Raw genomic sequence first — 46336 nt, 5'->3', positions numbered from 1 at the left:
GTAATGCCCGCGCCTACGCGCAGCACATCCAGCGAAGTGCTGGCATCGGCGCGCTGCACCTTGAGCTGGCGTGCCGCCGCGTAAAGGCGCGTGCGCTTCGAAAGGTCATAGGTGGCGAGCGCGCTATACCCTCTCGCATCGACCACCACACGGTCTTCGCCGTTGCGCGTCTTCGCGCCCGCGAGGCCCAGGGCCAGGGTGGCTGCGCCCCACGGGATGTCCACGCCGAACTGGTACTCATCGGATGTCTGGCCCAGCACGACGCGCTCGTCCTTTTGCCGCTGGATGGAGCCCACCACGCGCAGGCTGCTGAAGCGATAGCTGCCCGAAATCAGATGAAAGATGTTCGCGCCCGTCGTGTAGTTCTCCTTCTGGAACGAATAGCCAACGCGCATCGTCTTGTCGTCGTACCGCAGGTTGGTGGTCAGGCTGCGTGGAGCGCTCGTGGCCGTGACCGCGCCCTCGCCCGGGCTGTAGCTCAGCGTCGCGCTGACATCATGAAACGCAGGCGTTCCATAGAGGATGGTGTTGTTGGTGCGCGCCAGGTAGTCGCTGCCCGCGACGGCCGGCAGCCCGTTGCCCGCCGTGGCGCCCGCGCTCCAGGTCTGCAAGGTCGAAGCGAAGCCTGACGAGTCGTACAGCTGGTTCATCGAGCCGCGCATCTGATCGTAGGCCGTGAGCATGCGCCCCAGGCGAAGTTCACCGAAACCGCCCGACAACCGGAGATAGCTGTTGCGATTGAAACCGTTGTTGGAGTTCGAGGTATTGCTCACGGAACCCGTATCGAGCATCAGCCCCTGCTCCAGCGCGAACTGGATCTTCAGGCCGCCGCCCAGATCTTCGGTGCCGCGCACCCCCCAGCGGCTTGCCTGGCCGCCGCCGCTCTCGACCACCCCCACGGTGCTCGGCGTCGCGCCGGAACGCGTTTTCTGGATGCCGGCCCAGCTGTCGACGATGCCCCAGAGTTCGACCTTGCTCTGGGCATTTGCTGCGCTTCCCCCCATGCAGGCGGCCAGCGAGAGGCCAGCAAACGTGAGAAGGCGCACCGGCCTGTTCTGATTTCGCACTTTTTGTCTCCTTTTTAAACATCAGTCGTCTGATGACTAGGAGTGTGAATTTCTCCTCAAAAGTGCGAATTCGGATTTACCCGAGGTTTGTGCGAAAAAAAGTACTTACGTCTCGCGGCAGACGGTGCGCAGGCGTTCGCGACTGTGCACCAGGTGCATCAGCATGGCCGCGCGCGCCGCCACCGCATCCTGGCGCTCGATGGCAAGATAGATATCCTCATGTTCGCGCTGGGTCACGAGCTTGTTGTGCTCCAGCGGCGTGAGCGGCGCACCGAAGGTCGGCGCGCGAGCCATCGTGTCGCCGGCATTCGCGGCTTCGACCGGCTTTTGCGCCGGCCGGGGAATGGTGGCACCGCCCAGGTTGCGCAGCACTTCCTCGAAATATTCATTGCCCGTCGCCACGGCAATCTGCACATGGAACGCGAAGTCGTCTTCGGTCGTGCTCGCGCCCGCCCGGCGATGCGCGTCGAAGGCGTCGAGCGCCGCGCGCATCGCGGCCAGATGCACGGGCGTGCGCCGCTGCGCGGCAAGATGCGCGGCTTCCGACTCGAGACTGATGCGCAGCTCGAGCATGGCCAGCACCTGCTGCACCTGCACGTCGCGCGCCGCCAGCCCCAGCAGCGGACGCTGCAGCTGCGCCACGGCATCGAGCACGAACGTTCCCACGCCCTGGCGCGTGGCGACCAGGCCCGCGGCCTGCAGCCGTGACATGGCCTCGCGCACCACGGTCCGGCTCACGCCGAACTCACGCATCAACTCCGGCTCGGTCGGCACGCGATCGCCGGGCTTCAACGCGCCAGCCTGGATTCGCTCGACAACGCCGTCGACCACACGCTGTGGCTGGCTGATATTTCTGGAGTTTGGACGTGGTATGGCGCTCATAGGATCAGGCAGTTGGCTTGCAGCAACTATACAGAAACCGGGCGCCGTCATCCGACGACCTCCCGGGTTTCTACCAGTTTCAAGCCCCGATTTTTCTTTCACAATTAAGACGTCAGACGACTGATGAAAGAACACCATGAAAATCGAGCGCGTTACCGGAACCGAATTCACTTTTCCCACCTATCGTTCGGTCGATAGCGCGGGCCACTCCCATCCAGGCCCCGAGACCCTCGGACGCATGGCACTGTTGACGATCACCACCGATGACGGCACGCAGGGCCATGCTTTCGCGCCGCCAGAAGTGATACGTCCCTACGTCATTTCCTCCTATGCCCGCAAGGTGCTTATCGGCGCCGACCCGTTCATGCGCGAGCAGATCTGGCATTCGCTGGAGCACTGGCAGCGCGGCAGCGCCGGCCAGTTCACCGACAGGGCACTGGCCGCGATCGAGCAGGCGCTATGGGATCTCGCGGGCCGCGCGCTGGGCCAACCCGTCTACCGGTTGCTGGGCGGCTACCGCGACAAGGTTCCGGCCTATGGCAGCACCATGTGCGGCGACGAACTCAAGGGCGGGTTGTCGACGCCCGATGAGTACGCGGCGTTCGCCGAGAAGCTCGTGGCACGCGGCTACCAGGGCATCAAACTGCACACCTGGATGCCGCCGGTGTCGTTCGCCCCCCATCCCGACATGGACATCCGTGCCTGCGCCGCCGTGCGCGAAGCCGTCGGCCCCAACGTCGCACTGATGCTCGACGGTTATCACAACTACAGCCGCATGGACGCTCTGCGCATAGGGCGCGCGCTCGAGAAACTCGAATTCACCTGGTTCGAGGAAATGATGAACGAGCAGAGCATGGACTCCTATGCCTGGCTCTCGGCACAGCTCGACATTCCCGTCCTCGGTCCCGAAAGCCTGGGCGGCAAGCACCACAGCCGCGCCGACTGGGTCAAGGCCGGCGCCTGCGACATCCTGCGCGCCGGCGTCCCAGGCGTGGGCGGCATCACGCCGACCCTGAAGGTCGCCCATCTGGCGGAGTCGTTCGGCATGGATTGCGAAGTCCACGGCAACGGCGCCGCCAACCTCGCGGTCTGCGCGGCCATCCGCAACTGCCGCTGGTACGAGCGCGGGCTGCTGCACCCCTTCCTCGAATACGACGACAAGCCCGCTTACCTGCGCAGCCTGCCAGACCCCATGGACGAGAACGGGTTTGTCCATCTGTCGCAGCAACCCGGCCTCGGCGAGGATATCGACTTCGATTACATCGAAGCGCACACCGTGGCACGCTACTGAAAGCAGCGGACCGCACCCACCGAAAGCCGAGCGCATGACCTCCTCGTTTCCAATGTTGCATCGCCGCCAAGTCCTCATGGGAGTCGCGGCGAGTGCTTGTGCCGCCGCACTGCCCAGCCTTGCGGCCCAGGCCGCACCCGATGATCAGCTGATCATGGGGATGAGCATGAACAATCTGCTGACCCTCGACCCGGCCAGTGCCACGGGCAATGAAGTGGTCCAGATCGCCGCCAATCTATACGACTTCCTCATAGAACTGCATCCGGAGGAGACCACGCGCATCCTGCCCGGCCTGGCGCAGCAGTGGGAGATTGCACCGGACGGCCGCAGCCTGAGCTTCGTGCTGCGCCGCGGAGTGCGCTTTCATTCGGGCGCGCCGGTCACGGCCGAGGACGTGGTCTGGTCCTTGCGCCGCGTGCTGTTGCTGAACCTGGCGCTGGCCTCGCCGTGGAAAAGCTACGGCTTCTCGGCGAAGAACGTGAGCCAGCTGATACGTACCGTCGACGAGTACAGCTTGCGCATCGACCTGCCGACGCCGACCGACCCCAAGATGCTGCTTTATACGCTGGCAACTTCGGTCAGCGCGGTGGTGCTGGACCGGCGCGAAGTCATGGCACACGAGAAGAACGGCGACATGGGAGCCGCGTGGCTCACGACGCACGCCGCGGGTTCGGGTCCCTTCAGGCTCGACCAGTGGCGCGCCAAGGAAATCCTCATGATGAGCCGCAACGACGATTACTGGCGCGGCCCCGCGAAGCTGCGCCGCGTGGTCATGCGGCACATGACCGAGTCGCAGTCGATGCGCCTGATGCTCGCCCGCGGCGATCTGGACATGGCCACGGGTCTTTCGGTGCCGGACATCAATGCGCTCAAGGCCATGCCCGGGCTGACGGCCCATACGGTGCAGCGCGGCACGCTCTACTACGTCGCGATGAGCATGCAGGACGCGAAATTCGCCGATGTGCGCGTTCGGCGCGCCATGCGCAAGCTCATCGACTACCAGGGCATAGACCGTGCCGTCATGCCCTATTACGGCCTGCTGCACCAACGCCCGATCCCGCTGGGCCTGGCAGCCACGCTGCCCGAGCCCGGCTATGCCCTGGACGTCGCTGGCGCGCGGGCATTGCTCGCCAGCGCCGGCCTGGGCGACGGCTTCAACACCACGATACGCGTCGTGGCCGAAGCGCCGTTCGTGAACATCGCCACCAGCCTGCAGGCCACGCTCGCACAGGCCGGCATCCAGGCCGCGGTACTGCCGGGCACCGGCAACCAGGTCTATGGCGCGATGCGCGAGCGCAAGTTCGAGATCATCGTCGGCCGCGGCGGCGGCGGCGCCGAGCCGCACCCGCATTCGAGCCTGCGTGCACTGGTCTACAACCCGGACAACCGCGACGCGGCGCGGCTGACGAATTTCCAGGGCTGGCGCACCGGCTTCCACAGCCCGAGGCTCAATCGCTTGATCGAGACGGCACTGCTCGAGCCCGATGCCGAGCGCCAGCTGCGCCTCTACCAGGAAATACAGCAGGTCTACGACGAGGAAGGCGGAGCGATACAGCCGCTGTCACAGATGGTGGAAACCGTCGTCTACCGCGACGCCGTGCGCGGCTATGTGGGCCATCCCAGCGCAACCACCAGACTGCATGCCGTGCACAAGCACGCGCGCGGCTGAAAGCACTTCAACGACGCAACCCAATCCGGCGCTTTCCATGTCCTCTACCACCTCCCTCCTCCTGCGGCGCGATCCGCCCGCGTGGCTGCGCACCACCCAGCAACTGGGCAGCCGCGTCTTCACGGTGCTGATGACCCTTCTGGGTCTGCTGCTGCTCACTTTCCTGATCGGCCGGGTGATGCCGCTGGACCCGGTGCTGTCCATCGTCGGCCCCGACGCCGACCGCTCGACCTACGAGCAGGTCTACCGGCAACTCGGCCTGGACAAGCCGCTCGCGATGCAGTTTTTCTACTACCTGCGAGACCTTCTCCACGGCGACCTCGGCAACGCCATGCTCACCGGGCAATCAGTGCGCTCCGACCTGGCGCGGGTGCTGCCGGCCACGCTGGAGCTGGCCACGCTGGCCATCGTCCTGGGTGCGGGCCTCGGTGTGCCGCTGGGCGTTTTCGCGGCAACCCAGCGCGGCCGCATCGGCGACCATCTGGTGCGCCTCTTCAGCCTCATGGGTTATTCGACCCCGATTTTCTGGTTCGGAATGATGGGTCTGCTGATCTTCTACGCCTGGCTGGGCTGGGCCGGCGGCATAGGCCGCGTGGGCATCGCCTTCGAAGGCACGGTACCTACCGTCACGGGTCTGCTGCTGGTCGACAGCCTGCTTGCCGGCGACACTGCGGCCTTTCGCAGCGCCCTGCGTCACATCACCTTGCCGGCCTGCATCCTGGGCCTGCATGCCATGGCCTACATCAGCCGGATGACGCGCAGTTTCATGCTCGCGCAACTCTCTCAGGAATACATCCTCGCGGCCCGCGTCAAAGGCCTGTCGGAACGCCAGGTGATATGGGGCCACGCGTTCCGCAACATCCTGGTGCAGTTGCTGACGATCGTGGCGCTGGCCTATGGCGGACTGCTCGAAGGTGCCGTGCTCATCGAGACGGTGTTCGGCTGGCCGGGCTTCGGCCAGTACCTGACCAGCAGCCTGCTGCTCGGCGACATGAATGCCGTCATGGGCTCGGTGCTGGTGGTCGGGGTGATCTTCGTGACCATCAACCTCGTGACCGACTCGCTCTATCGGGTCTTCGATCCCCGCACCCGCGCCCAGCGCTGAACTCCCTGCGATACACCGATGACCACTTCCGCCACTACCATCGCCGCCGCCTCCGCCGCCGCGACGCCGTCCATGCCGTCTTCCTCCACTCCCGTGTCCCAGGCCGGCACCGCGGGGCAGGCCTTGCGCAACGAGGCCGCGCGCCTGCTGCGTCGGCTGCTGCGCAATCCGCTAACGGCCGCAGGCGTCTGCGTGATTCTTCTGCTCGTGGCCGTGGCGCTGTTTGCGCCCTGGCTCGCGACCCACGGGCCTTATGCCCAGGACCTGGCCAACGCCTTGCAGCCTCCCAGTGCAAAGCACTGGTTCGGCACCGACGAGTACGGGCGCGACGTCTATTCGCGCCTGGTGCACGGAGCGCGCATCACGCTCTACATCGTCGCGCTGGTCACCGTGATCGTGGGCCCGATAGGCCTGGTCGTGGGCGTCGTGTCCGGCTACTTCGGCGGCTGGGTCGATACGCTGATGATGCGCATCACCGACATCTTCCTGTCGTTCCCCAGCCTGGTGCTGGCACTGGCCTTCGTTGCCGCGCTGGGCCCCGGCCTGGATCATGCGGTGATCGCGATCGCACTCACGGGCTGGCCGCCGATCGCGCGTCTCGCGCGTGCCGAAACCCTGTCGCTGCGCAACGCCGACTTCATCACCGCGGCCCAGCTGCAGGGCGCATCGTCCCTGCGCATCCTGACGCGCTACATCGCGCCGCTGTGCCTGTCGTCCGTCGTGGTGCGGCTGACCATGAACATGGCCAGCATCATCCTCACGGCCGCAGGCCTGGGCTTTCTGGGCCTGGGCGCCCAGGCACCGCTGCCCGAGTGGGGCGCAATGATCTCCGAAGGCCGGCGCTACATGCTCGACTCCTGGTGGCTGGTGGCCGCCCCCGGCGCTGCCATCCTGATGGTGAGCCTGGCGTTCAACCTGCTGGGCGACGGGCTGTACGACGTCCTCGACCCGCGCAGCGAATGACGCCTGCAATGACACGACAAGAACAAAGCGAGACAAGCATGGCCAACTCTTCCCATACCCCTCCTCTGCTCCAGGTCGAGGACCTGCGGGTTCGATTCACCTCCGCCGACGGCAGCGTTGCAGACGCGGTGCGCAACGTGTCTTTCACGCTGGGCCGCGAGAAGCTGGGCATCGTCGGTGAATCGGGCTCGGGAAAATCCACGGTGGGGCGCGCCCTGCTGGGCCTGCACCCGCGCTCCGCGACCATCGATGCCAAGACGCTGGCGTTCAGCGGCATCGACCTGCTGAATGCCGATGCGAAGACCATGCGCTCGATCCGCGGCCGCCGCATGTCGATGATCCTGCAGGATCCGAAGTACTCGCTCAACCCCGTCCTGCGCGTGGGCGATCAGATCGCCGAAGCCTATCTCGCGCACCATCCGGGCAGCAAGGCGCAGGCGCGCGCGCAGGTACTGGCGATGCTGTCGGCGGTGCGCATACGCGACCCCGAGCGCGTGTATGAGCTGTACCCGCACCAGGTGTCGGGCGGCATGGGCCAGCGCATCATGATCGCGATGATGCTCGTGCCCCAGCCTGAAGTGATGATCGCCGACGAGCCTACATCCGCGCTCGACGTGTCGGTGCGCATGCAGGTGCTGGACGTGCTCGACGAGTTGGTGACACAGCGCGGCCTGGGGCTGATTTTCATCAGCCACGATCTCAATCTGGTGCGCCACTTCTGCGATCGCGTGCTGGTGATGTACGCCGGCCGTGTGGTCGAGAGCATCGCCGCCGCCGACCTCGCGAACGCCCGCCACCCCTACACCCAGGGGCTGCTCGCCGCGCTGCCCAGCATGCAGCACCGCCGCCCCATTCTGCCCACCCTGCAACGCGACCCGGCCTGGGCCCAAGGAGCCACCGCATGAGCATGATCGATGTCACACAACTGGGCCTGAGTTTCGGCCATGGCGCGAGCGCCGCGAAGATCCTGCAGGACGTGAGCCTGCGCGTGGCCGCGGGCGAATCGTTTGGCCTGGTCGGCGAATCCGGCTCGGGCAAGACCACTCTGCTGCGCTGCCTGGCGGGACAGCTCACGCATTGGACCGGAGCCGTGCAGCTCGATGGAAAAACGCTGGACCACAAGATGAGCGTCGCGCGCGCGCGCTGCACCCAGATGGTCTTTCAGGATCCGTACGGCTCATTGCATCCGCGCCACACCGTGCAGACCACGCTGGCCGAACCGCTGATCATCCACCGCATCGGCGACCACGATGCACGCATAGGCGCGATGCTGCGCAAGGTCGGGCTCGACGACAGCTTCCGCCACCGCTATCCGCACCAGTTGTCGGGCGGACAGCGCCAGCGCGTGGCCATCGCGCGCGCGCTCATCCTCGAGCCCAAGGTGCTGCTGCTCGACGAGCCCACGTCGGCGCTCGACGTCTCGGTCCAGGCGGAAATCCTCAACCTGCTGAGCGCGTTGCGCAAAAAGGAAGGGCTGACCTATCTGCTCGTCACCCACGACCTCGGCGTGGTGGCCCACCTGTGCGATCGCCTCGCAGTCATGCAGCAAGGACGCATCGTCGAGACCCTCACCACCGACGCGCTGTGCGCGGACGCAGCGCAGCACGAGTACACGCGCAAGCTCGTGCAGACCACGCTCACGCATGGCTTGCACGTCGAAGCGATCCACTGACCGAGGCCGCGATGCGAGCGCAGCCTGGACCGCGGGCTGCGTCGCCGCCGACCGTCAGTCCCAGTCGGCCGAATGCGCGCCGCGCGACTTCTGGCCCTCTTGCAGAATCCATTCGCGAAACACCGCGAAGGCCGGCAGATCGAGCCGGTCGGCGCGGTAGCAGAGGTAGTGACCCTGGTCGACGCGCACCGGCGTTCCGCAGGGGCTCATGAGCGCGCCTTCGGCGATCTCGCCCTGCACCAGCAGCGCCGGCACCAGGCCTATGCCCAGGCCGTTGAGCGCGGCTTGAATCAGCGCTGAATATTGCGCGAAGCGCGGGCCCGCCAGCGTCTGCACTTCGGGCACGCCGTGCTGCGCCGCCCATTGACGCCAGGCCGTGGGCGCGCCCGCGTGGTGCAGCAGGGTGTGGCCCAGGATGTCGGCCGGCTGGCTGATGCGGTGGCGCGCCTCGACCAGGCTGCGCGCCACGATCAGCACGAACTCGCGCCCGGCAATGTACTCCGACACCACGCCCGGCCAGCCGTCGGGGCCGTAGCGTATGGCCGCGTCCACGCCCGCGGGAATGCCGTCGCTGGGCTCGAGATGGCGGCTGAAGCTGAGCATCACATGGCGGCTCTTCTGGCTGAAGTCGGGCAGCCGCGGAATGAGCCATTTGGTGAGGAAGGTGGGCACGCTGGCCAGCGTCAGCAGGCCCGAGCCCGCGTCGCCCGAGCGCGCCTCGAAAGTCGCGGCTTCGATGGCGCGCAGCCCGCCGGAAATCTTCTGCCAGTACACGCGGCCTTGCGGCGTGAGCGCCACGCCGCGGCCGTTCTTCTGCAGCAGTTGCAGGCCCAGAAAGGCTTCCAGCCCCGTGACCTGCTTGCTGACCGCGCTGGCCGTGATGCACAGCGCGCCGGCGGCGAGGGTGATGCTTTCGTGGCGCGCCACGGCGTCGAAGGCCAGCAGTTCCTGGATGGTGGGACAGTCGCGTTTCATATCCGGGTTTGATGACAGCTGTGTGAAAAACGATTTCCATCCACTCAAGTGTCCGCATCCAGGTTTCAGCCATCTTTTGGCGCGCCCACTCTAGAATTTGGTCTGCACTGCGGTCGTCATGTGACAGACAGTAGCGCATCCGGAAAGTATACCGGGTCAACCCTCCATGGAGACACAGCTTTGGTTCGCGGCATTTCCCTCATCTACGGCCTGTACCTGCTGCTGCCCATCGCGCTGCTGATGATAGGCAGCGTGGGCGGCAACTGGACCAATACGCTGCTGCCCACGGGCATCACGGGCCAGTGGTATCTGGACCTCTGGCAGGACAGCTCGTTTCGCAAGGCCTTCACCAGCAGCCTCATCGTGGCCATGGCCGCCTGCGCGATCAACACCGTGCTCGCGCTGCCGCTGGCCTATGCGCTGTACCACGGCGCGCGCCGCGGCGGCTCGCTGGCGGCGCGCATCGTGAGCGCCATGCCGGTGTCCGTTCCGGCGATCACGCTGGCCTTCGGCTACATGGTGGTGTTCAACACCGACTTCGCGCCCTGGCTGGGCTCCATGCCGCTGTTGATCGCCGCCCACGCCATCCTCACCCTGCCCTATCTCACCAACACGCTGCTGACCGACCTGCGCCACCTGGACCTGGGCCGGCTCGAACAGGCGGCCGCGACGCTGGGCGCCTCGGGCTGGCAGCAGTTCACCGGCATCGTGCTGCCCAGCCTGCGCCAGAGCCTGATCAGCGGCCTGGTCATGGTGGCCGCGATCTCGGTCGGCGAGTTCGGCGTCTCCAACCTGCTCACCAGCTTCCAGAACCGCACCTACCCGGTCGTGCTGCTGCAGGCCTTCTACGGCGCAACGGGCTTTGCCTGCGCCGCCACGGTCATCCTGCTGGTGCTCGCCGGCGCGTCGGCCCTCCTGTCCTCTTCCCTCGTGAAACGCAAGCCATGAGCCTCGTACTCGACAACGTCAGCTACCACTACCCGGGCAGTGCGCACGGCCTGCACGAGGTGTCGCTGCAGGTGCGCACCGGCGAACTGGTGGCGGTCATAGGCCCCAGCGGCTCGGGCAAGTCCACGCTGCTCAAGCTGGTCTCGGGCCTCGAAACCGGCCACACCGGCCACATCGCTTTCGACGGCAAGGACATGTCCGCCACGCCCGTGCACCAGCGCCGCATGGGCATGGTGTTCCAGAGCTATGCGCTGTTCCCCCACCTGTCGGTGCTCGACAACGTGGCCTACGGCCTCAAGCTGCGCAAGGTCGCGACGGCCGAGCGCCACCGGCGCGCGCAGGAGCTGCTCGACATCGTGGGCCTGGGCAGCTACGCCCAGCGCGGCATAGGCCAGCTTTCGGGCGGCCAGCAGCAGCGCGTGGCGCTGGCGCGCGCCCTGGCCATCGATCCGCTGGCGCTGCTGCTCGACGAGCCGCTGTCGGCACTCGACGCCAGCGTGCGCGGCCATCTGCGCGACGAGATCCGCGCCATTCAGCAGCGCTTCAACGCGACCACGCTGCTGGTCACGCACGACCAGGAGGAAGCCCTGGTCATGGCCGACCGCGTCGCCATGCTCAAGGACGGCCGGCTGCTGCAGATCGCCACGCCGCGCGAAATCTATGAACAACCCGCGAGCCGCGCGGTCGCCGAGTTCGTCGGCCTGTCGACTATTTTCTCCGCCAGGGTCGCGTCGCCCGGGCGGCTGGACCTGGGCTTTGCCGAACTCCATGCCGACACCGGCACGCGCGCTGCGGGCACTGAAGTGCATGTGCTGGTGCGGCCCGAGCATATACAGGCCGACCCGCCGCCGGGCTGCGTGAATCGCCTGACCGGCCAGACCGGCGCCCAGCGCTATCTGGGCGCACTCACGCGCTACGACTTCGAAGTGGCCGGCGCCAGCAAACCTTTTCTCGCCGAATCGCCCGTGCCCGCGGCGCAGGCGATCGCCATCGCACCCGGGCATATCCGCCTGCTCGACCACTGATTCCCATCCTTTCCGACCCCATAGGAGCTTCCATGCAACGCAGACAACTGATCCAGGCCGCAGGCGCAATGTCGCTGCTGTCGCTGACCGCCCGCACCGCTTTCGCTTTCGACGGCCCCGAGCTGTATGCCGGCGAAAAAGCGCTGTATGCCGAAGCGCAGAAGGAAGGCCTGTGCGTCTCCTTCGACACCGGCCCCGAATGGGCCAACTGGAAGTCGCTGTTCCGCGACTTCAAGAAGCGCTATCCCGAGATCGAGCTGACCTACAACGACATAGGCTCGGCCGCCACCGTCGTGGCGCTGGAAAAGACCCGTCGCCGCCCCCAGGCCGACACCGCCTACTACTTCGCCGCCTCGGCCGTCGACGCCGCGAAGAAGGACGTGGTCGCACCGTTCAAGCCCGTCAACTTCGACAAGCTGCCGCCCGTGTTCCGCGAGGCCGACGGCCGCTGGTTCACCATCCACACGCTCAACATCGCTTTCCTGGTCAACAAGAAGCTGGTGAAGAACGTGCCCACGGGCTGGGCCGATCTGCTCAAGCCCGAGTTCAAGAACACCGTGGTCTACCTCGACCCGCGCTCCACCGGCATAGGCCAGGTGCTGACCTTTGCCGCGGCCTACGCCAACGGCGGCAGCGTCGACAACGTGCAGCCCGGCACCGACTACCTGGGCAAGCTGCATGCCGCGGGCAATGTGCTGCGCGTCGAAGGCACGACGCCCTACGCCAAGTTCCTCAAGGGCGAAATCCCGGTCTGGATCAGCTACGAGAACGACGGCCTCAAGGCCAAGCATGTAGACGGCATGGGCGATGCGGTCGAGGTGGTGATTCCCAAGGAAGCCAGCGTGGCCGCGCCCTATGCGATCAGCCTGGTGAAGAACGGCCCCAATCCGAACGCCGGCAAGCTGTGGCTCAACTTCATCATGAGCGCAGCCGGCCAGTCGCTGTTCGCCCAGGGCTTCGTGCGCCCGGCCGTGCCCGGCACGCCGCTGTCGGCCGAAGTCGCCGCGCGCATGCCGGCCGCGCCGCAGGTTCGCCCGCTCGACGTGGTCAAGGCTTCGGAGCGCAAGGCCGAGGTCGACCGCCTGTGGGCCCAGGCCGCGCTGGGCAACAAGTAGGCCTGCCGACATGCGACGCTTTGGCGCCTGGCCCGCGTGGGCCTTCATGGCGCTCTTTTTCGCCGTGCCGCTGGCCGCGCTGCTGCCCGAAGCCTTGGGCGACGGCGGCAGCGCGTTCGGCCGGCTGTTCGGCAACCCGCTGTTCCTGGGCGCGCTGCGCAACACGCTGGCCTTGGGCCTGGCCGCGGGCGCGGTGTCGGCCCTGGTCGGCACCTGCATCGCCATCGAACTCGCGCGCCAGGGCCCGGCTCGGCGCCAATGGATGATGACGCTGCTGGGCCTGCCGCTGGCCTTCTCCGGGCTGGTGATCGCCTATGGCTTCATCCTGGCGTTCGGCCGCGCGGGCTTTGTCACGCAGCTGCTCGCGGCCCTGGGCGGCGACCCGGCCGTGATAGGCAGCTGGATCTACAGCGTCGCGGGCCTGGGCATGGCCTACGCCTACTACCTGATTCCGCGCGTGGCGCTGTCGCTGTACCCGGTGTTCGCCAACCTCGACCTGCGCCCCGTGCAGGCCGCGCGCACGCTGGGCGCCTCGCGCGCCCGTGCGTTCTGGGACACGGTGGTGCCCGAAGTGCTGCCCTCGGTGCTGTCGAACGCCTGCATGGTGGCGGCGATCGCCATGGGCACTTACGGCACGGCGCTGGCTTTGGTGGGCACGCAGCTCAACATCCTGCCGCTGATGCTGCTGGCCCAGGTCAGCGATGGTGGTTCCGATTTCGCGGTGGCAGCGGCCTTGTCGCTGGTGCTGATGGTGGTGTGTGTGCTGGTCATGGGAGTGGGTGATGTCTTTACACGTAGGCGCGAGCGCGCAGCAGCCGGTGCTGGCCACTGAGAACTATCCGGATGCGATCCTGGAGGCGCTGCAGCAACTGGCCCAGCGCCAGCGCGGCCCCGAACGCCACCGCCAGCCGGTCTCGGTGATAGGCCCCGGCGATGCGGGCGAAGCCGAATGCGCGGCCGCCTATGCCGTGGCGCATGCGCTCGCGGCGGCCGGCATGGTGATCATCTGCGGCGGGCGCGGCGGCGTGATGGCCGCGGCGGCGCGCGGCGCCACCGATGCCGGCGGCATGGCCGTGGGCATACTGCCCGAGGAAGACGACAGCAACGCCAACGAATGGCTCAGCGTGGCCGTGCCCACGGGCATGGGCGAGATGCGCAATGCCATCATCGCGCGCAGCGGCGTATGCCTGGTCGCCATAGGCTCCAACATGGGCACGCTGTCGGAGATGGCCATGGGCCTCAAGTGGGGCAAGCCGGTCTTCGCCATGCTCGGCGGCATCGAACTGCCGGGCGCGGTGCGGGCTGGCGATGTGGGCGACATGCTGGGCAAGGTGCTGGAGTGCCTGCTGACTCAGCGTCAAAAGTAGACGCTGCACGCAACATCACCCGGATGGGCGTTGGCCCGTTGAGGCGCCGATCGCAGATCGGCGCCTCTCTTCCATGCCCAGATCATCTGGACCGCTGACTTAAACCAAACGGCCTCCACGAAACCCGGTGCGGCCGCGTTCAACCAGCGCCATTTCCCACGGTGTCGCAAGACCGTGTCCTACAACAAAGGACAACAGGTTTTTTAACAATTGCCCCACTAAAACTAAGTAATGGTTATCCCTTTGAACTAGCGGGCGTTACCTGACCGCGCCAATTTTCGCGCGATTGGCCATTCAATTGACATGACATGGTGATAGGTTGTCAGTCTTGATAAAGGCTCCTTTGGGGTCAATAGCAGTTATAGCAACTCAAGGAGTTACATGGTAAGGACTCAGACTATTGAGTGGAGCAAGTGTGCGCGCGCCCCAGGCCTTCGATGGGGGGCTCCGGTCTCTGCCATCTTGGCCATGGCGCTGACCGGGTGCAGTGCCCCCGCGCCCAAAGACTACGGTGGCTCCTGGACGCCGGTGAACAGATTTCAGAGCGCACCGACAGAAATCCCGCTATCCCCTGCCTATACCTTCTACGCTTCGCCGATGGATGCGACGCTTAGGACCATGCTCACGCGCTGGGCCGCCGACAATGGACTGCAGCTGATCTATCAAATAGGTTCCGACTTCACGCTCCATCAGCCCGTGGCGCGGGTTCGTACCAACGATATCCAGGCCGCTGTGAGTCAGCTGAGTGCCATCTATGCGCCACAGGGCATCGTCATTGTGGCTGACAGCAAGCAAATCGTGGTTCAGCCTGCAGCCACTCCTGCACCCGACGCAGTAGGGTTGCCCTGATGTTCAGCAAGAACCCGTCGACCTCGAAGATCGATGAAGCAGTCACCCATTCAGTCAACTTTGAGCTCACCGTGGCGGACCTGGTACGCCGCAGCGAGAAACGCGCCTGGCGGGTAGCTGGCAGTTCCGTGGTCATGTCGCTTGTGCTGCTGAGCGGCTACTTCTACATGCTGCCGCTCAAGGAAAAGGTTCCCTATCTGGTCATCGCCGATGCGTATACCGGTACCAGCACAGCGGCACGCCTGACCGACGACGCGAGCTTGCAGCGCATCACCACAAGCGAAGCGATCAATCGGAGCAACGTGGCGCATTTCGTGATGGCTCGCGAGGCGTACGACCTGGCACTCACCAACCTGCGCGACTGGACCACGGTGCTGACCATGTCGGCCCCTCAGGTCGCCGGGGGCTACACCAACCTGTATTCCGCGCAGAACCCGGCCAATCCGTACAAGCTCTATGGCAAAGATCGGGCCGTCCGGGTCCGCATCCTGAGCATCACCTTGATGGGCGCAGGGGCCGGCGAGACCCCAAAAGGCGCAACGGTGCGCTTCCAACGCAGCCTCTACGACAAGCAAAGCGGCGTCACCCAGCCGCTGGACAGCAAGATCGTGACCCTGGCCTTCACCTACAAGGCCAATCTGAAAATGAACGAGCAGCAGCGGATCGAGAATCCGCTCGGCTTTCAGGTCACCGACTACCGGGTCGATAACGACTACGCATCGGCTCCTCCAGCGGAAATCGCCACCAACGCCAGGCCCGCGGAAAGCGTGCCGGCGATATCGGGCATGGAAGTGCCGCAGAACGCCAACGCAACCCCTAACCCTGCAGGCATGGCCACTGCCGGCCAGCCTGTGCAGACTGAGATGCCACCCACTCCACCACCACCCAACCTCGGGGTGCCTGGCGCCAATACGCCCACCGCACCGGTCGCGCCTACGGGCGTCAATCAGGGAACGCGCAACCGATGAAATCACAGTTCACCCACCGTCGATGGGCGCTGGCAATTGCTTGCACAGTTGTCGTCTGCGCCGCATCGGACGCCTTTGCGCAAACCGTCCAGATCTATGAATATCAGCCCGAACGCATCTACACCGTGCGAGCGGGCTTGGGCATCGCCACTCAGATTGAATTGAGTCCCGATGAAAAAATCCTGGACTACAGCACCGGCTTCAGCAGCGGGTGGGACCTGAATCGGCGCGACAACATCTTCTACCTGAAGCCCAAGAACGTCGATGTGGACACCAACCTGATGATCCGCACCGCGACCAACTCCTACATCTTCGAACTGAAAGTGGCTGCGACTGACTGGCGAACTCTGGAGCAGGCGCGAAACGCGGGTGTGCAGTACAGGATCAAGTTCAGCTATCCGGCCGACACCAGTTTCTCCAAGGAAGCCAGGAAAGCCGCGGAGGCGCCGGCGCTCAACACCGCACTGCTCAAGGACCGAAGCTACAACTTCGAGTACGACTATGCGACCAGCAGCGCCAAGGCACCCTGGTTGATCCCGGTCAATGTCTATGACGACGGCCGTTTCACCTATCTCAAGTTGAGCGACCTCACTCAGTTCCCGACGGGTAACTTCCCGACCGTCTACATGCGGCAGAACGAACGCGACGAAGATTCCGTGGTCAATACCACGGTCGAGGGCAGCACCCTCGTCGTTCACGGGACCTATCCCTACCTGGTCATCCGCCACGGCGAAAACGTCGTGGGCCTTCGAAGGAACACCGTCAAGTGAACCCACAGCCCCCTTCCCAATCAGGCGACTCCACGCATGACCGTGACTGGCAGGAGCCTGCAGATGGCGGCAGGCCCGCTGCGCAGTCCAATCCCTATTCAACGATGTTCGAGCGGCCCGGCAGCCCTCCTGCGCCCGACCTCGATGCGGCCACCCCCGAGCTGAGGTCAAGCGACATGCAGCGCATGAACCGTCGTGCCCTCGTTTTCATGGCGGCGCTGGTACTCCTGCTTGGCCTTGCCGCTATCTGGATGCTCAGTAACGTCATGCGGCCAGAAAAGGTGCTAAAGCCCAAGGAAGAAGTGGTCATGATTCCTGCGGCCCCGCAGTTGCCGCCGCCACTGCCCCAAGCACCCATGCCGCAACCGGTCGCGCCTATCCCCCTTGCCCAGCCCACGCTGCCGCCGCTGCCGCCGCTGCCGCCCTCTGGGCCGCAGGAGCCCCCCGCCCCGCGAGGACCCACGCTCATCGAGCGTCGCATGGCCTCGAGCGCAGGCACCGTCGCGGTCGGTACGGCAGAAAGCACCCAGCCCACACCACAGAGCCCATACCCTGGCATGACTCCTGGAATGGGCATGCCCGGCATGGCTGGAATGGGCATGCCGGGCGGCAACGGGCAGGAATTCGCGCCCAACAACGCATACAGCGCCAAACCGCTGCCATCTGTTTCCAACGCACAGCAGCTGACCCATGCCAACGTGCTGATGCTCCGTGGCACCTATATTCGCTGCGTGCTGGAGACACGCATCATCAGCGACATCCCGGGCTTCACGTCCTGCGTCGTGACTGAGCCGGTCTATTCCGTCACTGGCAGGCGCCTGCTGCTGCCCAAGGGCTCCAAGGTGCTTGGCAAGTACGACACCGAACCCAACGGCCCACGCGTTGCAGTCATCTGGGACCGGATCGTCACCCCGACCGGCATAGATGTGAGCATGGCAAGCCCCGGCGTCGACAATCTGGGCGGTTCCGGTCACCCCGGCCACCTCGACCAACATTGGGGGCAGCGCATCACATCGGCCCTGCTGATCAGCATGTTCTCTGACGCCTTCAAGTACGCGGCAGCAAAGAACGGCCCCGATACGACAACGGTTACGAATGGCGGGTTTGCGGTCCAGTCGCCGTATGAGAGCTATACGGCTCAGACGTTGCAGAGCCTTGCCAACCAGGCTGTTCGCCGCAACGCAAATCGCCCGGACACAGTCACGATCAACCAAGGCACCGTCGTCAACGTCTACGTTGCCAAGGATGTCGATTTCAGCGCCGTGGTTGCGGGCTTCTGAGAAAGCGTTCCCCGCATGACAGAAGAACTCGTTGCAGCCGTCTCGAATGAATTCCTGGACTACCAATACCAGGTACTGGGCATCCGTGAGTTCATGCAATCGCCCGATGTCACGGAGATCTGCATCAATCGACCAGGCGAGGTCTATCTCGAGAACCGCTTCGGCTGGGAGCGCGTCGAGGTGCCGTCGCTCACATCGGCGCGCGCCTTGCAGTTCTGCACCACCGTGGTCAACGAGAGCAATACCGGGCAGCGCATCACCGACGCCAACCCGGTCGTCTCGCTGACCTTCCCGACAGGACAGCGTGCTCAGTTCGTCATTCCACCGGCGGTCGAGGCGGGTCAAGTGTCCATCACCATCCGCCTTCCTGCCAAGCAGACGCGCACCCTGGACCAATACCAGCAGGAAGGCTTCTTCAACGAATTGCTCGACGAAACGGCAGGCATTGACCCGCAGGACAAGGAGCTGATGGCGCTGCGCGCGGCGCACCGCTACGCAGACTTTTTCAAGCAAGCGGTCATCTACAAGAAGAACATCGTGGTTTCCGGCGCGACGGGCAGCGGCAAGACCACCTTCATGAAGTCGCTCGTTCATCACATTCCCCCCAGCGAGCGCCTGGTCACCATCGAAGACGCACGCGAACTCTTCATCGACCAGCCCAACGCCGTGCACCTGCTCTACTCCAAGGGAGGCCAGAGCACCGCCAACATCACCGCCAAGAGCTGCATGGAAGCGTGCCTGCGCATGAAGCCTGACCGGATCATCCTTGCGGAGTTGCGCGGTGACGAGTCGTTCTACTTCATCCGCAACTGCGCCTCGGGCCATCCCGGCTCCATCACGAGCTGCCACTCGGGCAGCGTCGAGCAGACCTGGGACCAGTTGGCCCTGATGGTGAAGGCCTCGAGCGAAGGCGCCGGACTCGAATTTGCCACCATCAAACGATTGCTCATGATGACCATCGACATCGTCGTGCACATCAAGTCCCATTCGGGCAGACGCTACATCACAGGCATCGATTACGAGCCCGGCCGTCACGCAACGGCCGAGACCTCGTAGCCCTGCCGCTCACCTCAACCGACAAAGAGCAACACCGTGTTCCCAGGAATGGAAATCTTGGCCTGCCCCAACCTCGCTGTCCCGGCGCAGGTCATGCGGCATGTCGTCCATGTCGAGTCCAGCGCCAATCCGTTCGCCATTGGCGTCGTCGGCGCGCAACTCGTTCGGCAGCCCAAGACGCTGGAGGAAGCGGTTGCCACCGCAAAAATGCTTGAATCCGGCGGATACAACTATTCGCTGGGTGCGGCGCAAGTCAATCGGGTCAATTTCCGCAAGTACGGGTTCGACAGCCACGAAAAAGCCTTCGACCTGTGCACAAACCTGGCCGCAGGCGCCAGCATCCTGGCGAATTGCTACACCAGTGCCGGCGGGGACTGGGGCAAGGCTTTCAGCTGCTACTACTCTGGCAACTTCGTGACCGGGTTTCGCGACGGCTATGTGCAGAAGGTCTTCGACTCGATCAATCGAGGACAGGCGGTGGCGAACGCCCCATCAGCAGTCAAAGCCATTGCGCTGCGTGCGGGCAGCACGCCGTTGCGTGCAACACCCACTCCCGCTGCCATGCCGGCAGCTCCTGCTCGCGCCCGCGCAGAGGCGCAAGAGCTCACCACGGCGCAATCGCGGATCTCGATGCGGGTGGTGCCGATGGCCCCCTCCGCGCCCACGGCAGCGCCCGTGGCGGAATCGATACCCAGCGTGCCCGTCACGCCGGTTACAACGTCGCCGGCGCCGCCCGGTGCCGTGGTCAGGTCCGATGTCTTCGTACCGCAAGTGCGGCTTCCTTCGGCAGGCAATGCGCCCGCCAGAACTGCACCCGCCGTTTCTGTAGACCAGCCCACCAGCGACAGCGCTTTCGTTTTCTGACCTTCCATTCACTTTATCCAACAGAGAGCAAATCCAGTATGCAACGCCACCCCAATGCCTTCCCGTCGCGCGCCAACCGCGCTTTTGCGCACCAGCAGGCGCTTCGCAATGCCGCCATTGCAGCCCTGGTCATCGTTCCCTGCCTGGCCATGGCGCAGGTCGGCGGTGACCTCACCAGTGCCACTTGCGGCGTGCTGGGCAAAGTCAAGACCTTGCTGAATGCGGTGTCGATCATCGTGGTCACTATCGCTGTCATCTTCTCGGGTTACCAGATCGCTTTCGCGCACAAGCGCATTGGCGACGTGGCGCCCGTGTTCATTGGCGGGCTTCTGATCGGCGCGGCCGGGCAGATTGCCAACATGCTCATCGCCACCAATACCAGCGACGCGGGCTCTGGCTGCACCGCCGCGAGCCTGATGATTGAGCCCCTGACCGGCTTCGCCGGCCTCGTGCAGGCAATCGGCCAATATGCATAAGAATCCGATGTTTCGCGGCTGCACCCGCCCGCCCATGTTCATGGGCGTGCCCTACGTGCCCTTCTTCATTGGCGCGGGTGGATGCATGTTGTTGGCGATGTACTTCGACCTGCTTTTTTTGGCGCTGATCCCCGTGGTGATTCTGGTCATGCGCTTGATGGCCCAGCGCGACGAGTTGATCTTCCGGCTGCTCGGGCTGCGCCTGCAGTTCCGTACCCGCGTGCGCAACATTGAGCAGCATCAAGGTATGTGGGTGTTCACGCCCAACGTCTATCGCGGGCAATCCAAAGACAACTTCTAAGAGACGGGAGCCACCATGAAACAAATCAAGATCCATCGATTTCAAGTGGCGGCCGCCCGGATCGTTCTGGCCGTGGCGGCCATCAGTGCATCGACCCATGCTTCCGCACAAGTCATCGTGAATGACGTGATCGGCGTGGGCAAACAGATTGCCGAATACGCGGAGCAGGCAAGGCGGTGGGGCGAAACGGCGGCGCAATACCAAAGGCAGATCGCGGCCTATCAGCAGATGGTGTCGACCATCTCCGGTTTGAGCATCCAGAGCCTGCTGCCGCAGCAGCCGCTTCAAAGACTCGACGAGGGAAGACTGGCGGAGCAAGCCTGCCCGGGCTCCGGGAGCATGGTCAACGACGTTCTTTCCGCAGTGACGGGTGTCGACTTGAATGGGCCAGTTGTACAGAACGCTCAACGCCTCTGCGTAATGACGACCAAGCTCAAAGTCAGGATGTACAACGAGAATGTCGAGCGTGCCAATCGTCTTATCGTTTATGACAGTGGATTGAAAAGGGTCGTCAATCTCATTGACTCGCTCACTGGAAGCGCCAGCTCCAACGGCAATACCCAGCGATTGATTCTGGAAACAGCGCAGAAAGATGCACAACTCAAAGTGGAAATGGAAAACTACGCTGCCAATATGGCGGCGTATGAAACCTTGCTGAGAACGCTCGAGAACCAGCAGTCCATTCTCGCCAGGGCTTCGCTCAGAGGCAAAGCATCCCTGCTGGGCAGCGTCACGCAAGCCGCAGCATTCGCCACCGCTTTTCGTTGAGCCCAGCGTCTGAACGAACATCATGGATTTCATTTACTTCGCGCTCATCTACTCCTGGCTGACGGAAAAGATCGATACATTCGGTTCAAGCCTTGTGGTCCGGTCGATGCAATTCGCCACTTCGATCGCACTTGCCCTCTTGACCGTATGGATCATCGTCCAGGGCTTTCGCATCCTCACCGGGCGCTCGCGGGAGTCGATGATGGGCATGGTCAGCGACATGGGCCGCGCGGCGGTCATCGTGGCCGTTGCCACCGTCATGGCGATCGGCTCGCTGGACTTGCAGCAATTCTTTGGCGAAGACCTGGCTCGCAACATCAACTCGCTCGTCACCGGCTCCAACGAATCGCCCAGCAGCAACATCGACCGTAATCTGGCGTACACCCAGCTCGCGATGGGTGCGATCGAAGCGATCTCCGTACCCGCAGGCGATGCTGCGGGCTCCAATGCGCAGAGCCGTGCATCGCTGATCGCCATGCTGGGCGTGGCCGGCCCGCCGATGACGGCTGGCGCCATGCTGCTTATGTACAAGGTGGCGATGGCTCTGTTCATCGGGCTGGGGCCGCTGTTCATTCTTTGCCTGATCTTCGAGCAAACCAAGTCGATGTTTCACCGCTGGCTGATGTACGGCCTGGCTACGCTGTTCTCGCTGGCAGTGCTCAACTTCATGGTCTCGATCGTGCTGGAGTTGACGCTGCGGGTAGCCGCGGCGATGTGGGCGTCGACAGCGATCAACGCGATCACCGGTGCCAATGCCGAAGGCTTTACGAATCAGGCCTTGCAGCAAGGAGGCATTGGCTTGCTGATGACCGTTTTGTTGGTGAGCACTCCACCGATGGCCGCAGCGTTCTTTGGTGGCACGATGGGGCAGTTCATGAGCTATGCACAGGTGAATGGGGGCGGTTCCGTGAACCGCCCGGGGCCGCAGGGACAGCCTCCCGGATCTTGGGGAGGGTTTGGGCCAGGGGCACCCGCGACTGCGCCAACGCAAGCTCGCCCAGTCGAGAGCCAAGCAGGCAATAGTGGAGGGTTCAACCGTCCAATCACTCAAGCGCCCGCTGCGGACACCATCAGGCCATATCAAAGCGAAGGAGTTCGCACATGAGGTTTGTTTGCATTTTCAGCGCGCTGGTTTGGTTTTCGTGTCTGAGCTTGGGAGCACATGCCGAAGGAAACTGCCCGGCAGGGTCCTACCCGATTGGTGGAAAAGCGGTAGCAGGATGTGCTCCCATACCTGGTTACGGTAACGGTACTGGTGCCGGGAACCAGCAATCACCAACCCCTCCAGCTGCCATATGGGAAGACCGATGGGGCGCGATGGCGACAGATGAGCCACGCGGCGTTTTAGGTGCGGTTACCGGATTCTCAAATGAACAAGCCGCCCAACGAGCGGCGCTGAGTGACTGCAAAGCCAAAGGCGGCATCAATTGCTCCCTGACCAATTCTTACAAAAATGGCTGTACTGCTTTAACCGTCAGTGACTCGAGCTTTTACTATGGCGCCGACACCACGAAGGAGATCGTAGCTTCCGACGGAATGCGCGCATGCACCGAGGCGGGGAAAAAGAATTGCCGCACTTACTACACCGCGTGCAGCCCCCCGGTTCGCATTAGATGAGGCCCAGGCCTGACACAAGCTTCGATTTTCTCGAAAAACCTACCATGTATCGCAATGACGCCGACTCAACCGCAGAATGGGTGAATCGCCTCACTTACTTCTTGGCACAATAAATATCATCAACCAGGCTTCACCATTTAATCCACCAGCGCAAACACGATATTATTGAAGACACGCCCCATACTGGCCGTCAAACTACCACGCTGATTAATCCGTCTGCGGCAAACTGGTGCGAATTCAATAGAATCCGTGCGCCGCGTCAATTTCCATCGGCCCAATCAAGCGCCCATAGCTCAAGCGCATTGCAGGTAACATCGTAATGAAACGCCGTTATGCCACCGCCCTCTTCATTCTTTCAACCATCGCTGCTCCTGCGTTTGGAAAGTCCATGAAACAACCCAACATCAAGCTCAATCCGCATCCCAAGATGCGCTACGAAATCACGCTGACCATCGAGGACGCACCGGGGCCGTTCGATGCTGTGGAGGGGTCTGCAGGCTATGAAGTAGCGAATCGCGATTGCGTGCCGCGCGCGCCTTTCAGCGGGGCAAAGTTGACTCCCAATAAAAATGTGCCGATGGCATTGACCCATGTGAGCGACAAGGTCCACAAGGGCGAGCTCTATGTCGATCTGTTGACGGATGAGGACTACTTCGGGCTGGGCCTCTGCCGCTGGTCCATGCCTTTCGCTGACTTCGATCTGCAAATTGGAAACCTGGCGTTCGCTCACTCCATCTCCCTTGAAGACATTCTGGCTGGCAAGTCAGTTACGCGGTACTTCAATAAGATTTCTTATGTCAGCGAGGACGCGAGGTCACCAAAAAGCGACCACCCGCGTGTCAGCAGTGGCAACGCAAGCCGGGCCGAATTCAAGGATCCGACGAATACCTTCTCGATGACACTCTCGGCCAAGGAGAAATTCCAATGACGATCAAGTCCACGGATTACGCGCTGCTGGCACAGGATTCGTACAACCATCGTGAACCCAAGAAGGAAGTCATATTGGGCGAAGTGGCGTACAAGATTCTTGACCATGCCGACAACCCCAGAACCGGTTTTCAGGCAACGGCCTATCAGCGGGTAGATTCGGGTGAAGTCGTCATCGCCTATCGCGGCACCGAGTTCGATCGCGAACCTTTGCGCGACGGCGGCGTCGATGCCGGCATGGCGTTGGCGGGTGTCAACGCACAAGCGGGCGATGCCAGTGCTTTCACGACAAAGGTGCTGGCGCAAGCCAAGGCCGAGGCACTGGAAAGCGGCAAGCCCTTCGATGTCACCGTCACCGGACATTCGCTGGGTGGCACGCTGGCCGAGCTGGAAGCGCACAAATTCGGTCTGCAGGGCGAAACTTTCAACGCATATGGTGCAGCCGGGCTGCTGCATGGCGTTCCGCGAGGCGGCAACCAGGTCATCAATCACGTTCGCGCCGGCGATCCGGTGAGCGCAGCCAGTACGCATTTCGGCGAGGAGCGTGTTTACGCAGTCCAGCAAGATATCGACACACTAGGCAAGGCCGGCTACCGCGAGGGTGGCGGCGCTCTGAGTGCGCGCAACCCCATCAAGGCGACGGATTTTGATGCGCATTCGATCGACAATTTCGTGCCTGACAGCGATATGCTGGGCCGCTCGATCATTTCGCCGGAGAACGTGGCACGCTATAGCGCCAATCACGGCATGATCGACCGCTACCGCAATGACATACACAATGCCCGCGCCATAGTTTCCGCTCCTCTGCAAACCGGAATTCAGGCTGGTCAGACCATCGGCCACGGCGTGAATGCCGTTGGCCGGGCCGCAGGACAGGTCTATGACGCAGCACGCGACAGGGTGGAGACAGGTGCTCGTCGGGTCGGCGAAGCACTGGAGCGCACCGGAGAAGCGGCGCGCGAAGGCGCCTCCCGCATCATCGACAAGGTAGGCCATCCAGGGTCGTGGTTTGGCAGCATGAACCATCCAGAACACCCCGGCAACGGGCTCTACATGCAGTCCCTTCAAGGGATCGAGAAGATCAATGCCCAACACGGCATTGCATCCGATCAGCGCACCTCCAATGCCGCCGGCACGTTGGCTGCAGCGGCTTACCAATCAGGGTTCAAGCAGGTCGATCATGTGGCGCTGGGTGAGAACGGCAACAAGCTCATTGCGGTGCAGGGTGTGCCAGGCTCGGCGCATTCCAAGGTGACCCATGTGCCCACCGTGCAAGCCATGAACACCCCGCTTGAGGAGAGCTCCATCAGCTACCTCCAGGCGATGAACAAGGATGCGCAGCGGCAGGTTGCATTGCCACATCAAATCCAGCAACCACAGCAGCAGCCGAACATGTCGGTCTGAGGCGCGGCCTGGCGTTGCTGGTGCCGTCGTCTACCAGCAACGCATGACGACGCCGGACCTCTCCATCGTCTTCGCCGTGCCGCCGAAGACAGCTCAGGTGACGCTGCTCATACGCCTGAGCAAACACTTTCTTTCAACCCTTTGGCCCATCGAGGTTGGTATCGCATGAAAACAGCAACCAGGATGTTCCTCCTCAGCTTCGCGCTCTTGGTGTATGGCCCTGGCGCAATGGCGTATGAAAGCACCGCTCAGGTCATCAAACGTCAAGCGCCCACAGGCATCAGCAATATGTTCTATGAATGCGTTGAAAAAGCGGAATCAGACGATATCGCTCTCGCTTCATGTCAATCTGCGGAAAAGAAACGGCAAGACGCGCGATTGAACGCTGCTTATAAATCGCTGCTCAGCACGCAGCGCGGCACGGCCAAGGAAAAACTGATACGCGCCGAGCGCGCCTGGCTCGAATTCCACAACACCAGCAAAACCTTGGAGTCATCACTTTATGGCAGCGAAACGGTGAGTAGTTTTCAAGTCATGCAGCAAGAACTTTTTCGTCTCTGCGGGCGCGCCAATGTTTTGGAAGAATATTTGTCGATCGTGAACGATCGGTAGCCGCAATTTGTTACTCAATGGAGCAGACCATGGCCAATCAAGATGACAACACCGCCAGCATCACCGACATCGATACTCACGATGTCAACTCGGTTGCTGGAGCCACTTATTTCGTTGTGGGTCGTGGCACCGAGGGAGGCGCGTCCTCTTTTCATCTCTCCATTGCCGGTGTAACGGTCAACAAGTCGGAACCCGATTGGGGAGATGTCGATTCGGTTCGAGACAATAGCGGCTACTCACTTGGCACAATTCAAGTCGACTTCGGTCAGCGCGGTACATGGGCGCTCGGTGCGGTCGCGGGTCGCCCCCTCAAGCCTGGCGAGACCACCTACGTGGATGCCGTCGTTGACCAAGCCGCGAAGTATGCCCAAGCGCATGGCCTTGCGTTCACTCAAGACAAGGCGAAACTTCGCGAAGATCTGCTGAGTCACGGTGACGGCCAGCGTTTCATCGGCGAAGGAAAAAACCGAAAGGCAGACCCCCGCACGCCGCTCGTCTATATCGATGAGGACACTCGCGACAGCATCAATGCTTGGGCATCTTCCTCGGAAGGCCAGCAGTGGATCCACAAGAACATCGATTTTCCGCAGGTGAAGAACGCGACGCAGTCCGCCATGGACCTGCTGGACAAATACGGAGAAAACATCTCTGCAGATCGCCGCCTGGAAACCATCGCCATTCTGGCAAAGACGGAAAACCAGATGCCGTCACAATTGAGAAAGCTTGAGCGAGTCCTCAAGGACGGCGGCGACTACGATGATGTGCTTGCAAAGGCCAACGAGATCAAGAACAGGTACAGCGCTTATGACGGCCCGAAGGCTGCGGCCATCGCCGAAAACTACAAGAATGCCTACCAGGACCCAGAAAAGGCTGCAGCACTTGATCGCGCCCAGACCAAGGTAAGCGATGCGAACTTCGATCCCTCCAAATCGGCCAACGACCCGGACATTAATGCTGCGCTGAAGGCGATTCATCCCGGAAGACGACAGCATGGCGTCAAGAGTCCCGACGCCGATGTGAGCGAGCTTCAAACCAAGCTCGCCCAATTGGGTTACACAGGCAGTAACGACAAGCCCCTCGTGGCTGACGGGCACATGGGTGACAACACCCGACACGCCATCAAAGCTTTTCAGCACGACCACCATCTCAAGGAAGATGGCGTGGCAGGCCCGGCCACTTTGAGGGCCATCAATGCCAAGCTCACGGAGCAAGCGTTGATACCAAGATCGCAGCAAGATCCGCAGCTTCAAGACAACCCGTTGTTCAAACAGGCCCAGAGCGCTCTCCAAAGGGTCGATGCACAGTTTGGCCGCACGCCTGATCAATTGACCGACAACGCCGCTGGCGCAGTCGCGGTGTCCGCTCACCGAGCCGGCCTGACGCGCATCGACCATATCGAATTGGGCGGTGTGGACAACAGCAAGATATTCGCTGTGCAAGGCAAGCTGGGGACGGCGCATTCGAAGGTTATCGACGTGCCGACGGTGGATGCCATGCACACACCTATTGCGCAAAGCGACAAGGCCTTTGCGCAAGCTCAGCAGCATTCGAGCGCGACTCAGCAGGCACCACAGGTGACACCCCCCACACCACAACAAGCGGCACCGGAGTTTTCTCGCTGAGCCACCTCTATGGCAAGTTGCCCGGGAACAAGCACTTCAGCGAAACCCGCGCAGGAAAGTATTGATCATGAAACTACGCACTATTTCCCGCTTTTTCGCGCTGGCTTCGGCTTTGGGCTTTGTCCTGACCGCCCCTGCTCGCGCCCAGGCGCCGGACCCTTGTTCGGTCTTTCTTTGCATGGCCAGCGTGTCCGGCTTTGGCACGCCAACTCCGGCCTGTGCACCGCCGATCGCTGTCTTCCACAGCATCCAAATCTGGAGTCCCGCGTTCAACCCGTCAGCCACGGCGGCGGCACGCCGGGCATTCCTGATGGCATGTCCAGGCGCTGCCGTACCGAATCAGCCCATCCTGGAAGCCATCATCGCGCAGTGGGGCTACATACCTTGACTGGCACCGCCCGCTGACCCATAGAAGCATTTGCTTCTAGGACTTTGCGGGAACACTGCCACCCCCCCATAGAAAGCTACCCATGTCCACGCCGCCCTTCAGTCCCGACACGCCCATCAGCGAGTTCATCCCTTTCTCCACGCACGTCTCTCCCACGGTGCTCAAAACGACGGGCGGCGACTTCTTCCTGACCTGGCGGCTCGACGGACTGCCTTTCGTCGGCCGCGAGGAATGGGACATCGAACACAAGCACAACGCGTTTAACCGCATGATGCAAACGCTGCGTGCGCCAGACTTCACCAACGTGGCTTTCTGGGTGCACGACATGCGGCGGCGCCGCCGCGTGAACGACGCCAGCCGGTTCCAGGACGCGTTCAACCAGTCGCTTTCCGATGAATACTTCAAGGCGCTCTCAGCACAGAAGCTGATGCAGAACGAGCTGTACCTGACGATGATCTATCGCCCAGTGGTGACTGGCAAACGCTTCGTTGAAAAATCCACCGACACCTCGCGCCTCGCGTCGGAGCAGCAACAGGCCATCGACAAGCTGCTCGAACTCGCCGGCAACATGGAGGCGGTGCTCAAGGACTACGCACCGGTTCGCCTGCGCATGTATGAGGCGCCGAACGGCATCGTCTTCTCCGAAACGCTCGAATTCTTCGGCTACCTGCTCAACCGCGTCGAAGAGCCAGTTCCGGTGCTGAAGGCACCGGTCTACCGTTATCTGCCCATCAGTAGACAGCGCTTTTCGGCCAAGTCCGGCGACTACGTGCTCACCGCGCCCGACGGCACCAACCACTTCGGCGCTCTCCTCAACATCAAGGAGTATCCCGACGGCACGCACCCGGGCGTCCTGAACGGGCTCAAGTACCTCGATTTCGAGTACGTCATCACCCACTCCTTCAGCCCCATGGGGCGGCACGACGCGCTCAAGGCGTTGGAACGCACCAAGGGCATGATGATCTCCTCGGGCGACAAGGCCGTGAGCCAGATCATCGAACTCGATCAGGCCATGGATCAACTCACGTCCGGCAACTTCGTGCTCGGCGAGTACCACTTCACCATTGCGCTCTACGCACCAGATCAGGCCACGCTCGCCCAGCACATTGCCACCACGCGCGCCGAACTGTCAAATGCGGGCTTCGTCTCGGTCAAGGAAGACCTCGCCGTCACCGCCGCGTTCTATGCGCAGTTCCCCGGCAACTGGAAGTACCGCACGCGACTCGCGAACGTCAGTTCGCTCAACTTTCTGGGCCTGTCGCCGCTGCACAACTTCGCGAGCGGCAAGCGCGACAACAACCCGTGGGGAGCCTGCGTCACCACGCTGCAGACCGTCAACGGGCAGCCCTACTACTTCAACTTCCACGCCACGCTGCCTGGCGAAAACTCGTTCGGCGAGAAGGCCATCGCCAACACCATGGTGATCGGCAAGTCCGGCACCGGCAAAACCGCGCTCATCAACTTCCTGCTCAGCCAGATCCAGAAGCTGGACCCGGCACCGACCATTTTCTTCTTCGACAAAGACCGCGGCGCCGAGATCTTCGTACGCGCGTGTGGAGGCAACTACCTTTCGCTCGAGAACGGCCAGCCCACCGGCTTCAATCCGTTCCATTGCGAGCGGACCGAAGCCAACATGCATTTTCTGAGCGACCTCGTCAAGGTGCTGGCCGGCAAGGCGGTCTATACCTCGCGCGAAGAAGAAGAAATCTACCGCGCCGTCGAAGCCATGCTCGATACGCCGATGCACCTGCGCAACATGACGAACTTCCAAAAGAGCCTGCCCAACATGGGTGATGATGGACTCTTCATCCGACTGCGCAAATGGACTGCCGGCAATTCGCTGGGCTGGGTGTTCGACAACCCCAAGGACACGATCGACCTGCAGAAGGCCAACATCATCGGCTTCGACTACACCGAGGTGCTCGACAACCCGGAGGTGCGCGTGCCGGTCGTCAACTACCTGCTGCACCGCCTCGATGCGCTGATCGACGGCCGCCGCCTCATCTATGTGATGGACGAGTTCTGGAAGATCCTCGACGGCGGCGGCGCGCTCAAGGACTTCGCCAAGAACAAGCAGAAGACCATCCGTAAGCAGAACGGCATGGGCATCTTCGCCACGCAAAGCCCTGAGGACGCGCTGGGCAGCGACATCTCCGCCGCGCTCATCGAGCAGACGGCCACCATGATCCTGCTTCCCAACCCCAACGCCAGCCGCGAGGATTACATCGACGGCCTGAAGCTCACCGAGTCGGAGTATCAGGTGGTGATCCGCCTGGACGAGCGCTCGCGTCGCTTCCTTGTCAAGCAGGGTCACAGCTCTTCGGTGTGCCAGCTCGACCTGCGCGGCATGGACGACGCGCTGTCGGTCATCTCCGCCTCCACGGACAACATAGAAATCATGCACAGCGTGCTGCGTGAGCGCGCCCAGGCCGAAGGCGTCTCGATTGACGACCTGCTGCCCCAGCACTGGTTGCAGGACTTCTACGACAACCGCAAGGGCATGGGCAAACGCGCCTCTTTGCCCGACGAACCGCAGGCGTTCAAGATCCCGCCGCGTCCGCGCTTGATCGCCTAGCCGCAAGCGTTCAATGAACCAGAACAAATTCCGGGCCATTTGATGTGATTGAAAGGTGGCATTTATGACTCGCCGCGATATTCCCGGCGACTCGAAAAGCACTTTCCCAATCAATATCAGGGGCGAAGGGAATTTCAAATGATACTCAGATTACGCATCAATTACAGAAAAACCAACTGCGCACCATGATTCAACGGTCATTCCCTTTGAAACGCAAAAATAAGTCTGCATCAACACTGTCAACAATGAGTGATATTCGATGAAAAATGCCAAGTGGGCTTGCGCCGCCCTGATTTTCGTCCTTGCACTATTTGCAGGTATTTATCTGTCTGGCTGGCTCATCCTCTTTCTTCTCAAAGTCGACATCCATGCACTGAGTTTGAGCACCTATCTGGATTACTGGAGGGCACGTGATCTCGCAGCGTATCGCCCCTTTGCAAAGCAAATTCATTGGGCAGGCTACATCGGCTTTGGTGTCCCCGCGCTCGTCTGGCTGGGTCTGCTGGCACTGCTCGTCAGGACCAAGGCCAAGTCGATTCATGGCGACGCCCGTTTCGCCACCAAGGCAGACCTGGGCAAACGTGCCATGTTCAAACCAGCGCCCAATGCGATCTTGGTCGGTAAATTGGGCGGCCGACTGGTTCGTCTGCCAGGCCAGCAATTCGTCATTCTTGCGGCGCCGACACGCTCGGGTAAAGGCGTGGGCATCGTCATTCCCAATCTGTTGGAGTACAGCGAATCGATCGTGGTGCTCGACATCAAGCAGGAAAATTACGAACTCACCAGCGGATGGCGTGCAAAACAGGGCCAGGAGGTCTATCTCTTCAATCCCTTCGCGGAAGATAGAAGGACGCATCGCTGGAACCCGCTCACCTATGTCTCCACCGACCCGAACTTTCGGGTGTCCGACCTGATGAGCATTGCGGCCATGCTGTATCCGGATGGTGCTGCCGATCAAAAATTCTGGGTCAGTCAGGCGCGCAACGCTTTCATGGCGTTCTCGCTGTATCTGTTCGAGAAATGGGAAGACGATGGCAGGCATGGACTTCCAGAGTCGATCCGCACAGCGCGCACGCTTGGGCAGATCTATCAACTGTCGTCGGGCAACGGTGCGGACTTGCGCAAGTCCTACGAGGACATGGCGGCGGCGCCGTTCTTGAGCGGCAACGCGCAATTGGCATTCTCCAACCTGCTGTCGCAAGCAGCGGAAACCTTCGCCTCAATTCTTGGCACATTCAAGGAACCGCTCAACGCGTGGATCAATCCGGTATTGGACGCTGCCACCAGCGCCGACGACTTCCTGCTGACCGACGTGCGCAAGAAAAAGATGACGATCTACATCGGCATCCAGCCCAACAAGCTCGCGGAGAGCCGGCTGATCGTCAATCTCTTCTTCAGTCAGTTGATCAACGTGAACACTAAAGAGCTGCCGCAGAACAACCCGCAGTTGAAGCATCAATGCCTGCTGCTGATGGACGAATTCACCAGCATCGGCAAGGTGGACATCATTGCCAACGCCGTGAGCTACATGGCCGGCTACAACATGCGGCTGCTGCCCATCATCCAGAGCATGGCCCAACTCGATGCGACCTATGGGAAGGAAGTGGCACGCACGCTGATCACCAACCATGCGCTGCAGATTATCTTTGCGCCGCGTGAACAGCAAGACGCCAACGACTATTCCGATATGCTGGGCTACACAACCGTGCGCAGGCAGAACGTGACCCGCGGCCGGGAAACAAGTCGCAGCGAATCGGAAGAACGACGCGCCCTCATGCTGCCGCAGGAGCTGAAAGCCATGGGACCAGACACCGAAGTCTTTCTCTACGAAGGCCTGCCGCATCCGGTGAAATGCGACAAGATCCGCTACTACCAAGACAGCTACTTCACGCGAAAGCTGCTGCCCAAGGTTGTGATTCCAGCCCTGTCGATCTGAACTCGGCGCTCAGCGAGCTGAATCGCGCCGGGTTTACGACTTTATTCACCCGTAACAGCTGCCCCGGGTCCCGCACCTCACTCCACCGTCACCGACTTCGCCAGATTGCGCGGCTTGTCGACGTCGGTGCCGCGTGCGCAGGCCGTGTGATAGGCCAGCAGCTGCAGCGGAACCACATGCAGGATGGGGCTCAGCGCGCCATAGTTCTCGGGCATGCGGATCACATGCATGCCTTCGGCGCTGGCGATCTGCGTGTCGGCGTCGGCCAGCACATACAGCACGCCGCCGCGCGCGCGCACTTCCTGCATGTTGCTCTTGAGCTTTTCGAGCAGCGCGTCGTTGGGCGCCACGGTCACCACGGGCATGGCGCTGGTCACCAGGGCCAGCGGGCCATGCTTGAGTTCGCCCGCGGGATAGGCTTCGGCGTGGATGTAGCTGATTTCCTTGAGCTTGAGCGCGCCTTCGAGCGCGATCGGGTAGTGGATGCCACGGCCCAGGAACAGCGCGTTCTCGCGCTGCGCGAACTCTTCGGCCCAGCTGATCAGCTGCGGCTCCAGCGCCAGCACCGCTTGCAGTGCCACCGGCAGGTGGCGCATGGCGGTGAGGTAGCGCGCTTCGTCTTCCTCGGTAAGGCGTCCCTTGCTTTGCGCCAGCGCCAGCGTCAGCAGGAACAGGCCCGCGAGCTGGGTGGTGAACGCCTTGGTCGAGGCCACGCCGATTTCGACGCCGGCGCGCGTGATGTAGGCCAGCTCGCATTCGCGCACCATGGCGCTGGTGGCGACATTGCAGATCGTCAGCGTGTGCTGCATGCCCAGGCTTTGCGCATGGCGCAGCGCGGCCAGCGTGTCGGCGGTTTCGCCCGACTGGCTGATGGTCACGACCAGGGTGCGCGGGTTGGGCACGCTGGTGCGGTAGCGGTATTCGCTCGCGACTTCGACCTGGCAGGGAATGCCGGCGATGCCTTCGAGCCAGTACTTGGCCGCGCAGCCGCTGTAGTAGCTGGTGCCGCAGGCCAGGATCAGCACATTGTCGATTTCCTTGAACACGCGCCAGGCCGCGGCGCCGGCCTTGCCGTGCACGGCAGCGCCGTCGAACAGCTCGGGAACGATGCCCAGCACGCCGTCGATGGTGTCGGCGATCGCGCGCGGCTGCTCGAAGATCTCTTTTTGCATGTAGTGGCGGTAGGGGCCGAGTTCGGCCGCGCCGCTGTGCGCGTGCACGGTGCGCACCGGACGCTGCTCGGCGGTCAGCGCTTCGCCGGCCTTGTCGAACAGCCAGTAGCGACCGCGCTGCAGGTCGACCATGTCGCCCTCTTCGAGGTAGACGATCTGGTCGGTCACGCCGGCCAGCGCCATCGCATCGCTGGCGACGAAATGCTCGCCGCCCTCGCCCACACCCAGGATCAGCGGCGAGCCCGCGCGCGCGCTGACCAGGCGTTCGGGTTCGTCCTTGTGCATCACGGCCAGCGCATAGGCGCCGTGCAGCTGGGCGACCGCGGCCTTGAACGCTTCGAACAGGTCGCCGTTGTAGAGGCTGTCGATCAGGTGGGCAATGACTTCGGTGTCGGTCTGGCTGACGAACACATAGCCCTTGGCCTGCAGGCTGGTGCGCAGCACTTCGTAGTTCTCGATGATGCCGTTGTGCACCAGCGCCACGCGCGCGGCCTGGCCTGGCTGGGCTTCGCCCGGGCCGAAGCTGAAATGCGGGTGGGCATTGCGCACCGCGGGCTCGCCATGCGTCGCCCAACGGGTGTGGGCGATGCCGGTGAAACCCTGGAGGTCTTCTGTCTGCACCTGCTCGAGCAGCTCGGCCACGCGGGCCGTGCTGCGCGCGCGCTGCAAGCCGGTGCTGCGCGTGTGCGATGCATCCAGTGCATGCACAGCGACGCCGCACGAGTCATACCCGCGGTACTCGAGCCGCTGCAGGCCCTGGACCAGCACGGGAACGATATTGCGATGGGAAACGGCGCCGACGATGCCACACATAGAACTTGCTCCTGAAGAAAGAACGGCGATGCTATGCTTGCCAGCGGGAAATATTTAATCGTTTTTCATTGATTAATGAAATTTAATTTTCACACACAACAAAAAGGAAATTAAATTCCACAAAAACAAAGGATATGAAATAAATGATCGATGACATAGACCTTCAGTTGCTGGATTTATTGCAACGGGATGCAAGCCTGAGCAACCAGGCGTTGGCCGAACGCGTCAATGTCTCGCCGCCGACCTGCCTGCGCCGCGTGCGCCGCCTGCACGAGGAAGGCATCATCGAACGCCAGGTGGCCCTGCTGCAGCCCGAGCGCCTTGCCGCGCTCGCCGGCCACGGTCTCACGGCCTGGGTCGAAGTCACGCTGGACCGCCAGGACGCGCAGTCGCTGGAGCATTTCGAAGCCCGTGCGGTGGCCGAAGACGCGGTGCAGCAATGCTGGCGCGTATCGCCCGGCCCCGATTTCATGCTCGCCACCTGGACACGCGACATGCCCGACTACCTTGCGCTGACCCAGCGACTGTTCACGCAGGACAGCAATGTGCGCAATGTGCGCGCTTTCTTTGCCACCAAGCGCGCCAAATTCGAGACCAAGATACCGCTGGCGCCAGCGCGCTGACGCGGTTTTACTCGGCTGAAGGGGCAGGCCAGTCGACGACCACGGTACAGCCCTGCCCAGGCGCGCTCTGGAGCGCAATGTCGGCGCCATGCAGGCGTGCCGCGGTCTGCGCCAGCGCCAGGCCCACGCCCACGCCGTCGAACTCGGTTTCACGGTGCAGCCGCTGGAACAGTCCGAACACCTGGCCGGCACGCGAGCCATCGCAGCCCACGCCATTGTCCTGCACCTGCCAACGCAGCCCGCCGCCGGGCAGCGTCTCGGCATGCAGAGTGATCTGCGGCGCCGGCTGAGCGCGCGAAAACTTGAACGCATTGTCGAACAGCGCGGCCAGCATGGGGCGCAGCAGCTCGGGGTCGGCCTGCAGCAGCACGGGCGCCACGGGCAGGCGCCACTGCACCTGCGCCGCCGCGGGCTCGGCCTCCACCAGCGCGGCGCGCACTTCGGCGGCGATGCGTGCCAGATCAACGGTCTGCCGGCGCTGCGACTCGCGCAGCATTCCCGCAACCTGCAATACGCCATCGAGCATGCCTCCCATGCGCCGCGCGGCCTGCTCCATCACGCCCATGAACTGCTCGGCTTCCTGCGCATCCGCGCCCTGCAAGCCGGCCATATGCAAGGTTTCGCGCAGCAAGGGCGTGTACGAAGTGATGTGGCGCAGCGGCGCGCGCAGGTCGTGCGACAGTGCGCGCAACCAGTCGTCGTGGCTGGCGCGCAGCGCGGCCAGCTCCTGCTCGCGCTGCGCCAGCAGGGCCAGCGCCTGGGGCAGGTCGGTCGGGAGCGACTGATCGGAGGGAACGCTGGAGGCAGGTTCAGGCATCATGGTTTGGGTAGTTTGCTCGGACGTTTCCAGTTGACGATATTGGCTTGTCGGCCACGCGCAACACCCAAGGTGCCCGCGGGAACATCCTTGGCAATCGTCGAGCCGCCACCGACGGTCGCGCCCGCGCCTATCGTGACCGGCGCCACCAGCACGCAGTTGCTGCCGATATGCGCATCGGCCTCGATCACGGTACGGTGCTTGTTGACGCCATCGTAATTGGCCGTGATGCTGCCCGCGCCATAGTTCACGCGCTCGCCCACCGTCGCATCGCCGAGGTAGGCGAGGTGATTGGCCTTGGCGCCGTCGGCCAGCGTGCTGTTCTTGACTTCGACGAAGTTGCCGATATGCACTTCGCGGCCCAGCTGCGCGCCGGGGCGCAGGCGCGCGAACGGGCCGACCAGCGTGCCGTCGCCCACGGTCACGCCCAGCTTTTCGCCATCGATGTGGGTGTAGGGGTGGATCACCACGCCCGCGCCAATGGTGGCGTTGGCGATGCAGCAGTGCGCGCCGATCGATGCGCCCGCGCCTAGCGTCACCGCGCCGCTGAAGATGCAGCCGATGTCGATCTCGACGTCCTGGCCGCAGGTCAGCGCGGCAGGTGCGCCGCTACGCTTGTCGTCACGCAGATCGAAGCGCGCGGGATCGGCCAGGCGCACGCCCTGCTCCATCAGCTTGTGCGCCTGGCGCAGCTGGTGGGCGCGCTCCAGTTCGGCGAGCTGCACCGGGCTGTTGACGCCCGCAACCTGCAGCGCATCGTCGATGCAGTGCGCGACCACGGGCACGCCGTCGGCCACGGCCATCGCCACGATGTCGGTCAGGTAATACTCTTTCTGGGCGTTGTCATTGGTCAGGCGCGCCAGCCAGGCGCTGAGCAGGCGCGCGGGCACGGCCATGATGCCGCTGTAGATTTCGGCGATGCGGCGCTGTTCTTCGCTCGCATCCTTGTGCTCGACGATGGCCTGCACCGCGCCGGCGGGCGTGCGCACGATGCGGCCGTAGCCGGTCGGGTCGGGCAGCGTCACGGTCAGCAATGCCAGACGGTCGCTGCCAGCGGCGTCGACCAGCGCCTGCAGTGTCGCGGCTTCCGTCAGAGGCACATCGCCCGACAGCACCACGGCCACGCCGTCGTCACGCAGCAGCGGAACCGCCTGCTGCACCGCATGGCCCGTGCCCAGCTGCGGCTCCTGGCGCACGAACTCGAGCGCAAAGCCCGCGGGCCGGGCGCTGGCAGCTGCCGAGATCGCGGCCTCGACTTCCGCCGCGCCATGGCCGGTCACCACCACCGCACTGCGCGCGCCAAGATGCGCGGCCTGGTCCAGCACATGCTGCAGCAGCGGCCGCCCGGCGAGGCATTGCAAAACCTTGGGAAAGCGGCTTTTCATGCGCGTGCCCTTGCCCGCGGCCATGATGATGAGGTCCAGTGATACTGTCATTTGATTGCTTGTCGTGATCGAGAGGTTGCGCCCGAGGGGCACAGACATGGTCCGAATTATCGCGCCCGGGCTTTGACCGCACGCCCCCGCAGCAACCCGCGATAACGACAAACAAATATCTTTTACATTTAAGCAAGACACTGGCACGCCACCTGTGCGCCGCGCCGCCGCATCCGCCCTGGAGCTGTTCATGCCCTCTTCACCGCTCCTCACTCCGTCGCCCGCCGCGCCGCCGCTGCGCACGCGCGCCGTGGCCGCGGGCCATTTGCGGGCCTTCGTGGCCGCAGCCGAACATCTGAATTTCCGTGCCGCCGCCGACACGCTGGCGCTCACGCCCTCGGCCGTGAGCCGGCAGATCCAGGCGCTGGAAGACGAAGTCGGCGTGGCGCTGTTCCTGCGCCACACGCGCGCCGTCGAACTCACCAGCGCGGGCGTGCACCTGCTGCGCGCGGTCGCGCCGGGGCTGGAGCGCATCGACGCCGCCGTGCGCCAGCTGCGCCAGACGGCGGGGCGAAAAAGCGTGGCGATCACCACCTGGGCGAGTTTTGCGGCCATGTGGCTGATTCCGCGGCTGGAAGCCTTTCAGCGTGAATTTCCCGATATCGACATCCGCATCGACACCTCGGACACCGTGATGGACATGGAGACCACCGATGTCGATCTCGCGCTGCGCTACAGCCGCGCGCCCGAAGGCGCGGGCGCCGAACGCCTGTTTGGCGAACAACTGGCCGTGGTCGCCAGCCCCTGGCTGCTGCGCAGCCAGCCGGCCATACGCACTCCGGCCGATGCCGCGCGTTTCACGCTGATTGAAACCGGCGACGCGCAGCGCCTGCCGCAACTCGCCTGGCTGGGCTGGCAGCGCTGGTTCCATGCGCACGGCAGCGAACCCTTGCAGCCGCCGCGCTGGCTCTATTTCAATTACGCCCACCAGATCGTGCAGGCCGCGCTCGCGGGCCAGGGCCTGGCAATCGCGCGCCTGCCGCTGGTCGCCGACGCACTGGCCAGCGGCGACCTGGTCGAGGTGCTGCCCACGCACCGGCTCGATTCGCCCCTGGCCTATTGGCTTCTGCCCGGCCCGCGCAGCGCGCCGCGCCCCGAAGTGCAGGCCTTCTGCGACTGGCTGCGCGACCAGGCCGCGCTGACGCGCGCGGCCATGGGTACGCCCTGAAAATCAACCCAGGGTGACGCGCGCGAACTTGCGCTTGCCGACCTGCACCACGAAAGTGCCGGCGTCGAGCTTGAGGCCGCGATCGCTGATCACCGCACCATCGACGCGCACGCCGCCGCCGTCGATCAGGCGGTTGGCTTCGCTGCTCGACGGCGCGAGATTCGCCTGCTTGAGCAGCGCGGCTATGCCCAGCGGAGCGCCGGACAGCTGGATTTCCGGGATTTCATCGGGCACACCACCCTTGCTGCGGTTGATGAAGTCCTGCTCCGCGGCATCGGCGGCAGCGGCCGAATGGAAGCGCGCGGTGATTTCCTTGGCCAGCATGACCTTGGCATCCTTGGGATTGCGCCCGCCCGCGACTTCGGCCTTGAGAGCGGCGATGTCGGCCAGGCTCTTGAACGACAGCAGCGTGTACCAGTCCCACATCAGCGTGTCCGAAATCGACAGCACCTTGGCGAACATGGTGTTGGCTTCCTCGGTGATGCCGATGTAGTTGTTCTTGGACTTGGACATCTTGTCCACGCCGTCCAGGCCCACGAGCAGCGGCATGGTGAGCACGCACTGCGGCTCCTGGCCGTATTCCTGCTGCAGATGGCGGCCCATCAACAGGTTGAACTTCTGATCGGTACCGCCGAGTTCCAGGTCGGCCTTGAGCGCCACCGAGTCATAGCCCTGCAGCAAGGGGTAGAGGAATTCGTGCAGCGAAATCGACTGGCCGCCGTGGAAGCGCTTGTGGAAATCGTCGCGCTCCATCATGCGTGCCACGGTGTACTTGGCCGACAGCTCGATCATGCCGCGCGCGCCGAGCTTGTCGCACCATTCGCTGTTGTAGCGCACTTCGGTGCGCGCCGGGTCGAGCACCATCGCCGCCTGGCGGTAGTAGGTTTCGGCGTTGATCTTGATCTGCTCGGCCGTGAGCGGCGGGCGTGTGGAGTTGCGGCCCGAGGGGTCGCCGATCAGCGTGGTGAAATCGCCGATCAGGAAAATCACCTGATGGCCCAGATCTTGCAGCTGGCGCATCTTGTTGAGCACCACCGTATGACCGATATGAATGTCCGGCGCCGTAGGATCAAGACCGAGCTTCACCCGCAAAGGCACGCCCGTGGCGGCCGAACGCGCGAGTTTGCGCGTCCATTCCTCCTGGGGCAGCAGTTCTTCGACGCCGCGCAAAGTGATTTCAAGCGCTTGTCCTACCTCTTCGGTGACAGGGTATGTTGTAACAGCAGGTTGATTCATAAGGGTTTTTTTCGATGCTGGGGAAGTACCCCCCGTTATAATTCGTGGCTTGTCGCTGTGGCGAATTCTAGTAGGGTCCCCGTATCGACACTGTCGAATGGCCTCCAACCCCTGGAAAGCGCGTCCTGCCGCACCTCCTTTTCCTCGTCCGATTGGACGCGCACCGAAACGGGAACTCCATTTTGAAATCTGGACTGATCATTGCTGGCACTGCCTTGCTGGCGCGGATAAGTAACACCCTGCAACAACACCCCAAGCGTGTTACCGCCGCGCTGGCTGCCGTGTTGCTGACCGGTGGTGGTGGTGCCTTCGCCGTCGCGTCGCTGGGACCCGATCCCGCCGACCTGCCGGTTCGCACCCTGACCCAACAAGTGGCCTCGCTGGCCGACGACACCCCCCTGGTCGAGCTGACCGAGCTGCAGGATTTCGCGCTCTACCGCTCCGACCTGTCGCGCAGCAACGATAACGCCGAAGCGCTGCTGCAGCGCCTGGGCGTTGCCGACCCCCAGGCCTCGGCCTACCTGCGCAGCAATGATCAGGTGCGCCAGCACCTGCTCGCTCGCGGCGGCCGTCTGGTGTCGGCAGAAGCCACGAACGACCACCAATTGACGCGCCTGACCGCTCGCTGGGCGCCCGATGACGACAGCACCAAGTTCCAGCGCCTGGTCGTCGAACGCAAGGACAAGGGTTTCGTCACCCGCCTCGAAACCGGCGATCTGGTGTCGAACAACCGCCTCGCGGGCGGCGTGATCCAAAGCTCGCTGTTCGCCGCGACCGATGCCTCCAACATTCCCGACGCCGTTGCCACACAGCTGGCCGAAGTCTTCAACGGCAAGATCGACTTCCGCCGTTCGCTGCGCAAGAACGACCGCTTCACCCTGGTCTACGAAACGCTGGAAGCCGATGGCGAGCCCCTGCGCAGCGGCCGTCTGCTGAGCGCTGAATTCCACAACAATGGCGATGTGCACCAGGCCATGTGGTTCCAGGAACCCGGCACCAAGGGCGCCTACTACGGCCTCGACGGCTCCAGCCTCGAACGCTCCTACCTCTCGGCACCTCTGGCATTCTCGCGCGTGAGCAGCGGCTTCGCCATGCGTTTCCACCCTATCCAGAAGACCTGGCGCGCGCACAGCGGCACCGACTTCGCGGCCCCCACGGGCACGGCAGTCCGCAGCGTGGCCGATGGCGTGGTGGAATTTTCGGGCGTGCAAAACGGTTACGGCAACGTGATCTTCGTCAAGCACCCCGACAACAACGTGACTGTGTACGCCCACCTGAGCCGCATGGACGTGCGCAAGGGCGCGCGCGTCGAGCAAGGCGCGACCATTGGCGCCGTCGGCTCCACCGGTTGGGCCACGGGCCCCCACCTGCACTTTGAAGTGCGCGTGAATGGCCAGGCCCAGGACCCGCTGACCGTCATCGGCAAGGCCCAGGCAGCACGCCCGGTGTCTACCGCGTCGCGCGCAGTCTTCAACCGCAAGGCCGAGCAAATGCGCATGGCCCTCGACTCCGCCGGCCAGACCCTGGCCAGCGCTGAATAAGCCCCCACCTGCCTCCCCCCGAAAAGCCGCTGCAAAGCGGCTTTTTTCATGTCTGCGGTGCACCACGCCGCTAACATGGCCCCATGACCTCTGCTGCCCCCAACCCGGATCTCTATATCGGCCTGATGTCGGGCACCTCGCTCGATGGCGTTGACGGGGTGCTGGTCGACTTCCAGGGCCACACACATGTATTGCAGCATGCGAGCTGCGGCTTCGATGTCGGACTGCGCGCCGAGCTGCTGGCGCTCAATGCCGCAGGCGACAACGAGCTGCACCGCGCGGCGCTCGCGGCCAACGCCCTGGTCGCATGCTATGCCGACGTGGTGGAGCAACTGCTGCAGCGCGCGGGCCTGCCCGCACATGCGGTGCAGGCGATAGGCGCCCACGGCCAGACCGTGCGCCACCGCCCGCAGATGTTCGACGGCACGGGCTATACGCTGCAGCTCAACAACCCGGCGCTGCTGGCCGAGCGCTGCGGCATCAGCGTCGTCGCCGATTTCCGCAGCCGCGACGTCGCCGCGGGCGGCCAGGGCGCGCCGCTGGTGCCGGCCTTCCACCAGAGCGTGTTCGGCCGCGCCGGACAGACGCTGCTGGCGCTCAACATCGGCGGAATTTCCAATATCAGCGTGCTGCCCGCCGATGAAGAGGTCAGCGGCTTCGATTGCGGCCCGGGCAATGCCCTCATGGACGCCTGGTGCCAGCGCCACACCGGCAAGGCCTATGACGACGATGGCGCCTGGGCGGCCAGCGGCAGCGTGCTGCCCGCGCTGCTGCAGCAGCTGCTCGACGAGCCTTTTCTGCAGCAGCCGCCGCCCAAGAGCACGGGCCGCGATCTGTTCAGCCTGGACTGGATGCAACAGGTGCTTGGCACGTTGCCTGTCGACACCCGCGCCGAAGACGTGCAGGCCACGCTGACCGAGTTCACCGCGCGCGCCTGCGCCGACGCAGCGCTGCGCTGGGGCCGGGAGGCGACACAACTGCTGGTCTGCGGCGGCGGCGCGCTCAACGGCCATCTGATGGCGCGCATCACGGCCCTGCTGCCCGGCATGCAGGTGCAAAGCACCACGGCCAGCGGCCTGCCGCCATTGCAAGTGGAAGCCACGGCTTTCGCCTGGCTCGCGCGCCAGACGCTGCGGGGCCTGCCGGGCAATCTCGCGCGCGTGACCGGCGCACGCGGGCCGCGCGTATTGGGCGCGATCTACCCGGCCTAGCGGGACCGGGGCAGCAGCGGATCAAGCCGCGTGAAAATCGACGCTGAAAACAACGTCATCACGCCCATGCAGATGAAAGTCGCCTGGAATGCCGGCAGGCTGCCCGCCGTGCCGGCCTGGCCCCAGAGCGCGTGAAAGCCCGCGAGCACCGCGCCCGCGACCGCCACACCCATGCCCATGGCCAACATCTGCACCATCGACAGCAGACTGTTGCCGCTGCTTGCGTACTCCGCTTCGAGGTCCTTGAGCGTGACCGAGTTCATGCCCATGAACTGCATGGAATTGCTCGCGCCGAACACCAGCAGCTGCGCGACACGCAGCCAGAACGGCTGCTCGGGCGTGATCAGCGCAAAGCTCGCGATCATCACGGCCAGCACGCCGGTGTTCACGACCAGCGTGCGCCGGTAGCCCCAGCGCTGGATCAGCCGCGTGCCCACCGGCTTGACCAGCATGCTGGCCAGCACCGTGGGCAGCATCATCATGCCGGCCTGCATGGGCGACAGGCCTATGCAGACCTGCAGCACCAGCGGAATCAGAAACGGAATGCTGGAGCTTCCCAGACGCGTGAACAGATTGCCCAGCAGGCCCACGCGCAGGCTGCGCACCGCGAACAGCTCGGGCGCGAACAGCGGATCGGGCCGGCGCCGCGCATGCCACCAATAGACCAGCAGGCTCGCCAGGCCGGACAACAGCAGCGCGCCGGCACCGGCCGCGCCCATGAAGTGCAGCCCTTCGAGCGACAGCGACACCGCCACCATGCCGAACGCCAGCAGCGCATAGCCTGCGACATCGAAGCGCTTCAGGCGCAGCAGCAAGGAGTCGGGCATGAAGCGCAGCGTGGCCAGCAGTCCGATCGCGCCCACGGGCACATTGACCAGGAAGATCCAGTGCCAGGTCGCATACTCGACCATCCAGCCGCCCAGCGTGGGGCCCACCAGCGGCCCGATCAGGCCGGGCAGCGTGACGAAGCTCATGGCGCGCAGGAACTGCTCGCGCGGAAAGGCGCGCAGCACGGCCAGCCGCCCCACGGGCATCAGCAGCGCGCCGCCGCAGCCCTGAATGATGCGCGCCAGCACCAGCTGGTTCAAGCTCGCGGCGAGCGCGCACAGCACCGATCCCAGCACGAACAGCGCGATCGCCAGCAGATAGACGCGGCGCGTGCCAAACCGGTCAGCGACCCAGCCCGAGGCCGGAATGACCATCGCCATGGTCAGCGAATAGGCGACGATCACCGACTGCATGCGCAGCGGGCTTTCGCCCAGAGCCGCGGCCATGGTCGGCAAGGCCGTGTTGACGATGGTCGCATCCAGCGTCTGCATGAAGAAGCCGATGGCGACCAGCCACAGCAGTACGGAATTCGAGCGGGCGAGCGTCATGGGAAAGCGTCAAGGCAGCCAACAAACGGGCATAAAAAAGCCGCCTGGCAGGCGGCTGGGCAGAGGACTCCGCAGGTGCACGGAGTCCAAGGCTAATGTGTATCGCTCAGGCCGAGAAGCTCGAGCCGCAGCCGCAGGTGGTGGTGGCGTTCGGGTTCTTGATCACGAACTGCGCGCCCTGCAGGTCTTCCTTGTAGTCGATCTCGGCGCCCACCAGGTACTGGTAGCTCATGGCGTCGATCAGCAGCGACACGCCATGCTTGGTCATGGTGGTGTCGTCTTCGTTGGTGATTTCATCGAATGTGAAACCGTACTGGAAACCCGAGCAGCCGCCGCCTTGCACGAACACGCGCAGCTTCAACTCAGGATTGCCTTCTTCGGCGATCAGATCTGCCACTTTCGCCGCCGCGCTATCGGTGAAGACGATGGGAGAAGGCATTTCGCTCTGGATGTTTTCTGCAACGGCGCTCATGTGGGTACTCCGATATTCAAGGTTTGAGGGAAATGGTACTGCAAATCGCTCGGGAATTCGGACCCTCCCGTGCTTGCCGCCAATGCAAGTGGGGCCTTTACCCACAGATGCGTTCCAGCGCAGCGCGCCCGCAGCGTCAATGTGCGAGCTTGAAGGCCGCCACCGCCCGCACCAGTTGCTGGGCCTGCGCCTGCATGCTGGCCGCGGCCGCGGCACTTTCCTCGACCAGCGCGGCATTCTGCTGCGTGACCTGGTCCATCTGGATGATGGCTTCACCGACCTGTGCCACGCCCGTGCTCTGCTCGGCGCTGGCCGAACTGATCTCGGCCATGATGTCCGTGACGCGCTGCACCGCGCCGACGACTTCGTCCATGGTGGTGCCGGCCCTGTCGACCAGCGCGCTGCCTTGATCGACACATTCCACACTGGCGCTGATCAGGTGCTTGATTTCCTTGGCGGCCTGGGCCGAGCGGCTCGCGAGGCTGCGCACCTCGCTGGCGACCACCGCGAAGCCCCGGCCCTGCTCGCCGGCGCGCGCCGCCTCGACCGCGGCGTTCAGTGCCAGGATGTTCGTCTGGAAAGCGATGCTGTCGATCACGCCGATGATGTCGGTAATCTTCCTGGAGCTGTCATTGATCGTCTTCATCGTCTCGGTGACCTGACTCACCACCGCTCCGCCGCGCACGGCCGCCGTCGATGCGGTCTGCGCCAGCGCATTGGCGTGGCGCGCATGGTCGGCGTTCTGTTTGACGGTGGCGCTGAGTTGCTCCATCGAAGCCGCCGTCTCTTCCAGCGCCGACGCCTGCTCCTCGGTGCGCTGGCTCAGATCGCTGTTGCCCTGGGCAATCTGCGAAGACGCCGTCGCCACCGACTCCGAACTCTGGCGCACTTCGCCCACCACGCGTGTCAGGCTGACCTGCATATGCTGGAGCGCCGTCAGCAACTGCGCGGTTTCGTCCTTGCCCTGCACCTCGAACTGCCGGCTCAAATCACCCGCGGCCACGGCGCGCGCCACTTCCACCGCGCGACCGATGGGGCGCGTGATGGTGCGGCTGAACAGCACGCCCGCACCCAGGCCCGCACCGAAGACCACGAACATCAGCGCCAGGGAAATGGTGTTGGCGCGTTGCGCGCCGCTGTCGGCGCGCAGCGACTGCGCGACGCTGTCGGCCGCGATCTTGTCCCTGGATTCGTCGAGCAGCCTGGCGGGCTCGCGGTCTATGCCCTGCACTGCGGCGTCGCCCGCCGTGGGATCGAAATCGGCGGCCTTGAAGGCCTCGAAGCCGCGCTGATAGCTCTGCGCCATCGCTGCATGCGAGGCCGCGAACTTTTCCACCAGCACCCGCGCTTCACCGGCGGGCAGGCCCGCGATCAGCTTGCGGCTGCCCTGGTCCACGTCGCGCGAAAGTTGATTGAATGCACTCCAGTGCCTGTCCAGCGCCTTGGGGTCCTTGCCCCGCACCAGCACGTTCTTCCATTCCTGCACCTGTGTCTTGAACCCCAGCGCCATGTCGGCAACGTCGCGTTCGCTGTCATGACCGGCCTTGACCGTCGTCGCATAGGTGGCCAGCGACTGGTTCAGGTTGTAGATGCCGAACAGCGCGGCGCACAGCATGAGGAGCAGCGATGCGGCAATGACCAGGGGGAGTTTGAGGCTGAGTTTCACAATTTTTCCCGCCCTGCGTTTTCAGGGCAGAGAAGCTTAGAAGTCGATGCGGCGCATGTGCCCAAAGGGACACGCCCATTAAAAAAGCCACCCGAAGGTGGCTTTTTTTTGCGCCTGCCGAAGAGACTCCGGCAGACTGCAGTGCTGTGAGCTTAACGCTTCGAGAACTGCTTGGCGCGGCGCGCACCGCGCAGACCGACCTTCTTACGTTCGACTTCACGGGCATCGCGCGTCACGAAGCCAGCTTGGCTCAGGACGGGCTTCAGGCCTGCGTCATAGTCGATCAGGGCGCGCGTGATGCCGTGACGGGCAG

General features: G+C 63.5%; 45 protein-coding genes (1 of these 45 running past the window's edge). 34 read left to right on the top strand and 11 right to left on the bottom strand.

All coding sequences use genetic code 11. The features are described from left to right. Both KHY18_RS05085 and KHY18_RS05080 read right to left on the bottom strand, forming a co-directional pair. Window positions 1–1067, bottom strand: a 1067-nt coding sequence (locus tag KHY18_RS05085) for a porin (protein ID WP_213295025.1), incomplete at its 3' end; no start/stop codon positions are given. 105 nt (window positions 1068–1172) lie between these two features. Beyond that, window positions 1173–1949, bottom strand: a complete 777-nt coding sequence (locus KHY18_RS05080; protein ID WP_213295021.1) for a FadR/GntR family transcriptional regulator — start codon at window positions 1947–1949, stop codon at window positions 1173–1175. A gap of 136 nt (window positions 1950–2085) precedes the next feature. Between KHY18_RS05080 and KHY18_RS05075 the strand changes: the two genes are divergently transcribed. The 6 genes from KHY18_RS05075 (at window position 2086) to KHY18_RS05050 (ending at window position 8649) form a co-directional block, all read left to right on the top strand. Then, window positions 2086–3240: a mandelate racemase family protein gene (locus KHY18_RS05075; RefSeq protein ID WP_213295017.1), complete on the top strand. Its 1155-nt coding sequence runs from the start codon at window positions 2086–2088 to the stop codon at window positions 3238–3240. 166 nt (window positions 3241–3406) lie between these two features. After that, a complete protein-coding gene (locus KHY18_RS05070; protein WP_249728920.1) occupies window positions 3407–4909 on the top strand; it encodes an ABC transporter substrate-binding protein in 1503 nt (500 codons plus the stop codon). A 37-nt stretch (window positions 4910–4946) separates the two neighbouring features. Next, entirely contained in the window at window positions 4947–6014 is a 1068-nt protein-coding gene (locus KHY18_RS05065) for an ABC transporter permease (RefSeq protein WP_213295012.1), read from the top strand. A 72-nt stretch (window positions 6015–6086) separates the two neighbouring features. Further along, window positions 6087–6977 carry an ABC transporter permease gene (locus KHY18_RS05060; RefSeq protein ID WP_213295036.1) on the top strand — a complete coding sequence of 297 codons (891 nt, stop codon included), beginning with the start codon at window positions 6087–6089 and terminating at the stop codon, window positions 6975–6977. A gap of 38 nt (window positions 6978–7015) precedes the next feature. Next, a complete protein-coding gene (locus KHY18_RS05055) occupies window positions 7016–7882 on the top strand; it encodes an ABC transporter ATP-binding protein (RefSeq protein ID WP_249728918.1) in 867 nt (288 codons plus the stop codon). Between the two features lie 2 nt (window positions 7883–7884). Beyond that, complete coding sequence (locus KHY18_RS05050) at window positions 7885–8649, top strand: ABC transporter ATP-binding protein (protein ID WP_249728925.1); 765 nt, start codon at window positions 7885–7887, stop codon at window positions 8647–8649. Between the two features lie 54 nt (window positions 8650–8703). Here the strand turns inward: KHY18_RS05050 and KHY18_RS05045 are convergent, their stop codons facing one another. Next, window positions 8704–9624 carry a LysR substrate-binding domain-containing protein gene (locus KHY18_RS05045; protein ID WP_213295009.1) on the bottom strand — a complete coding sequence of 307 codons (921 nt, stop codon included), beginning with the start codon at window positions 9622–9624 and terminating at the stop codon, window positions 8704–8706. A 180-nt stretch (window positions 9625–9804) separates the two neighbouring features. Between KHY18_RS05045 and KHY18_RS05040 the strand changes: the two genes are divergently transcribed. From KHY18_RS05040 to KHY18_RS04930, 24 genes are all read left to right on the top strand, one after another. Further along, window positions 9805–10572, top strand: coding sequence for an ABC transporter permease (locus tag KHY18_RS05040; RefSeq protein WP_213295008.1), 768 nt, complete (start codon window positions 9805–9807; stop codon window positions 10570–10572). Beyond that, window positions 10569–11597 carry an ABC transporter ATP-binding protein gene (locus KHY18_RS05035; protein ID WP_213295007.1) on the top strand — a complete coding sequence of 343 codons (1029 nt, stop codon included), beginning with the start codon at window positions 10569–10571 and terminating at the stop codon, window positions 11595–11597. Before KHY18_RS05040 ends, KHY18_RS05035 begins: the two co-directional genes overlap by 4 nt. A gap of 32 nt (window positions 11598–11629) precedes the next feature. Then, the gene (locus KHY18_RS05030) at window positions 11630–12712 is read left to right on the top strand and encodes an extracellular solute-binding protein (RefSeq protein ID WP_213295006.1); all 1083 of its coding nucleotides are present in this window, start codon (window positions 11630–11632) and stop codon (window positions 12710–12712) included. A 10-nt stretch (window positions 12713–12722) separates the two neighbouring features. Then, window positions 12723–13544, top strand: coding sequence for an ABC transporter permease (locus tag KHY18_RS05025; protein WP_213295004.1), 822 nt, complete (start codon window positions 12723–12725; stop codon window positions 13542–13544). Next, the gene (locus KHY18_RS05020; RefSeq protein ID WP_213295002.1) at window positions 13495–14079 is read left to right on the top strand and encodes a TIGR00725 family protein; all 585 of its coding nucleotides are present in this window, start codon (window positions 13495–13497) and stop codon (window positions 14077–14079) included. The genes KHY18_RS05025 and KHY18_RS05020 overlap by 50 nt, the downstream gene beginning before the upstream one ends. Before the next feature lie 468 nt (window positions 14080–14547). Continuing rightward, window positions 14548–14928: a TcpQ domain-containing protein gene (locus KHY18_RS05015; protein WP_249728924.1), complete on the top strand. Its 381-nt coding sequence runs from the start codon at window positions 14548–14550 to the stop codon at window positions 14926–14928. Next, entirely contained in the window at window positions 14928–15896 is a 969-nt protein-coding gene (locus KHY18_RS05010; RefSeq protein ID WP_213294998.1) for a VirB8 family type IV secretion system protein, read from the top strand. Before KHY18_RS05015 ends, KHY18_RS05010 begins: the two co-directional genes overlap by 1 nt. Beyond that, window positions 15893–16666 (top strand): TrbG/VirB9 family P-type conjugative transfer protein, encoded by a 774-nt coding sequence (locus KHY18_RS05005; protein WP_213294996.1) that lies wholly within the window; start codon window positions 15893–15895, stop codon window positions 16664–16666. The genes KHY18_RS05010 and KHY18_RS05005 overlap by 4 nt, the downstream gene beginning before the upstream one ends. Before the next feature lie 104 nt (window positions 16667–16770). Beyond that, entirely contained in the window at window positions 16771–17946 is a 1176-nt protein-coding gene (locus tag KHY18_RS05000; RefSeq protein WP_213294994.1) for a TrbI/VirB10 family protein, read from the top strand. A gap of 15 nt (window positions 17947–17961) precedes the next feature. Further along, complete coding sequence (gene virB11 / locus KHY18_RS04995) at window positions 17962–19002, top strand: P-type DNA transfer ATPase VirB11 (RefSeq protein ID WP_213294992.1); 1041 nt, start codon at window positions 17962–17964, stop codon at window positions 19000–19002. A 57-nt stretch (window positions 19003–19059) separates the two neighbouring features. Beyond that, window positions 19060–19866, top strand: coding sequence for a lytic transglycosylase domain-containing protein (locus KHY18_RS04990; RefSeq protein WP_213294991.1), 807 nt, complete (start codon window positions 19060–19062; stop codon window positions 19864–19866). A gap of 38 nt (window positions 19867–19904) precedes the next feature. Next, complete coding sequence (locus tag KHY18_RS04985; RefSeq protein WP_213294990.1) at window positions 19905–20342, top strand: TrbC/VirB2 family protein; 438 nt, start codon at window positions 19905–19907, stop codon at window positions 20340–20342. Between the two features lie 7 nt (window positions 20343–20349). After that, window positions 20350–20643, top strand: coding sequence for a VirB3 family type IV secretion system protein (locus KHY18_RS04980; RefSeq protein ID WP_249728917.1), 294 nt, complete (start codon window positions 20350–20352; stop codon window positions 20641–20643). A 15-nt stretch (window positions 20644–20658) separates the two neighbouring features. Continuing rightward, entirely contained in the window at window positions 20659–21411 is a 753-nt protein-coding gene (locus KHY18_RS04975) for a hypothetical protein (RefSeq protein ID WP_213294987.1), read from the top strand. A 22-nt stretch (window positions 21412–21433) separates the two neighbouring features. Then, entirely contained in the window at window positions 21434–22516 is a 1083-nt protein-coding gene (locus tag KHY18_RS04970) for a TrbL/VirB6 family protein (protein ID WP_213294985.1), read from the top strand. Further along, complete coding sequence (locus KHY18_RS27410) at window positions 22513–23028, top strand: DUF4189 domain-containing protein (RefSeq protein WP_502768292.1); 516 nt, start codon at window positions 22513–22515, stop codon at window positions 23026–23028. The genes KHY18_RS04970 and KHY18_RS27410 overlap by 4 nt, the downstream gene beginning before the upstream one ends. A 319-nt stretch (window positions 23029–23347) precedes the next feature. Next, complete coding sequence (locus KHY18_RS04960) at window positions 23348–23956, top strand: hypothetical protein (protein ID WP_213294979.1); 609 nt, start codon at window positions 23348–23350, stop codon at window positions 23954–23956. Further along, complete coding sequence (locus KHY18_RS04955) at window positions 23953–25359, top strand: XVIPCD domain-containing protein (protein WP_213294976.1); 1407 nt, start codon at window positions 23953–23955, stop codon at window positions 25357–25359. Before KHY18_RS04960 ends, KHY18_RS04955 begins: the two co-directional genes overlap by 4 nt. Before the next feature lie 43 nt (window positions 25360–25402). After that, window positions 25403–25528: a hypothetical protein gene (locus KHY18_RS27245; RefSeq protein WP_283771286.1), complete on the top strand. Its 126-nt coding sequence runs from the start codon at window positions 25403–25405 to the stop codon at window positions 25526–25528. After that, complete coding sequence (locus KHY18_RS04950; RefSeq protein WP_213294973.1) at window positions 25525–25971, top strand: lysozyme inhibitor LprI family protein; 447 nt, start codon at window positions 25525–25527, stop codon at window positions 25969–25971. Before KHY18_RS27245 ends, KHY18_RS04950 begins: the two co-directional genes overlap by 4 nt. A gap of 29 nt (window positions 25972–26000) precedes the next feature. Next, a complete protein-coding gene (locus KHY18_RS04945; protein ID WP_213294969.1) occupies window positions 26001–27593 on the top strand; it encodes a peptidoglycan-binding domain-containing protein in 1593 nt (530 codons plus the stop codon). A 67-nt stretch (window positions 27594–27660) separates the two neighbouring features. Further along, entirely contained in the window at window positions 27661–27981 is a 321-nt protein-coding gene (locus tag KHY18_RS04940) for a TrbM/KikA/MpfK family conjugal transfer protein (protein ID WP_213294966.1), read from the top strand. Between the two features lie 82 nt (window positions 27982–28063). Further along, window positions 28064–30556 (top strand): VirB4 family type IV secretion/conjugal transfer ATPase, encoded by a 2493-nt coding sequence (locus tag KHY18_RS04935; RefSeq protein ID WP_213294964.1) that lies wholly within the window; start codon window positions 28064–28066, stop codon window positions 30554–30556. Window positions 30557–30815: 259 nt separating this feature from the next. Then, entirely contained in the window at window positions 30816–32492 is a 1677-nt protein-coding gene (locus KHY18_RS04930) for a type IV secretory system conjugative DNA transfer family protein (RefSeq protein ID WP_213294961.1), read from the top strand. Window positions 32493–32569: 77 nt separating this feature from the next. On the opposite strand, the gene glmS is transcribed toward KHY18_RS04930, so the two are convergent. Further along, window positions 32570–34477 carry a glutamine--fructose-6-phosphate transaminase (isomerizing) gene (gene glmS / locus KHY18_RS04925; RefSeq protein WP_213294959.1) on the bottom strand — a complete coding sequence of 636 codons (1908 nt, stop codon included), beginning with the start codon at window positions 34475–34477 and terminating at the stop codon, window positions 32570–32572. Between the two features lie 143 nt (window positions 34478–34620). Here glmS and KHY18_RS04920 point away from each other — a divergent pair, with 143 nt between their 5' ends. Next, the gene (locus KHY18_RS04920) at window positions 34621–35100 is read left to right on the top strand and encodes an Lrp/AsnC family transcriptional regulator (RefSeq protein WP_213294956.1); all 480 of its coding nucleotides are present in this window, start codon (window positions 34621–34623) and stop codon (window positions 35098–35100) included. Window positions 35101–35107: 7 nt separating this feature from the next. Here the strand turns inward: KHY18_RS04920 and KHY18_RS04915 are convergent, their stop codons facing one another. Next, window positions 35108–35917, bottom strand: a complete 810-nt coding sequence (locus KHY18_RS04915; RefSeq protein WP_213294953.1) for a sensor histidine kinase — start codon at window positions 35915–35917, stop codon at window positions 35108–35110. After that, entirely contained in the window at window positions 35917–37353 is a 1437-nt protein-coding gene (gene glmU / locus KHY18_RS04910; protein WP_213294950.1) for a bifunctional UDP-N-acetylglucosamine diphosphorylase/glucosamine-1-phosphate N-acetyltransferase GlmU, read from the bottom strand. The genes KHY18_RS04915 and glmU overlap by 1 nt, the downstream gene beginning before the upstream one ends. Window positions 37354–37543: 190 nt before the next feature. Between glmU and KHY18_RS04905 the strand changes: the two genes are divergently transcribed. After that, entirely contained in the window at window positions 37544–38521 is a 978-nt protein-coding gene (locus KHY18_RS04905) for a LysR substrate-binding domain-containing protein (RefSeq protein ID WP_213294948.1), read from the top strand. A gap of 3 nt (window positions 38522–38524) precedes the next feature. Here the strand turns inward: KHY18_RS04905 and tyrS are convergent, their stop codons facing one another. Continuing rightward, window positions 38525–39757, bottom strand: a complete 1233-nt coding sequence (gene tyrS, locus KHY18_RS04900; RefSeq protein ID WP_213294946.1) for a tyrosine--tRNA ligase — start codon at window positions 39755–39757, stop codon at window positions 38525–38527. Window positions 39758–39939: 182 nt separating this feature from the next. On the opposite strand from tyrS, the gene KHY18_RS04895 reads away from it, so the two are divergent. Together KHY18_RS04895 and KHY18_RS04890 are read left to right on the top strand one after the other, a co-directional pair. Continuing rightward, complete coding sequence (locus KHY18_RS04895; RefSeq protein WP_213294944.1) at window positions 39940–41298, top strand: M23 family metallopeptidase; 1359 nt, start codon at window positions 39940–39942, stop codon at window positions 41296–41298. 83 nt (window positions 41299–41381) lie between these two features. Then, entirely contained in the window at window positions 41382–42509 is a 1128-nt protein-coding gene (locus KHY18_RS04890) for an anhydro-N-acetylmuramic acid kinase (protein ID WP_213294943.1), read from the top strand. On the opposite strand, the gene mdtD is transcribed toward KHY18_RS04890, so the two are convergent. The 4 genes from mdtD to rpsI all read right to left on the bottom strand — a co-directional run. Further along, a complete protein-coding gene (mdtD, locus tag KHY18_RS04885; RefSeq protein WP_213294941.1) occupies window positions 42506–43885 on the bottom strand; it encodes a multidrug transporter subunit MdtD in 1380 nt (459 codons plus the stop codon). The genes KHY18_RS04890 and mdtD overlap by 4 nt on opposite strands. Before the next feature lie 106 nt (window positions 43886–43991). After that, window positions 43992–44357, bottom strand: coding sequence for an iron-sulfur cluster insertion protein ErpA (gene erpA, locus KHY18_RS04880; RefSeq protein ID WP_213294938.1), 366 nt, complete (start codon window positions 44355–44357; stop codon window positions 43992–43994). Between the two features lie 136 nt (window positions 44358–44493). Then, entirely contained in the window at window positions 44494–46023 is a 1530-nt protein-coding gene (locus tag KHY18_RS04875; RefSeq protein WP_349630250.1) for a methyl-accepting chemotaxis protein, read from the bottom strand. 152 nt (window positions 46024–46175) lie between these two features. Further along, on the bottom strand, window positions 46176–46336 hold the final stretch of the coding sequence (rpsI, locus tag KHY18_RS04870) for a 30S ribosomal protein S9 (protein WP_159917395.1). 232 nt of this gene lie beyond the right edge of the window; only the last 161 of its 393 coding nucleotides appear in the window; the start codon falls outside the window, past its right edge; the stop codon is at window positions 46176–46178.

It is taken from the genome of Acidovorax sp. CCYZU-2555 (assembly GCF_018413525.1).
Classification (GTDB): Bacteria; Pseudomonadota; Gammaproteobacteria; order Burkholderiales; family Burkholderiaceae_C; genus Comamonas.
This window is presented reverse-complemented; position numbering and strand designations above follow the sequence as displayed.

What these genes read in the sequence shown, in the direction of transcription:
- KHY18_RS05010 (WP_213294998.1), top strand. Translation starts at nt 14,928, where the DNA reads ATGTTCAGCAAGAACCCGTCGACCTCGAAGATCGATGAAGCAGTCACC.
- KHY18_RS04955 (WP_213294976.1), top strand. Translation starts at nt 23,953, where the DNA reads ATGACGATCAAGTCCACGGATTACGCGCTGCTGGCACAGGATTCGTAC.
- KHY18_RS04920 (WP_213294956.1), top strand. Translation starts at nt 34,621, where the DNA reads ATGATCGATGACATAGACCTTCAGTTGCTGGATTTATTGCAACGGGAT.
- KHY18_RS05005 (WP_213294996.1), top strand. Translation starts at nt 15,893, where the DNA reads ATGAAATCACAGTTCACCCACCGTCGATGGGCGCTGGCAATTGCTTGC.
- KHY18_RS05050 (WP_249728925.1), top strand. Translation starts at nt 7,885, where the DNA reads ATGATCGATGTCACACAACTGGGCCTGAGTTTCGGCCATGGCGCGAGC.
- KHY18_RS05000 (WP_213294994.1), top strand. Translation starts at nt 16,771, where the DNA reads ATGTTCGAGCGGCCCGGCAGCCCTCCTGCGCCCGACCTCGATGCGGCC.
- mdtD (WP_213294941.1), bottom strand. Translation starts at nt 43,885, where the DNA reads ATGACGCTCGCCCGCTCGAATTCCGTACTGCTGTGGCTGGTCGCCATC.
- KHY18_RS04930 (WP_213294961.1), top strand. Translation starts at nt 30,816, where the DNA reads ATGAAAAATGCCAAGTGGGCTTGCGCCGCCCTGATTTTCGTCCTTGCA.
- KHY18_RS05015 (WP_249728924.1), top strand. Translation starts at nt 14,548, where the DNA reads ATGGCGCTGACCGGGTGCAGTGCCCCCGCGCCCAAAGACTACGGTGGC.
- KHY18_RS05045 (WP_213295009.1), bottom strand. Translation starts at nt 9,624, where the DNA reads ATGAAACGCGACTGTCCCACCATCCAGGAACTGCTGGCCTTCGACGCC.
- KHY18_RS05030 (WP_213295006.1), top strand. Translation starts at nt 11,630, where the DNA reads ATGCAACGCAGACAACTGATCCAGGCCGCAGGCGCAATGTCGCTGCTG.
- KHY18_RS05065 (WP_213295012.1), top strand. Translation starts at nt 4,947, where the DNA reads ATGTCCTCTACCACCTCCCTCCTCCTGCGGCGCGATCCGCCCGCGTGG.
- tyrS (WP_213294946.1), bottom strand. Translation starts at nt 39,757, where the DNA reads ATGAATCAACCTGCTGTTACAACATACCCTGTCACCGAAGAGGTAGGA.
- KHY18_RS05080 (WP_213295021.1), bottom strand. Translation starts at nt 1,949, where the DNA reads ATGAGCGCCATACCACGTCCAAACTCCAGAAATATCAGCCAGCCACAG.
- KHY18_RS04915 (WP_213294953.1), bottom strand. Translation starts at nt 35,917, where the DNA reads ATGCCTGAACCTGCCTCCAGCGTTCCCTCCGATCAGTCGCTCCCGACC.
- KHY18_RS04960 (WP_213294979.1), top strand. Translation starts at nt 23,348, where the DNA reads ATGAAACGCCGTTATGCCACCGCCCTCTTCATTCTTTCAACCATCGCT.
- KHY18_RS04905 (WP_213294948.1), top strand. Translation starts at nt 37,544, where the DNA reads ATGCCCTCTTCACCGCTCCTCACTCCGTCGCCCGCCGCGCCGCCGCTG.
- KHY18_RS04985 (WP_213294990.1), top strand. Translation starts at nt 19,905, where the DNA reads ATGCAACGCCACCCCAATGCCTTCCCGTCGCGCGCCAACCGCGCTTTT.
- KHY18_RS04980 (WP_249728917.1), top strand. Translation starts at nt 20,350, where the DNA reads ATGTTTCGCGGCTGCACCCGCCCGCCCATGTTCATGGGCGTGCCCTAC.
- KHY18_RS05070 (WP_249728920.1), top strand. Translation starts at nt 3,407, where the DNA reads ATGAACAATCTGCTGACCCTCGACCCGGCCAGTGCCACGGGCAATGAA.
- KHY18_RS04940 (WP_213294966.1), top strand. Translation starts at nt 27,661, where the DNA reads ATGAAACTACGCACTATTTCCCGCTTTTTCGCGCTGGCTTCGGCTTTG.
- glmU (WP_213294950.1), bottom strand. Translation starts at nt 37,353, where the DNA reads ATGACAGTATCACTGGACCTCATCATCATGGCCGCGGGCAAGGGCACG.
- KHY18_RS04945 (WP_213294969.1), top strand. Translation starts at nt 26,001, where the DNA reads ATGGCCAATCAAGATGACAACACCGCCAGCATCACCGACATCGATACT.
- KHY18_RS05020 (WP_213295002.1), top strand. Translation starts at nt 13,495, where the DNA reads ATGTCTTTACACGTAGGCGCGAGCGCGCAGCAGCCGGTGCTGGCCACT.
- virB11 (WP_213294992.1), top strand. Translation starts at nt 17,962, where the DNA reads ATGACAGAAGAACTCGTTGCAGCCGTCTCGAATGAATTCCTGGACTAC.
- KHY18_RS27410 (WP_502768292.1), top strand. Translation starts at nt 22,513, where the DNA reads ATGAGGTTTGTTTGCATTTTCAGCGCGCTGGTTTGGTTTTCGTGTCTG.
- glmS (WP_213294959.1), bottom strand. Translation starts at nt 34,477, where the DNA reads ATGTGTGGCATCGTCGGCGCCGTTTCCCATCGCAATATCGTTCCCGTG.
- KHY18_RS04950 (WP_213294973.1), top strand. Translation starts at nt 25,525, where the DNA reads ATGAAAACAGCAACCAGGATGTTCCTCCTCAGCTTCGCGCTCTTGGTG.
- KHY18_RS05025 (WP_213295004.1), top strand. Translation starts at nt 12,723, where the DNA reads ATGCGACGCTTTGGCGCCTGGCCCGCGTGGGCCTTCATGGCGCTCTTT.
- erpA (WP_213294938.1), bottom strand. Translation starts at nt 44,357, where the DNA reads ATGAGCGCCGTTGCAGAAAACATCCAGAGCGAAATGCCTTCTCCCATC.
- KHY18_RS05035 (WP_213295007.1), top strand. Translation starts at nt 10,569, where the DNA reads ATGAGCCTCGTACTCGACAACGTCAGCTACCACTACCCGGGCAGTGCG.
- KHY18_RS04975 (WP_213294987.1), top strand. Translation starts at nt 20,659, where the DNA reads ATGAAACAAATCAAGATCCATCGATTTCAAGTGGCGGCCGCCCGGATC.
- KHY18_RS05055 (WP_249728918.1), top strand. Translation starts at nt 7,016, where the DNA reads ATGGCCAACTCTTCCCATACCCCTCCTCTGCTCCAGGTCGAGGACCTG.
- KHY18_RS05060 (WP_213295036.1), top strand. Translation starts at nt 6,087, where the DNA reads ATGCCGTCTTCCTCCACTCCCGTGTCCCAGGCCGGCACCGCGGGGCAG.
- KHY18_RS04970 (WP_213294985.1), top strand. Translation starts at nt 21,434, where the DNA reads ATGGATTTCATTTACTTCGCGCTCATCTACTCCTGGCTGACGGAAAAG.
- KHY18_RS04935 (WP_213294964.1), top strand. Translation starts at nt 28,064, where the DNA reads ATGTCCACGCCGCCCTTCAGTCCCGACACGCCCATCAGCGAGTTCATC.
- KHY18_RS05075 (WP_213295017.1), top strand. Translation starts at nt 2,086, where the DNA reads ATGAAAATCGAGCGCGTTACCGGAACCGAATTCACTTTTCCCACCTAT.
- KHY18_RS27245 (WP_283771286.1), top strand. Translation starts at nt 25,403, where the DNA reads ATGACGACGCCGGACCTCTCCATCGTCTTCGCCGTGCCGCCGAAGACA.
- KHY18_RS04890 (WP_213294943.1), top strand. Translation starts at nt 41,382, where the DNA reads ATGACCTCTGCTGCCCCCAACCCGGATCTCTATATCGGCCTGATGTCG.